Raw genomic sequence first — 57,671 nt, forward strand, 5'->3', positions numbered from 1 at the left:
CACTTATTATTCACGTTCCTGGTCAAGAAGGAAAAGTTATTTCCAAAGTATCTGGACAAATTGATATAAAACCGACATTGCTTCATTTACTCGGGATCAAAACAAACCAATCGATTGAATTTGGTACTGATTTATTTATCAAAAACGAAGACCCACTCATGATTATGCGTGATGGTAGTTTCGTAACAAACGATTATGTTTATACAAAAAATATGTGCTATAAAAAGAGCACAGGTGAACCAATTGATTCAGCTATTTGTCAGCCGTATATTGAAAAAACAAAAACAGAATTAAATTATTCTGATAAACTTATTTATGGAGATTTATTACGATTTGATCCTAACAATAAATACAAAACCGGAACAATGATAACGAAATTTGAATAATTTTAAAAGCAACCTCAAATGATAACAATTTGAGGTTGCTTCTTTTTTCTAAATCTTTCCCCTTTCATGCACATGATGGCTTTATTATATAAATACAAATTTAAAAATCGACATAAACCCTAATCTTTATGTGAGGGAGCAGTAACTTATATGTCGAAAAATCGAAATGGATTTATATAGAATCTCCGTACTTCGTCTCAGTTCTCAGTAGAATTAAAAAAGGTAGTTGAAGGATACACTACTCGTGAAAGCTTACCGTAATGAATCAAACCACTGAATGCGATTTCACTTTATGAAATCTTTCACAAAATGGTAATTTTTTCGTCCGTGGTAAGAAATTTATGTTATGATAAAATAAGTAAACTTTCATACACTAATTAAGAATTTATTACAGAAAGCAAGGGATCAGATTTTGTATAGAGCAGCAATTCCAAACTTATTTACGCTCGGAAATTTATACAGTGGATTTTTATCAATTGGCTATGCATCTTTAGGGTATTATAAACCAGCTGCTATTTTAGTACTAATCGGGATGATGTTAGATAGTCTTGATGGCCGGGTAGCTCGTTTATTACGTGTGGATTCACAAATGGGGAAAGAACTTGATTCACTAGCAGATGTTGTAACATTCGGAGCTGCACCTGCAGTTTTAATGTACTACACTTCCTTTTCCAATTATGGAATTATCGGACTATACATAGCAGGACTATTCCCTCTGTTCGGAGCATATCGTTTAGCACGATTCAATGTAACGCCTTCCTCTACTTCTATGAAGTATTTCACTGGCGTTCCTATTACTGCAGCAGGAGGACTCGTTGCCTTCTTAACACTATTTTCACATACCATTCCAAAAATTGTCCTCATTACAGTATTTGTAACGTTTGCATTTTTAATGGTAAGTCGTATTCGTATCCCAAGTTTAAAAGATGTGCCAATTCCACGATACAGTATTATTGTCACACTCTTTTTAATCGGAATTATTTATACAATGTATAAAACAAGCTTTGGCAACATTTCAGTATTTTTATTCATCGCCGTCCCACTTTATATTTTGTATATGTTATCTCAATTTATTAGGCAAAGACCTTCTCATAAAAAACGAGCAAATAAAGAAAAATAAAGAAAAACCTTCCAAGTCGGAAGGTTTCTCTTTATTTTGTCACTAGCTCCTTTTGATTTACAGGCGTTAATGCTTCTTCTCCTTCTAATACAGCTAAAATGTTACGCACTGCCATTTCAGCCATTGCGTCACGTGTTTCAAACGTTGCGTTTCCAACATGTGGAGTAAGAACAACATTTTTTAATCCCTTTAATCTCTCTGTAATTTTCGGTTCAAACTCAAATACATCAAGAGCTGCGCCTTCAATTTCATTCGTCTCTAACGCATGAGCAAGCGCTAGTTCATTCATAATCGGACCACGTGCTGCATTTATAATATATGCTGTTTTCTTCATCATTTTAAATTGTTCTTCATCAATCATATGATGGAGACTCGGATTATACGCGCAATTAATCGTAATAAAATCTGCTGTATGATACAGTTCTTCTAACGTTACATACGTTGCTTCCAATTCGTTCTCGACCTCTAGCTTACGATTTGGGCCTGTGTAGATAATATTCATTCCAAATGCTTTTGCACGTTTCGCAACTGCTTTTCCAATTTCTCCAAGACCGATAACTCCAATTGTCTTTCCATATACTTCTCGTCCGAGGAAAAAGAGTGGTGCCCAGCCATTAAATCCAACTGTACGACATACTGTATCTCCTTCTGGAATTCGTCTTGCCGCAGCTAAAAGAAGGGCAAATGTTAACTCTGCTGTTGCTTCTGTTGAAACTTTCGGTGTATTTGTAACCGCAATTCCTTTTTCTGCTGCATACGTGTAATCAATGTTATCGTAACCTGCACCGTAGTTAGCAATAATTTTTAAATCAGGCGCTGCATCAATGACTTCTTTTGTTACCTTTGTAGAAAGTAAACTTAACAGTGCATCTTTATCTTTAACCCGCTTTACTAATTCTTCGGCACGAATTAATTCTTCTTTATCATACATTTCTACATCATAATTTTGTAATAGTCTCAGTCCGATTTCTGGAATTTTTCCCGCTACTAATATTTTTGCCATTACTAAGCACCTCTTCTATTAAAAAATAGGAATTTCCCTATATTATATTGTAAGAAATCTAAGTTAAAAAAGCCAAGGAATTTGATTACAGTTCTGAAAACTGACACTTTTGCTCATAAGAAAAGAGGAGATATCTATCTCCCCTTTTACTTATTGTTCTTCACTAGATTGTTTTCCAAGCTTCGCATCGATCGTTCCTTCTGCTACCGTATCACTAATTTGTTCTTGGATTACAGAATTGACTTCCTCATTCGTTTGAGAAGTATAGTTTTGATTTGTTACTTTCAAGTTCTGCTTGTTTTGTTGTTTTGGCATTTCAAACCCTCCTTTATCATTCTTTCTTATTTTGAGCAAAAAGAAAGGTTTTCATCACAAAATCATTTTTTACTTTGAAACAGTTGTTGCTTCTTCTGCAAGCAACTGCATCTTCCTCATCCGTTTTTCAAATGTAGCAACATGAGAAATACCATGATTACGTAATGTTTTCACATTTTCTCGAACATAATTTCCTAAATCATTTGGATAATGAGCATCTGATGAAAGAGTAATGGGTACTTTATGTTTTGCTAATACTTGTAAATACAGCGGACTTGGACACATTTCTCGAACAGGATAACGATAATATAACCCCGCATTTACTTCCGTTGCTGTATTTGTCTCTACTAAGGCCTGAGCAATTCTTTCGTAGTATGGAATCTGTACATTTTCATCTAATCGATAATTAAATACTTTTATATTATCAAGATGAGCTACAATATCAAATAACTTAGAATGAATTGCTTTTTCGACCGTTCCAAAAAATACGTCATATAATTCATTCAAATCATGGTTTTCAAAATATTCTTTTGTATCTGGGTTATCAAATCCCCATCCATTAATAAAATGTACCGAACCAATAACGTAATCCCAATCACCTAATGCCAACAAACCTTCTAACTCCCGCTCGCCACCAATAAAATAATCAGCTTCAATTCCAAGGCGCAGCACGACTCCCCGTTTTCTCCAGCGCTCCTTTGCCTCTTGGATTGCTGTTGTAAAATCATAAATCGACGCTACCCGAACTTGATCTAGCCATTCTTTCTGCAAATGACCAAGCTTTGAATCACTAATCTCTACATATTTCTCGTAATACTCCTTTGCTTCATGAAAGCGATATAAGTGATCAACAATCCCTACTTCTTTTATTCCTTTCCGCATTGCTTCTTCTAAATAGAAATCAATCCATTCTGCTGTAAATGGCCCTTCTTCCACACGTTTTTTTAGACGTTCTTGTGTTTTCATAAGCCACTTCATAGAATGTTTTTTTTCTTTGAGTGGTTGAAAATATTCTATCGATTCATTTATCCTCGCCAGCCAGCCTAGCGAATACGGTCCCTCTTCTAAATGAAGGTGATAATCTACTTTCATACGCTCTCCCCCTTATAACGTATCAATTTCTTTTCGTTCCCCTATTTTTGAGAGCTTTCCTTGTCTCTCTTTCACTTCTTCTAACACATCTTCTAGTGAGATATCTTTTTCAACTAATAAAACAAAACAGTGATAAATGACATCAACCATTTCCTTTACAAGTTCTTCTTTATTATCATTTTTCGCAGCGATTACAACTTCTGTACATTCTTCTCCTATTTTTTTCAAAATTTTATCTTCACCTTTTATAAATAAATAATTTGTATATGATTCCGAAATTGGACTTTCTTTCCGTATTTGAATTGTTTCATATAAAGACTTCAGTACGTCTTCCACCTTCAGTTCCCCCCTTATATAATCTTATAATGAAAGCATGTTTTCTCTCCTGTGTGACAAGCTGGTCCTACTTGCTTAACAATAATTACAATCGAGTCTTGGTCACAATCTAAATAGAGCGCTTGAACATACTGCACATGCCCTGATGTTTCCCCTTTATTCCATAACGCTTGCCGAGAACGTGAATAAAACCATGTTTTCTTTGTTTCCAACGTTTTTTTATACGCCTCTTCATTCATATATGCTAGCATCAAAACTTCTTTTGTATTCTCTTCCACAACAACAGCTGGTAACAACCCTTTTGAAAAATCAGGTATCATAATCTCACCTCAATTTTCGCTTCTTGTAATTTTCGCTTCACCTCTTGTACTGTTACTTCACCATAGTGAAAAATAGAGGCTGCTAATGCAGCATTTACTGACGTTTTTTGAAATACTTTTACAATATGCCCTGCACTTCCACATCCCCCCGAAGCAATAACTGGAATCGAAACCGCTTGTGAAATTGTTTCTGTCAAACGAAGATCATAACCATCCTTCGTCCCATCCGCATCCATGCTCGTAAGTAAAATTTCACCAGCACCTAATTGTTCTACCTGTTTGGCCCACCCTACAGCATCGATTCCCGTATCAATCCGTCCACCGTTTACATATACATTCCACTTATTTTCTTTTACTTCTCTTGCATCAATTGCGACCACAATACATTGCGAACCGAAATGTTCGGCTCCCTCCTGAATTAACTTTGGATTTCGCACTGCCGCTGAGTTAATTGAAATTTTGTCCGCACCTGCTCTTAGTAACGTATACATATCTTGAACCGATGAAATGCCACCTCCAACTGTAAGTGGGATAAACACTTTTGCTGCCGCTCTCTCTACAACATCCACAATCGTTTTTCTTCCTTCATGCGTAGCAGTGATATCTAAAAAAACAATTTCATCTGCACCTGCTTGATTATACAAATCAGCTATTTCAACAGGATCCCCCACATCTTGTAATCCTACAAAATTCACACCCTTTACAACTCGGCCACCTTTCACATCTAAACATGGAATAATTCGCTTCGTTAACATATCTTTGTCACCTGCAATGCCTGTTCTAAATCAATTGTGTTTTCATATAGTGCTTTTCCGATAATAACACCATATACATTCATATCTTTTAATTTCTGCACATCTTGCAATGAGCAAACTCCGCCCGATGCAACAATACGAATATCCACTTCCTTCTGTAGTAATTGTAATTGCTTAAAGTTCGGTCCCTCTAACGTACCGTCTTTTGCAATATCGGTAAAAATGATTGTTTGTACACCGGCACTCTCCATTTTCTTCGCAAGTTCAATATAAGAAATTTCAGACACATCTAGCCAACCTCTCGTTGCAACGTAACCATTTTTCGCATCAATACCAACGATAATACTTTCCTCATATAAACGAACTGCTTCTTCTAAAAAAGGGCGATCATGCAATGCTGCCGTTCCTAAAATAACCTTTTCTACTCCTACTGACAGTAATATTTCAATCGTTTCAATAGAACGTATTCCTCCACCTACTTGAACCGGAATCCGAATCGCTTTACATATATCTTCAATTACGGAAAGATTCATCGATTGACCAGCAACTGCTCCATCAAGGTCAACAATGTGCAATGTTCTTGCTCCTAACTTTTCAAACAGTAATGCTTGAGCAACTGGATTTTCATTCATAACCGTTTCCTTTTGAAATTCTCCTTGATACAGCCTAACACATCGTCCTTTTTTTAAATCGATAGCCGGGAAGATCTCCATGATTCTACCACTCCTTTAAAATTTTTTAACATTTGTATCCCGATATCACCGCTTTTTTCAGGGTGAAACTGCGCTCCAAATATATTCCCTTTCGCAACAAATCCTGGAATATCAACTTTATAGTCACTAATGCCACATACAACCTCATTCGGACAATCTGCATAATAAGAATGAACGTAATACACAAATGAACCATCTTCAACCTCATTCCACAACTCAATTTCCCGCTTCTTCTTTAATTGATTCCAGCCCATATGCGGTATTTTATAAGGAACTTCCAACTTTCTGATCACTCCAGGTAACAAACCTAACCCTTTTGTTCTCTCTATCTCTTCACTCTCTTCAAATAAAAGTTGCATTCCTAAACAAATTCCAAAGAGCGGTTTTTCTTGTACCCCAATTTCTTGAATCACTGAAACAAGGTCTTTTTCCTGCAGGGCAATCATTGCTTTTGGAAAAGCTCCAACTCCTGGTAAAATCACACCATCACTTTTCAATATTCTTTCTTTATCATCTGTCACAATATGCTCGGCCCCAATACGTGTTAACGCTTGTTCAACACTGCGAATATTTCCCATCCCATAATCTACAATGGCAATCAATTACAACAGTCCCTTCGTAGAATTTACGCCAATGATTTTTTCATTTTTGTCCACTGCTTCACGTAGCGCACGCCCAAATGCTTTAAATAAAGCTTCAATTTTGTGATGCGTATTACTTCCATATAAAATGCGAGCATGTAATGTTATATTTGCCGCATGCGCAATCGCTCTGAAAAACTCCTCTGTCAGCTCTGTATCAAAATCTCCTAATTTAGGATTCTTTAATTCACCTTGAAACACAAGATAAGATCTGCCACTTATATCAATCGCAACAAAACCTAACGCTTCATCCATTGGTACATACGCTGCTCCATAGCGGTTAATACCTTCTTTATTTTGCAATGCTTCTTTTAAGCAATTTCCAAGTACAATCCCAACATCTTCAACAGTATGATGTGCATCAACAAACACATCACCTTCTACTTCAATTTGTAAACCAAACCGCCCATGTTTCGCAAACAAAGTTAGCATATGATCAAAGAAACCAACACCCGTTTGAATTAAAACGTTTGTACTTTCATCTAGTTGTAAACTTAGTTTAATTTTTGTTTCGGTCGTTTCCCGTACTTGACTTGCCCTACGCATTATTTCTCCTCCTCAAACCGAATTTGAATTGCTTTTGCATGTGCATGTAACCCTTCTTTATCCGCGAGTGTTATAATATAATGTTGTACACTTTGTAACGCTTCTTTCGTATAGGATACAAAACTTGATTTTTTCACAAAATCATCAACCGATAACGGCGAAAAGAAACGTGCTGTTCCGCTTGTTGGCAATACATGATTCGGGCCTGCGAAATAATCTCCAAGTGGCTCTGGAGCATATGGACCAATAAAAATCGAACCGGCATTCTTAATAAAGCTCAAGGCATTCATCGGTTCATTGATGTGTAACTCTAAATGCTCCGGTGCTATCTCATTCGACAATTGAAACGCATTCTCTAGTGAAGGAACAACAAGAATCGCTCCATTTCTTTCTATTGATTCACGAGCTATTTCCCTTCTTGGTAATGCCTGAAGTTGCACTTGTATTTCTTTTTCTATCTCTTTAGCCAATTCAGCACAAGTTGTAATACAAATCGCTGTTGCTTTCACATCATGCTCTGCTTGAGATAATAAGTCTGCTGCAATAAAAGACGCATTCCCAGTTCTGTCAGCAATTACAACGATTTCAGATGGTCCAGCAATCATGTCAATATGGACAGCTCCAAACACCTCACGCTTTGCAAAAGCCACATATATATTCCCAGGACCGACAATCTTATCTACTTTCGGAATCGATTCCGTTCCATATGCTAATGCTGCTATCGCTTGCGCCCCACCTACTGTATAAATTTCATCTACACCTGCAATCTCAGCAGCTGCTAAAATATGCGGATCTACCCCCTCTTTTCCCGGTGGTGTGACCATGATAACTTTCTGAACCCCTGCAATTTTGGCAGGTAATACATTCATGAGTACAGATGAAGGATAAGATGCCGTTCCTCCTGGTACATATACGCCAACCGTTTGTAACGGTCTAATGAATTGTCCACGAATTACACCTTCATTTTCACAATCTACAAAGGATTGTCTTTTTTGTTTTTCATGGTATGAAATAATATTTTTTTTCGCTTCCTGCAATGCTTCTAGAAACGAAAAATCTACATATTTACTCGCTTTTTCAATTTCTTTTTTTGGAATGCGAAACTTTCTTACCTCGACATGATCGAAAGCCTTTGTATAAGAAATTAATGCTTCATCTTTCCGTTCTCTCACTTGTTTAACAATTTCCCTTACACATAGCTGTACAGTTTCTTCTATTATATTGGCCTGTTCTCTTATCTCTTTTATTCTCTTCAGTGCTTCTGTATAATCCTCATACATTATCTCCATTACAATTCCCCTTTTTTATTTAGATGAAGTAATTGCGCACTCCATCCCATTGATAATATTGAATATTTCGTCTTTTTTTGTTTTTAAAGCAGCTTTATTCACAATCATTCGAGCGGATATGGCATACATTTCTTCAAATACAATCAATCCATTTTCTTGTAATGTTTTTCCAGTCTCTACAATATCAACAATTGCATCTGCTAATCCGAGCAATGGCGCTATTTCCACAGAACCTTCTATTTTTATAATCTCTATATCTTCTCCTTTTTCTCGAAAATAGTTGGAAGTAATATGCGGATACTTGGTAGCAATTCTCTTTTTTCGATAACCTTTCGGATTATATGTTGGGATAGAGGCAACACAGAACTTGCAACACCCTACACCTAAATCAACCATTTCATATATATCTTTCTCATATTCCATTAAAATATCTTTTCCGACAATCCCAATATCTGCAACACCATGTTCTACATAAGTCGCAACATCTACTGCTTTCACTAGAATAAATGAAACGTTCCTACTAGCGCTTTGGAATACGAGCTTCCTTCCTTTATCCATCAATTCCGAACAATCAATTCCCATTTTTTCAAATAGCGGAATGACATGTTTCTCCAGTCTCCCCTTCGTTAACGCAATTTGAATGTTACGCATGAAGTTTCTCCTTCTTTCTGTATGACCCATTTTTCTTTCCACACATATTCCACTAATGCTTTTCCAGCCGCTTCAATTACTTTTATAATTCCATTCTTCTTTGCAAACTGAAATGTATCTTGTAAATTCTCAAACATAGATAGTTCTACTTTCCATCCATCTTTCTGCAGTAATCCACGTAACCTTTCTGCTTCGGCTATCATTTCCAAAGAATAATGAATGAGCATATCTAATTTTTTTCGCTGGAATGGTTTTTGCTGCTCTTGTAATGTCCGTACAATTTGATTTACTTGTACAGCTAACCCAACCGCTGGCATTGGTTCTCCAAAATTACCAAGTAATTCATCATATCTTCCGCCACTCACGATTTCTCCTCCAACATCATATATATAACCTCTAAAAATAACTCCTGTATAATAATGCAAATGTTGAATCATCCCGAGATCAATTGATATATATGAACCATATCCTAATTTTTCAATCGTTTTATAGATTTCTTTTACCCGCATAATTGCTTGCTTCATCTCATAATTTGAAGCGAGCTTTTCCGCTTCTTCAATCACTTCAAGGTTTCCAAATAACCTTGGTAACCTTTCAAGTAACTGTACTGTTTCATCACTTCGATCTAAATTCTTTTCTTGTAAAAAACGGGATAGCTCTGCATAGTTTTTACTTTCAATATACGTACGTAAGAACGACTCCTCTTCTTCTCCAAATGATAGTTTTTTAACAATACACTTATATAACTGAACTTGCCCTAATTCTATTGTAAAAGATTGAACCCCTACAGCTTGAAGAGCATGGATTGCACTGACGATACATTCAATTTCAGCACGTATATTATCAATCCCAATGATTTCAATCCCTGTTTGAATGATTTCATTGTATTTTCCAGATAATGATTCGTTTGCTCGAAATACATTCCCGCTATATGTTAGTTTCAGAGCCAAATCCTCTCTGAGCGTTCCCATTACCCTTGCTAGAGGAATTGTCATATCAGGTCTCAAAACGATAATCCGCCCTTGCTGATCAAAAAATTTATACATTTTCTCTTCATCTATCGGTCTATTACGAAAAGCAAAAACATCATAAAATTCAATCGTGGGTGTCCGAATTTCTTCATAACCCCTTTCTAAAAAAGTACGTCGTAATTTTTGTTCAACTTCTTCTATTAACGTACACTCTTCAAATACATAATCTCTTGTTCCATCTGGATTTGCTCGCTTCCATTTTGTCATACCAATTCACACTCCTTTAAGCTCCCATCAGTAAACTTCCCCTTTTAGTGTATGGCCCATCATAGCAATCACGAACAAAATAAAAAGGGCCTTGTAGAAAAAATACCTACAAGGCCCTTTTTAGGGTGTAGGTACAACGGGAATAACCCTTGTACCTACACGTTGTTCACGCTAGGTTCAAGGGTTTATGTATGATGATGTAGTTGTGTAAGCATATTAACAGATTGTAGTTTAGACATTATCCTTACTCCCTTTCTCCTCTTGTTTTCACATAGTATATAACACAAAATTCAGAATGTAAATACAATTAGGACCTTATATATTTTTTTATGACAGCTCGCTAAAAAAATTAGCGAGCTATTTTTTGTTCATATTCTTGAATTTTTCGTTCATATTGAAGCGTGATTCCAATTTCATCTAAGCCACTTAATAGCTTTTCTTTCCACATCGTTTCAATTGTAAAATGAAAACGATGTCGCGAGGTTATAATCACTTCGTTCTCTAAATCAACTTCTATGACATCTCTTGGATCAACAGCTGCTAGTTTTTCACGCATTTCTTTTTCCATAACGATTGGCAGCATGCCATTTTTTGTACAATTCATATAAAAAATGTCTGCAAATCCCCCCGCAATAATAACACGAAATCCATAGTCAGCAAGTGCCCATGGCGCATGCTCTCTTGATGAACCACAGCCAAAATTTTCACCTGTAATAAGTATACTTGCTCCTTTTCGCTCAGGTGCATTTAATGGAAAATCCGGATTCTCTTGCCTGTCATCCTCATAACGCCACTCATCGAATAAAAATTTCCCAAAACCCGTTCGTTCAATCCTCTTTAAATATTGTTTTGGAATGATTTGATCTGTATCAATGTTATCGTTCATGAGTACAGCAACAGTTCCTTTATGAATACGAAATGGCTCCATCGTAACTCTCCTTTCTCACATCAACGAAATGACCATAAAGCGCTGCGGCCGCTGCCATCGCAGGACTAACTAAATGTGTTCTTGCACCCTTCCCTTGTCGTCCTTCAAAATTCCGATTGGAAGTAGAGGCACAATGTTCCCCCTCCGGCACTTGATCTGGATTCATCCCGAGACACATAGAACACCCAGGCTCTCTCCACTCGAATCCTGCTTCTTCAAATATACGATGCAGTCCTTTTTCCATCGCGGCTTTTCGTACTCTTTTAGATCCTGGCACTACAAGTGCCCGCACCCCTTCTTTTACCTTTTTTCCTTTTACAACGGCTGCGGCAATTTCTAAATCTGATAAACGAGAATTTGTACAAGAGCCAATAAATACATGCTGAACCGGAATTTCAAATGCACTTTTCCCTGGCTGGAGTCCCATATATGCAAAAGCTCGTTCATCATTTTTATCACGTGTTTCTGGCAATTGTTCATCGATACGCATGCCCATACTTGGGTTTGTTCCCCATGTTACATATGGAGCTAGTTTAGTAACATCTACTAAAATACAAGTATCGTATATTGCATTTGGCTCAGTATAGAGCCCCCTCCAATTCGCTACTGCTGAGTCGAACTTTTCCGGTGCATACTCGCGCTCCTTTACATAAGCAAATGTTTTTTCATCTGGTGCAATAATCCCTGCTTTCGCCCCACCTTCAATCGCCATATTACAAAGTGTCATGCGTTCTTCCATTTCCATATCTACAATTGCTTCTCCGTAAAACTCCATCACATATCCAGTTCCAAATGCTACTCCATATGTAGCAAGAAGATGTAAAATAATATCTTTGGCATACACTCCTTTTGGCATTTTCCCTTTTAGTTCGATTCCCATTGCTTTTGGCTTTCGTTGCCATAATGTTTGAGTGGCTAATACATGCTCTACTTCACTTGTACCAATTCCAAATGCTAGCGCTCCAAAGGCTCCATGAGTTGCCGTATGACTATCACCACATACAATGCTCTTTCCCGGCTGCGTTAGTCCAAGTTCTGGACCAATAACATGGACAATCCCTTGATTTTCATCATCAATATCAGCTAACCGAATGTTAAATTGCTTACAATTTTCACGAAGCGTATCTAATTGTTGCTTCGCAATACGATCTGTAATATTCCAAACATCCTTTGTTGGAATATTATGATCCATCGTTGCAAATGTTAAATCTGGCCTCCTAACATTCCGATTGGCAAGCCGCAAGCCTTCAAAGGCTTGCGGCGATGTCACTTCATGTACGAGATGAAGATCGATATATAGTAAATCTAATCCATTTTCATTTGTTGTAACAACGTGTCTTTCCCACAATTTATCTAGTAACCTTTTCGTCATTATCTCCCTCTCCCTACTAACGCTTGTTCTTCCATTTCTTGTAGTACATACTTTGTAAAAGAAGATGTTGTTTCATTTCCACCTATATCAGCTGTACATTTACCAGATCGAAGGACTGCGGAAATTGCTTCTTCGATTGCTTCTCCTTCTCTTTTTAAATCAAAAGATTGTCCGAGCATCATCGCAACTGAACGCATCATTGCAATTGGATTCACTTTATTTTTCCCGGCAATATCTGGTGCTGATCCATGGATTGGTTCATACAGCGAAGGTCCGTTCTCCGCATGACTTGCTGATGGAAGCATCCCGAGCGACCCTGCTAATACAGAAGCTTCATCACTTAAAATATCACCAAATAAATTTTCTGTTACAATGACATCAAACCGGCCCGGATTACGAATTAATTCCATCGCAGCTGCGTCTACTAAAATATGTTCAAGTTCAATATTCGGATAACGAAGTGCTACTTCTTCTGTTACTTCTCTCCAAAGCTTACTCGACTCCAAAACATTTGCTTTATCAATAGAAGTGACTTTTTTACGGCGCTTACTTGCTAATTGGAAAGCGTAAGAAACAATACGCTCGATTTCATGACGATGATAAGTGAGTGTATCTGTCGCTACCTCTTCAGTTTTTTCTTTTGGAAAGGAAAAATATATCCCACCCGTTAATTCACGAACGACAACAAAATCCACCTCATCAGCCGCCTTTAGTGGTGATAAATGGGCAGTCGCTGCATCCACAGTAACAGGACGAACATTAGCAAATACACCAAGTCCTTTTCGAAGCGCAAGCAACCCCTTTTCTGGTCTATCTTTCACTTCGTCCCAGCGTGGTCCACCAACCGAACCTAATAATACCGCATCACTTGCTAAACATGCTGCCAATGTCCTTGACGGTAATGGTTGCCCAAACGAGTCAATCGCAGCCCCTCCAAATTGTTCATCTTGTAGATAAAAATGGTGTCCATACAATCTTTCTATCATGTGCAGCACTTCCTTGGCACTCTCCATAATTTCTGGTCCAACACCGTCACCCGCTAAGCAAACAATACGTTTTTCCAATGATCAGCACCCCTTTTTATTTAACTGATTATTCACAATTTTATTAAGTGAAGTGGGGGATCCCCCCACTTATAAACATTATTTTGTAATCAATAACAAAGCCTTTAATTTTCCAGCTGCATGCACATAAGCTCTAGCTGATGCTTCTAATACATCTTGCGCAACACCAAAACCTGCAACTTGATGAGTTCCTTCTTTCAATTCAACATGAACATGAGCGAGTGCATCCTGACCTTGTGTAATGGATTGAATACGATAATCGGCTAACTCACACTCAAGTCCTAAAATTCTTTGAATTGCATTATAAATCGCTTCAATACTACCTGCCCCAGTTGCTGCATCTTCATATACATTACCTTCCTCATCTCCCAGTGCAATAGTTGCACATTGCGTGCTATTAGACACAAAATGTACTTGTAATTGTTTAATGTTATACTGCTGTGTTGAAAATGCAGCCTCTCCTAGTACTAATGCACGTAAATCTTCTTCTGTAATCTCTTTTTTACGATCTGCTAATCTCTTAAATGCAAGAAATGCTATATCTCGCTCTTCTTCTGTAAAATCATAGCCGAGTTCCTTCATTTTTTCAGTAAACGCATGGCGACCAGAATGCTTTCCAAGTACAAATAAATTTTGCGCTTCACCAACTAGTTCTGGTTCAATAATTTCATATGTCGTTACTTCTTTTAATACACCATCTTGATGAATACCTGATTCATGTGCAAATGCATTTGCTCCAACAATCGCCTTATTTTTTGGAACGATCATACCTGTTAAACGACTTACTAATGTACTTGTTGCTTTAATTTCTTTTAGTGTTATAGAAGATTCGGCTTCATAATAGTCTTTTCTAATGTGCAAAGCAACTGCAACTTCTTCTAAAGCAGCATTACCTGCACGTTCTCCAATCCCATTGATTGTTCCCTCTACTTGCAGTGCCCCGCCTTCAATAGCCGCCAATGAATTCGCTACTGCCATACCAAGGTCATCGTGACAATGACAAGAGAAAATAGCTTTTTCATAAGCAGAAACATATTCTTGTAAATATTTAAAAAGAGAATAATATTCTTCTGGATTTGTATAACCAACTGTATCAGGAATATTAATAACATCCGCTCCAGCGCGAATCGCAACTTCCACAGCTTCTGCTAAAAAAGGACGAGCCGTTCTCGTTGCATCCTCTGCCGAAAATTGCACTGTTGGGAATAAAGATTTCCCCAAAGTTACAGAGCGATGAATACTATCTAGTACATCTTCTTTTGACATACAAAGCTTATATTTCATATGAATGTCACTCGTTGCCAAAAAAACGTGTAACCTCGGAGATACTGCACCTTTTACCGCTTCATACGCTCTACGAATATCACTTTCCTTCGCCCTTGCAAGACTCATAACTGAAGCATTTTGAATCGTTTCCGCAATACGTTTTACTGAACGAAAATCCCCTTCAGAAGCTGCTGCAAATCCCGCTTCCATCACATTAATCCCGAGTTTTTCTAACTGCCTTGCAATCTGCAATTTTTCTTGTTCATTTAAATTGACTCCGGGTGATTGTTCGCCATCACGAAGCGTCGTATCCATGAACAAAATCTGTTTCATATTATTTAACCTCCGCCTTTACTTTCGGTTGTACAAATGGCATCATTTCACGTAATTTACGTCCAACAACTTCAATTTGATGTTCATTCTCCTTAGCATTCGTTACATGGAAATGTGGTCTTCCTGCTTTATGCTCTGCAATCCATCCTCTTGCAAATGTACCATCTTGGATTTCTTTTAACACTTCACCCATCGCTTTCTTCGTATGTTCTGTTACAACGCGTGGTCCTGATACAAAATCGCCCCACTGCGCTGTATCGGAAACAGAATATCTCATATTTTCAAGTCCACCTTCATACATCAGGTCAACAATAAGCTTCAGTTCATGTAAGCATTCAAAGTAAGCAAGCTCTGGCTGGTAACCAGCATCTACTAATGTTTCAAACCCTGCCTTTACAAGCGCAGTAACTCCTCCGCAAAGTACAGCTTGTTCTCCAAATAGATCTGTTTCTGTTTCTTCTTTAAATGTCGTTTCTAACACTCCAGCTCTCGTTGCTCCAATTCCATCTGCATAGGATAATGCTTTTTCAGTTGCTTTTCCTGTTGCGTCTTGATATACAGCAAATAATGCTGGAACAGCCCCGCCCTCGGTAAATGTACGACGCACTAAATGCCCCGGCCCTTTCGGCGCTACTAGAAATACATCTACATCTTCTGGTGGCGTAACCTGATTAAAATGAACGTTAAATCCATGTGCAAACACTAGTGAATTCCCAGCTTGTAAATTCGGTTCAATTTCCGCTTCATATACTTCTGGTTGTAGTTCATCTGGAAGTAGAATCATTACTACATCAGCAGAATTCGCTGCCTCTGCAACTGGATATACGGAGAAACCATCTTCTTTCGCCTTTTCCCATGACTTCCCTGGCCTTAGCCCAACTACTACATCAAAACCATTATCTCGTAAGTTTTGTGCATGAGCATGACCTTGGGAACCATATCCAACAATCGCCACTTTTTTCCCCTTTAATACATTTACCACTACATCTTTCTCATAATAAACTTTTGCCATTTTCTTTCTCCCCCTATATTTAAATAATTAATGAATTAACATAATTTGTTTATCTTGTTTTTTCATACTACGCGTAAATGCAGTAACGCCTGTTCTTGCAATTTCTTTTAAGCCATATGGGCGCAAGAGCTCAATTAATGCTTCTACCTTTTCTTGCGTACCTGTTACTTGCACGACGATGGAATCCTTCCCAACATCTATTACAGCGGCTCGAAATGGTTCAATTAAACTGTACAATTCTGCCCTTGATACACTTGTTGTCGCTACTTTAATGAGAGCAAGCTCCCTTGCAATCATTGCTTCTCCTGTGATATCGGATACTTTTAACACATCGATTTGTTTATGAAGCTGTTTTATTAGCTGCTCCACTTGTTGCTCACTTTCAACATGAACAACAAATGTCATTCGTGAAATATCAGACGACTCTGTATGTCCAACTGAAATACTTTCAATATTAAAATGTCTCCTAGTCATAACACCCGTAATTCGATTTAAAACCCCGCTTTGATTTCGAACGGTTGCCGTAACAATTCTTTTCATCGTTTTTCCACCCCCTCCATTTGGTGAACCCCTTTTCCTGGAGCAACCATCGGCATAACTTTTTCTGACTGCAACACTCTGCAATCAATGACAACAGGTTCTTGCAAATCAATCGCCGCTTGCAACTGCTCCTTCGCAAGTAACGGATTTTCAATTCGCACCCCTTTTATGCCATATGCATGGGCCAGTGCTACAAAATCAGGCTGACAAGAGAGTAACGAATGAGAATATCTTTGGTTATAAAATTCATCTTGCCACTGTCTTACCATTCCTAAAGCTTCATTATTTAAAATCAAAACTTTAACCGGCAAGGAATGTTCTTTCAATACGCTCAGTTCTTGTAATGTCATTTGAAAACCAGCATCACCAACAATCGCTACAACTAATTCTTTCGGTCTTGCAATTTGTGCACCAATAGCAGCAGGAAAGCCAAATCCCATTGTGCCAAGTCCCCCTGACGTCACCCACTTGTCTGGGTCCTTTAGTGGATAATATTGAGCAGCCCACATTTGATGCTGACCAACGTCAGTTGTGACAATTGCTTTTCCTTTTGTAATTTCATATAACATATCAATTGCTGCTTGCGGTTTAATCTCTTCAGAATCTTGATCATAGAAAAATGGATATTGTTCTTTTCTGCTTTTTAAAAGCGATAACCATGCACTATGATTTTCTTTTCTCCCCTTGCACTCGAGCAGTGCCATCAAAGCATGTTTCGCACTAGCCACAATCGGTATTTCTGTGGGAACATTCTTTCCAATCTCTGCTGGATCAATATCAATATGTGCAACCGTAGCGTCTTTTGCAAAATGCTGTAAATTCCCTGTTAGACGATCGTCGAATCTTGCACCGATATTTATGAGTAAATCGCACTCATACAAAGCCATGTTTGCTGTATATGAACCATGCATTCCTCCCATTCCTAGAAATAATTCATCTTCTGGCGGAAATCCCCCTAGTCCAAGAAGTGTATGAACAACAGGTATACAGTACATTCGTGCAAAAGCTGTTAATTCTTGCGAGGCTTTCGCGTGCAATACACCTGCTCCAGCTAAAATCAGCGGCTTTTTCGCAACCTCAATCGCTTGTAATAACTTGTTAATTTGCAATAGGTTTGGCTCATAGTTTGGTTGATAGCCTGGTAAATCCATTTGCACGTCACTACATCGTTCTCCTTTTTCTACTACCATGTTTTTAGGAAGATCAATAACAACTGGTCCTGGCCGACCCGTTTTCGCAATATGAAATGCCTCTTTAATAATTCTTGGTAAATCTGACGCCTTGCGCACTTGATAATTATGTTTTGTTACTGGCATCGTAAGTCCCATAATGTCAGCTTCTTGGAAAGCATCGCTTCCAATCAACGTTGTAGCTACTTGACCTGTGAAAACAACAAGTGGCAGTGAATCAATCATTGCATCTGCAAGACCCGTAATCACGTTTGTTGCACCTGGACCACTTGTGGCAATCACAACACCTGGTTTCCCGGTAACCCGTGCATAGCCTTCTGCTGCATGGATCGCTCCTTGTTCATGCCTTGTTAATACATGAGGAATTTCACAATCATAAATTGCATCATATAACGGCAGAACAGCCCCTCCAGGATAACCAAAAATAACTTCTACATCTTCCTTTCCTAGCGCTTCTAACAACAGCTGTGCACCAGTTGCCATTTTCTCTTCCGTTTTCGAAGACATCTCTCTTTTAACCTCCTTTAAAATTGTTTTATGCAATAAAAAAATCCTACGTCCACACTCCAGCTATGTGCTGAAGGGACGAAAGATTTCGCGGTACCACCCTTCTTCGCAAGAATACATCTTGCCTCAATGACTCGGGATGAGTCTAGCTAGTAACGGAGCTACCGTCTAAGCCTAAACAAATGCTTCAGCTTAGCACTCAAGGGCGATGTTCGTCGACGTGAACCATCGGTTTCCAGCAACCACCGACTCTCTGTGAGGCTTCACAATCAACTACTCCTCCCTATCAACGCTTTACAAATTTATATTTCATTACACTTCTATTATCCAACTTTATTTTCCTCGTAAATTTTCTCTCCATCTTCTACAACTAATTTACGAAACTCTTCCAATAAACGGTTTGTATGTGAACCTGTTTTTCCAGCTCCAATCGTTCTTCCATCAACTGTCGTAACTGCAATCACTTCAGCTGCAGTTCCTGTTAAAAATACTTCATCAGCTACATATACATCGTGCCTTGTAAATAACTCTTCTCTTACGTCATATCCAAGCTTCTCTCCAATTTCCAAAATAGCATTTCGTGTAATACCTTCTAATGCTCCTGCAGAACTTGGTGGTGTAATTAATTTATTTCCTTTTACAATAAACACATTATCACCAGATCCTTCTGCAACATAACCTTGTTCATTTAACATAAGTGCTTCTTGTACACCAGCAAGCTTCGCTTCAATTCTAACTAAAATATTATTCAAATAATTCAAAGACTTCACTTGTGGTGTTAATACATCTGGACGATTCCGACGTGTGGCAACTGTCACAACTGGTATTCCCTTTTCGTAATATTCCGACGGGAATAGTGATAACTGTTCCGCAATTACAACTACATTCGGTTTCGAGCAAGAATCAGGATCTAATCCAAGGTTCCCAGCACCTCGTGATACAACTAAACGAATGTATCCGTTAGATAGCTTATTTTGACGAATCGTCTCAACAACAATATCTATCACTTCATCTAACGTATATGGAATTTCCAACATAATGGATTTTGCTGACTCATATAAACGAATAAGATGTTCTTTCAGTCTGAAGACATTGCCACTATAGACACGAATCCCTTCAAACACCCCATCGCCATATAAATAACCATGGTCATATACTGAAACTTTTGCTTCGTCTTTTGGAACAAATTCTCCATTTAAGAAAATCCATTGCTCATTCACTTAAAAGCGCCCCCTATGTTCTGTGAATTTTTTATTGTTTCCTAGTTTACTCTCCTTTTTAAATAAATCAAGTTAATTTTTAGAAAATTTATAATTTTTAAATTTATGTACATCCTTGTTTATATTGATTTATCAACATTGTTAACGTTTACAACATGTCAAAAAATTTTTTTCGTCATTTTTCATCCTAAAAAATATTTGTTTAGAAGAAGGATTTTTGTCAAATGATGCGAATCTATTGTATTCAATAAACGGACGTCCGATTATATATATTCGGCAATAAAAACGAATTTGGGTTGAAAAGGAGGAATACATTCAAAATAAAATTGTATAAAAATAACAATCATATTTTTCATGCAGCTTTCATAATCCTATTTTTAAAAAACAAATTGTCAAATGAGGGAGGAAAATAATATGGCATGTGTACAAATTAAAGGAACGAGACAAGAGGTAGTAGAAATGTTACAACTATTTGATTTAATGGATACGAAAGGTCTGTGTAAATTTAACAATTACGTAGAGGTGTATCCAAATGAAGAACAGAATAACAACTTTATCGCCTCAATTGATATTCAATCGAATGATAATTCTTCCCAAGATCAATTAAACGATCAATTTGTAAGTCAAATGCTAACTGGTGTGTATAACGACTAATAAAGTGAAACTTTAATCAGTGGGGGTTTTTTCATTCCCACTGATTATTAGCCCTCACCAATCGTGAATTTTACCTTATATTCACATCTTTCTATCATCTTTTTCTCAAATATATAAATATCCACTAAAAATTTGAGCATATTACTAGATGGTAGGAGGTGAAAATTATGGCGAAAATTGGTGTTGAAAATTCTTTAACAGATGTCCAACAAGCACTACAACAAAAAGGGCATGAAGTAGTTTCACTACGCTCTGAAAATGACGCACAAGGATGCGATTGTTGTGTCGTAACTGGACAGGATTCTAATGTAATGGGAATCAGCAATGTATCTACAAAAGGTTCTGTGATTGAGGCGAGTGGTTTAACAACAGATGAAATTTGTCAACAAGTTGAAAGCAGACTATAAAAAATATCTTGTCTATTAAATGTAACTTACCCAAAAAGAGAAGCCTCCTTATGAAAAGGAGACTTCTCTTTTTTATATTCACCTAACGGGAAAGTAACATATACTGGATGAAAGCCCTACCTCTCTCTCATCAACACGGTTCCTCTGACCGCTCCTTGATACACTAGTATGTGTATAAGCTTACAAATACAACTTTTTGGGTTTATTCACAAAAGTTGTTGGTAAAATCACCCGATCTTTCGCAAACTTTTCATGTTGTATTTATAAGAAATATCCAATATATACTAGCTGTAACCGAGACACGAAATAAAATTATAACATCATAAAACAAATTCGTCAATATTTATTTTAACAAAATAAAAACAGACATCGCAATCTGCCTGTTTTAGAATGGAGCTTTTTCTTTTACTACATATACAACAAATCCGCTCACTAACATACATAAGCCGACAGTAAAATTCTTGATGTTAATCATAACTACCTCTCCCTTATTTCATAAATCATATATATTTACACTTCAGTTATATTTATTAGCCATAAGCACACTTTTTCTAATATATCATAATCCCTAAAAAATGCAAGTTTACTTTTTAACGACCATTTACAAACTTATCTACAGTGCTTGGAACTGTATTCAATGCCTTTTCAATCAAGTGTGTACCACTATGTAAATGTAACACTTGCACACCACCAGATCCTACAACTAAAAACGCAACCGGATCGATTGAAACCCCTGCACCACTTCCGCCTCCAAATGGATGTACTTGCTTCACCTCTTTTGGTTGTCCTTGTCCTGCCGAACTTTTTCCTAACGACGTTTCCCCTTTAAAATCACTTCCCCCTGCGCCAAAACCAAAGGCAACTTTTGAGACAGTTAAAACAACATTTCCGTCCGCTGTTGAAACAGGACTTCCGACAATTGTATTCACATCAACCATCTCTTTTAAATTTGTCATTGCAGTTTTCATTAAGTTTTCAATTGGATGTTCCATCATTAAAACCACCTTTTTCCTCTTAATTCTTTTTTATACTTTCCAAAATAGAGGAACTCATACCAAGTTTTACAATTCATAAAAAAACAATGATCCATTATCATCTTTTTCAGCCTGTAATCTAGAACCAATATAAATATCGTTCACTCTAACCTGATATATATCCACTTTGATTTTTCAACACATAAGTCAGCTACGAAGAGAAAAAGGAACTTACACTTGTTTTCTCTCTCTGTTTTTAGCTTGGCATAGGGGAGGAAAGAGAACTGACCGTTTCTATGCATGGCCAGATGCTTTCTCCCTCTAAAAAGAAAAGGTTTATGTTAGTTTTTAATTTGGATTTATACACATTGATGTTATGACGGTCTATTTCTTGTCGGATAAAGTGAAACTTTAATCAGTGGGGGTTTTCTTCATCCCCCACTGATTATTAGTTGAACCAATCGGGCCTTTACGGGCAGTTTATCTCCCACCTAACTTCTTTGCTTCCGCCGAATTTTGAGGTGGGAGTATTACTGCCCGTTAGTGCGGGATAAAAAAGAAAAATATATACATACTACTAATGAACCTTGTTATGAAAGGAGACATTACTTTGACTGATAAATTCGATGAACGAGATAGAACTAAAGAAGGGGATTATAAAGAAGAGTACGCAGCAGAGGTTGCTCCTCAGCGCATCAACTATAACGATAACGATGACATAAAATCAAAAACAGCTGGTTCAACTGCTGGTTTTATCGCACTTGCTCTCGCTGTATTATCACTCTTTACATTTCCTACACTCTTCGGTCTTGTTTCTGTTTTACTTGGGATTTACGCTTATAATCGCGGGGCTACTGTAACAGGTGGTATCGCTGCGATTGTTGGTGGTATCGCTGCACTTGTTGCTCTTTTATTCCGCGCTGCAATCATCGGTTTATTGTTCGCGCTTTTTTAAAGAAAAAAGGTATCTCGCTTCTTGCGAGATACCTTATCCTGTAAAAACATCTTCTGATGGATATCGAATTTTTTGCTTCGCTGGTCGTGCTAGAGAGAATACAAGGGTTAACGGGCCAACTAACCCACAAAACATAACAAACATAATGATACATTTTCCAACAGCCGATAATTTAGCAGTAATCCCCATTGTCAATCCAACTGTACCAAACGCAGAAATTGTTTCAAACAATAATTGAATAAAACTAAAATTTTCTGTAAGCATTAGTAAAAATACTGCGACAAAAATAAGAATTTGGCTAGCAACAGCAATTGCCAACGCTCTCGTTACCGTCGACATTTTAATTGTACGATGGAATAAAACAAAGTCTTCTTTCTTTCTAAAAAAGGCTACAACTGATGTAATTAAAATAACAAATGTTGTTAACTTAATGCCCCCACCTGTTGAAACACTTCCTGCACCTATAAACATTAAAATCATCGTAAACAATATTGACGATTCTTCCATTCCACCATAATCAACCGTATTAAATCCTGCAGTCCTCGGTGTAATCCCTTGGAAAAATGAAGCCCAGAATTTTTCACTTAAAGATAAAGGTCCTAATGTTTTCACATTGTTATACTCCAATATAAAAATCACAATAATTGCAATAACATTAAGGACTACTGTGCCCACAATCATGATTTTCGAATGGAGTGATAGTTTCTGAAAACTACGGCTATACCATATATCAATTAACACTGTAAACCCTAGACCACCTATAACGATTAAAGAACATATTCCCATATTAATAATAGGATCCCCTACATAACGTGTTAAATTATCAGGCCAAAGGGCAAATCCGGCATTATTATAAGCGGCAATAACATGAAAGATACTATAATATAATCCCTTCCCAACACCAAATTCCGGAATAAATCGAATAGATAAAAAAGCAACACCCATTAATTCGATACAAATAGAAAAAATAAAGACACGCTTTACTAATTTTACAAGCCCACCTATATTCGTTTGATTAAACGCTTCTCCAATTAATAATCGGTGGCGCAGTCCAATTTTCTTTCCTAATACCCATACAATTAAAATGGCAATTGTCATTAATCCAAGACCACCTGTTTGAATTAACAACATAATGATAATTTGACCAAACATTGTAAAAGTGCTAGCAGTATCTACAACTCCTAAACCTGTTACCGTTGCTGCCGATGTTGCTGTGAAAAAGGCGTCTACCCAACTAATTGATTCTTTTGTCGCAAATGGTAGTTTTAATAACATTCCTCCGACAACAATTAAACAAAAAAAGCCTATTGCTAAAATTTGAGGCGGGTTTAGTCGGATTAAACGATTGTAAAACCCTTTTTTTGTTGTTGCTTCCATATCACTAACTCCCTTAATAAAGTGAAACTTTAATCAGTGGGGGTTTTCTTCATCCCCCACTGATTATTAGTTGAACCAATCGGGCCTTTACAGGCAGTTTATCTCCCACCTAACTTCTTTGCTTCCGCCGAATTTTGAGGTGAGAGTATTACTGCCCGTTAGTGCGGGATAAAGTAACACCTATATCCGTGTGCCCATGGTTCGTTGTACTTAAACCATATCTTACAGATAATCATTTTACACAGAGATTTTTTTATTTCTTGTACTTTTAAAACAAACTCTCTTGGGCGAATAAATTTTTTATACTCCCATAATATAGTTGAGCATAATCCTTTTTTTCATAGATTTCAACTTTTATTTTCATACAAATTGAACTAACTATTATTAGGTCATTTTCTTCTTATTCCACTGATAGAAACGCCTTACTAAAAAATCTAATGAACCTTTTTCACACTATTTTTATCTTCATAAAAGTGACTGTTCTACTTGAATAAAGTAAAACTTTAAAATCCCCATATCTTTCACTTCAAATTCACATTGAAGTCACATCTATCTTTTATATTATAACTATCGAAGCTGTTCCTCCCTAATAATGAGGCATTCCCCAGTGCCTCGAACAGCTTTCCATCCCTAATTAAAATTGACATAAATTGTCCCCTTCCATGACCATCTTGCATTAGCAAGATGGTCTATTTTTTATCTACCATAGTAGTTACCGATTCACTAACTATTCATTCGACTATAAAGCCTCTAACTATTTTTCACCTTTCATCTATGATCCACAAAGAGAGAAACTTTTAAAATTCCTACACCTTTCACTTCAAGTTCACATTGAATTCACACCTATCTTTTATATTATAACTATCAAAGCTGTTCCTCCCTAATAATGAGGCATTCCCCAGTGTCTCGAACAGCTTTCCATCCCTAATTAAAATTGACATAAATTGTCCCCTTCCATGACCATCTTGCATTGGCAAGATGGTCTATTTTTTATCTTAAAATATAAATCATATTCATATTTTTCTATATACTATCAAACAAGAATAATAGGGTATCCATCACAATACACCTATTCTAAAATTTTAAATGTTAATATAAATAATTTTCAGAAAATATTGTCAAATAACATACTTTTTCGGTACAATAAAAGTAGAAAGCACATTCACAAAAATAAGGAGGGATTTTATTGAAGCAAACAAAAGCAATCTTAATTGCACTTTTACTCGGTCTCATCGTTGGACTTGCTCTTAATTTATACGCCCCATCTATTTTCACACCCTTAAACCAATATGTATTTAACCCAATCGGTCAACTATTTATCCGACTTATTAAAATGCTTGTTGTCCCTGTTGTATTTATCTCTATTGCTCTCGGAACGGCCGGGCTTGGAGATCCAAAACAACTTGGGAGAATCGGTGTAAAATCAATTTCTTTTTTTCTAACAACTACAGCAGTTGCTATTTCCCTGGCTGTTGCCCTCGCACTCCTCATCCAACCAGGACAAGGTGGGGGATTTAAAACAGAGAACCTTACCTATAAAGGAGCAAAAGCTGAAACTTCTATTGTCGATACACTCCTCAATATCGTTCCAGATAATCCAGCTAAGGCTATGACTGATGGAAATATGCTCCAAATCATTGCCTTTGCCGTATTAATAGGACTTGGACTTGCTATTCTTGGAAAACGAGTTCAAGGTATTCACTCATTACTTGAACAGGGCAACGAATTAATGATGTATCTTGTCAATCTCGTTATGAAACTTGCTCCAGTTGGAACATTCGGATTGCTTGCTTCTTCTGTTGGTCAGATGGGTCTTGCAGGCGTCGCTGCAATGTTCAAGTATATGATTGTCGTTATGCTAGCACTTATCATTCATGGTGTATTTGTATATGGGGGCTTATTAAAAGTATTCGCTAAAGAAAGCATCGTTCGCTTCATTAAACATTTTGGACCTGTTATGGCAATTGGATTCAGTACATCCAGTTCCAATGCATCTCTTCCATTTGCAATGAAAACCGCACAAGAAAAACTAGGTGTTTCAAAATCAATTAGTTCCTTTGTACAACCACTTGGAGCTACAATTAATATGGACGGCACCGCCATTATGCAAGGCGTTGCCACCGTCTTTATCGCTCAAGTATATGGAGTAGAGCTTACAATGGCTCAATTAGCTATGGTTGTGTTAACCGCTGTATTAGCGAGCATTGGAACTGCCGGTGTACCTGGTGTTGGACTTGTTATGTTAACGATGGTCTTAAATCAAGTAAATCTTCCAGTAGAGGGCATTGCCTTAATTATTGGGGTTGACCGTATTCTCGATATGTCAAGAACTGCAGTTAATATTTCTGGCGATGCAATCTGTGCGATGATTGTATCAAAATCAGAAAATAAATATAATACGGATAGCTCAGCGGCTTCATAAGAAAGGAGTGAATATATTCACTCCTTTCTTGATTTACTTCCTTTCTTTGAACGGTATTCTTTCCCTTTATTATCATTACCAGTTACAAATTCAGAACCAAACTCTTGTTGAAATTGTCCTGTTTTGGGTGATCCTTGATTTCCACTTCCTTGACTACCATTACGATTTGTCATCTTCCTTCCTCCTTTCATATTGGTAGTATGTCTTTCCAATCTCAATTGTACACATTGCCTTCTTCTTTAAAAATCATGGAATTCTTTCACATTTTATATAAAGTGAAACAGCATGAGCTTTCTTCATCCCCAAAATAGCAAATAAATTAAAAAACTTCCCCAAGACAGGGACGTTTTTTCTACTAAACACAGTTCACCCTATTTTTTCTATATCAGTTTTTTTGAAATAGATATCATTACGTGCATCTCATCTTCAGATAAAGCCGAAAATCTTTCTTGTAAATACTGTTTTTTCGCAAATTCCATTTTAGCAACTAACTCTTTTCCTTGTTCCGTAATTTCCAAATATACCACGCGACGATCAGATGTAGAACGGGAACGTGTCACAAAACCTTTGTTAATTAGCTTTTCTGTAACAGCTGTAATATGACTATTTGATACATGCAGTTCATTCGCTACGCGAGAAACCATCTCTTTTTCATTACGATTTAATATACGAAGTACGAGAAACTCATTCCATGGTATGTAATCTCCAAAAATTTTTCCAATATCATTACGCAAGGAACGAAACATAGCAAAAACATTTGCAGATAAATCCTCCATTAATTGTTCACGATTATGAGACACCGTTTACATCTCCCTTTTATTTCATATAGTTAAATAAAAACTTTATTAATTATATTACCTTATATCTTACATTTTGTCATCTTTTTTCCCACAAAGTTTCTTATACCATATTCACTTACTTGACTGATACACTCTCAAAACGAAATACATTTTGAAAAATCCTCTTCTCTCACTAGAGCACGTATCATTTATTATCTATTTGGAAATAAATGATACAGGTTGCTTTTCTAACATGCTGAAACTCACATCAGCCACAAAAAGGGTGCGATTTGCCGCACCCTTTTTGTTTTGATTTCCAATTGAATATTCATGCTATAATAGATTATGAAATATTTCCCATTTTATAAAACGAATGATTTGGAGGTTTATTATGAATCCAGATGAAGAAAAATTTTCGGATTTAAGCGGAAAAGATAAAACAATTGTTATTAGTAGTATTACCCTTCTTATACTTATTGTTTTTGCATTCATTTTCTTTGTATATATCGGTATTTTTCGTATTATCGGTGTAGAATATACATCGCGAACTGCACTACTTCTCTTTTTTTTACTAATACTTATATTAGATGGGCTTAGTAATTTCTTAACGATATTTTTCAAAGTACTTTTAACGCCATTGCTCACACACAGACCAAAGTGGATGACATTTTCACTTCTTTCTCTCATAGAGATCTCAATAAGTTGGATTGCTATTCATACTGCAGATGATTGGATGGAAAGTGTTACGATTTCCAATAGAGCAGAACTACTTATTGTTCTTTTTTGTTTTATTTTGGATAAACTGTGGCCAAGTGACGATGAAAAGAAAATATAAGATTACAAGCTTTTCTCTATAAAAATTGATACAATAAAAGCAAAATATATAAAAGAGGTGTTACTTATGACATTACAACAATGGGCCGATAAAGGTATGTCTTTTGATACATACGTAAATAACATGACTGTAAACCAATACGAATTACTACATATTTATAATAACTTTTTAATTCCAAATGAATTATTGCCTGTTTTAGAGGAGCGTCAACATGATGGATGGCGCGTTATCGTATTAACAGCTGATTGGTGTGGTGATGCCCTTCTATGCGTACCAATTATGAAGCGAATTTGCGAGGTTGCAAATATTGATATGAAATTATTGATCCGTGATGACAACCTAGAATTAATGGATCAATACTTAACAAACGGAACAGCTCGTGCTATTCCAATCTTTGTTTTTATTGATAAGGATGGAAATGAACAAGCTGTTTGGGGACCACGTGCGCCAAAAGTACAAGAATTAGTCACTTCTATACGTGCTACATTACCTGAAAAAGATGACCCACAATTCGAAGAAAAACAGAAAGAAATGTATGCGAATTTCCGCGCTACATTAGCTGATGACACTTCACTTTGGGGACATGTCATGGAGGATATGATTAAAAGAATCGTAAAATAAAAAAACTGCCAAATGGCAGTTTTTTTATCCCATAATGAAGAAATAGAACACCGCTGCTAAAATAAAGCGATAATAAGCAAATGGTGTTAACTTTACACGAGCTAATAATTTTAAGAATGAAACAATCGCAAGCATTGCTACAAGGAAAGCTGTAATAAAGCCAGTTGCAAATAATGTGATATCTGCAGAACTTAATACGTCCCAACTTTTAATTAAATCTAACCCTGACGCTGCAACCATCATCGGTACCGCTAAAATAAATGTATATTCAGCTGCTGCTGTATGAGATACACGAGCTAATAATCCACCACTGATTGTAGATCCAGAACGCGAAAATCCTGGCCATAGTGCTAAACATTGGAACATACCAATTGTGAACGCTTGTTTATACGTAATCTCGTCCAATGTTTTTGCTGTACTTGGTCTTGAAAATTTCTCAGCGACAATCATTAAAATACCACCAACGATTAAACTAATAACAACAGGGCCTGGTCCAAATAAAACCTCTTTAATTGTGCTATGGAATAAAACACCAAGTACTCCTGCTGGAATCATACCAATAATGATATGTAATAAATTTAAAGATGGTCCTTCTGTTACTTTTCCAATTCCAACTAATGACCATAAACGCTTCCAAAATACAACAACAACTGCTAAAATCGATCCCAATTGGATGACAACTTCAAATACTTTTGCTCTATCATCTTCAAATCCAATTAAATGTCCTGTTAAAATCATGTGTCCTGTTGATGAAACCGGTAAAAACTCCGTTAATCCTTCAACAGCTCCCATGATTAAACCAATTAACCAATCAGCCACGAGTAGTGCCTCCTTAATACCTTATATGTACTTTTTTCACACCTTATCATAATACCTTATCCTTTTCCAAAGTGCATCTTTTTTTTCATTCTTTCAAAATATAACAATACACTCACGTATGTGAATTCCTTTTCTATTTTCTTATTAAATTGTATGATAGAAAGAGTTTGGTCCTACATAGAAAGGAGCTTTTATGAAAGAAACCAATTCATTCTTACAAAAAATAAAACAATTTGTATTACTATTTTTCCCGATTTTTGTAACGCAAATGTCTTTATTTGCAATGAGTTTTTTTGATACAACAATGTCAGGGCATGCAAGTGCTACTGATTTAGCAGGCGTCGCAATTGGAACAAGTGTATGGATTCCTGTTAGTACTGGATTAACAGGAATCTTAATGGCTACCACGCCTATTATTGCTCACCTTGTTGGCTCAAAACAAAAAGAGGATGTTCCTCACATCGTCATACAAGCCGTATATTTAGCAATTGGCGTTAGCTTACTTGTTATCCTCATCGGTTTCTTTGCCGTTTCACCAATTTTAAAGGGTATGCATTTAGAAGAACAGGTTGAACACATTGCTTCTCAATTTTTAAGTATTATTGCAATTGGTATCATTCCTTTATTTGTCTATACTGTATTGCGTGGGTTTATTGACGCATTAGGAAAAACGCGTACAACAATGATTATTACATTGCTTTCCTTACCGATTAACGTCATTTTAAACTATGTATTTATTTTTGGACATTTCGGCTTTCCAAAACTAGGAGGCGTTGGTGCAGCAATTGCTTCTACTGCAACCTATTGGTGCATTTTGCTTATTACAATTATTATTATCCGTACGAAAGAACCATTTGCATCTTTTGGTATCTTCAGGCGCTTATACAAAATTTCTATTTCAAGCTGGAAAGAATTATTGAAACTCGGGGTACCTATCGGGTTTGCCATCTTTTTTGAAACGAGTATTTTCGCGGCTGTAACACTCATGATGAGTAATTTTAGCACGACAACAATCGCTGCTCATCAGGCAGCTATGAACTTCGCCTCACTTTTATATATGACACCTCTAAGTTTAGCGATGGCTATGACCATTGCAGTTGGTTTTGAAGTGGGGGCAAGTCGTTATACGAATGCAAAACAATATAGTTTGATCGGAATTGGTTTGGCGCTTACTTTTGCCTTGTTCTATTCTATCCTACTCTTTTTCTTTGACGATCAAATTGCTTCTATTTATACAACAGATATTGCGGTTCATGATTTGGCAAAAGAATTTCTCATTTTTGCAATTTTATTTCAAATTTCTGATGCAATTGCTACTCCAGTGCAAGGTGCACTCCGCGGTTATAAAGATGTAAATATAGCCTTAATTATGACACTTATTGCCTACTGGATCATCGGCCTACCACTCGGTTATATATTAGCAACCTATACTTCTTGGGCAGCCAAAGGTTATTGGATCGGTCTTATTATCGGACTCGCATTTGGAGCTACCTTTTTACTTGTTCGCCTCTTTCAAGTACAACGTAAATATACACCGCAAGAAAGTCACTAATTATAGTGGCTTTTTTCATCATGCATAGTTCCTCTTGAAACGTGTAACATAATGAAAAAGAAAGGTGTAAATCTATGGATGAAAAGAAAAAAAAGCAGCCCTATGATGAGGAGTTTGCTCCTGAAATCTCACCTGGATATAGGCAAGATGTTCATAAACCACCGCAATATAAAAATACTTCAACCTCATTCTTAATTGGAATTGGTATTTTTGGCGCAATATTACTTGTACTCATTATTTTCGTCTACTTTTAACGAAAGGGGACTTATATATGGCAAAACAATCCTCGCTCTTTTCTAAAAGAGTTGTAAAAACCCAAAAAGGTTATGCTGGTGATTCTATAAATGTGCATAAACAAGTCGAACAAGGAAATCTAGAAATTGCAAAAAAAGAAATTGGACAACAAAACGAGAACCTTTAAAAATGACATGTCCCCAGCTCCTGGGGGCATGTCATTCTACATGTTGTCGCTGCTCCTTAACCTTAAACATATTATTTTCTTTTACAATTCTCATTTCATCTCTCTTACCCTTTCTTTAAGTCATTTATCTTATTTTATCAAAAAGAAAGATAATTCTGTTATTATAAAATTAACCTAACTTACTTAAGGGAGAAATGAGGAAAATCATATGTACTCTTACAAGCAATATATACAACAAGCACTACCGAATATCACCATACACTCTTATATACAAAATAAGAATGGATGGGATAATGTAGCGATTATTATTAATAATGAATGGCTCTTCCGTTTCCCACGTAAATCCGAGTATGCAGAGCGAATACCTCGCGAAAAACAACTATGCGAATTACTTTCTCAATCATTACAAGGGATAGAAGTCCCCAAATACCATGTTTTATATAGAAGCGACTCAGATTTCATTCCACTTTGTAGTTATTATAAACTCATTCATGGAGAGCCCTTAACAGCACAAACAATAGAAAGATTGACTGTAAAAGAACGTGAAACAGTTATCACGCAGCTTGCTACCTTTCTTGCTTCTTTACATACCATCCCGATAGAAGATGCCGTAAAATGGGAGTTTGCTGCTGAGAAGCCTACCTCATATTGGCGACAGATTCAAATGAAATTACACGATTATCTCGCACACACACTTACATCGCTAGAAAGAAAAGTTTTTGATTGTTTATTCGAGGTTTTTTTTGAACATATGCATGCATCTGATTTCAAAAGAACCATGATCCATGCTGACTTGACACACCATCACATTTTATTTGATGAGGAGAAGAGAAGCATTGCTGGTATTATCGATTTTGGTGATGCTCGAATTGGAGATCCTGCCTTTGACTTTGCTGGATTATATAACGATTTTGGTAGTGGGTTTACAAGTGACATATATAAACAATACTGCAACCTCACTCCCCATCGCGATTCATCTTTCTTTAAGCGGATCATTCAATTTTACCAATACAGTCCATTGCTTCATAGCCTTGTTAATAGCTTTGAAACAAATAATGAACAAGAAATAAAAAAGAATCTAAAGAATTTACAAACCATACTTCAGGGAACGAATTAACTTCTTTCCCGATTCTCTTTTTCCTCATACATCATTAACTTCTTATCCATTTCTACAATTAATTTATACATTTGAAAAGCCTGCAAAATTTGCAATTGAATAGAGAAAGGAGCCTGTTGTTCTTTTAACCATTGAAATACTTTCACTTCATTTGTCATTGATTCGCCCTCCCATTATGAGTTTTCCCTACATATATACCGTAAATGATGAAAAGCATTTCATGTCAATAATAAAAAGGATGCAATTTAGCATCCTTTTAATGTAATATAGAATCCCCATAATTAGGTATCTCTTGTTCTTCCTCTACTTTACATTCATTTCGAAAAGCACAACCATTACATTCAGAGCGAACTGTACGTTCTGTGTAATGTTCTGGTTGCTGTAACATTTCTTTCATTCTATATAAATCGTCCATTCCATCTATCATATCTTTCTCTTTTGGAACATAGCTATGCCTAGTTCCTTCTATTAAATTAACAATTTCAATTTTTTCAGGAAGAACTCCAAAAGCTTTATAACTAAAAACAGTCGTTAGTTTCTGACAAAGAGCAAGCATCTCTTCATTTGCATCAACAACATACTTTTTAATTACAAACGATTGTGCGGACCATTCACCAACTTCAAACGTTAATGAAATGTGCACACCTAGCTCTTCCATATATGTTTGTAATTTTTCATATAAAAATAAAGGCGGTGTTTTACTTGCATCATTTTTTACAAACTGTAATAGATGGTCTGTTAACTTTGCAAGAACAGTATAATATTCGGTTTTAGAAGCGAACATTCCAATACGCACTTTACTCCAATGTCTTTCTAATAGTTTTAACAGGCGCACTGTCGTTTGTTTTTCTGCTGGTGATGTGTAATAATCACAAATAATTTGATTTACAATCGCTTGCACCATTTGTTGCCATTCAAATGAAGAAGGTTCTCTTCTTTTTATATGGCGAAAATAAAACTTATGTGGACAACGCATAAAATCATATAAATGATAATCTGTCATCGTTTTAATTGATATTTTCCCCTGCACCCATTTTCATCTCCCTCTCGCCATTAAGAAAGATGTTTTACAAATTCAGCACCAAATTGAAGGCATTTCTCTACATCTTCATCTTCCGGCGTTAATTCTACTTTTAGCCCTTCCATTACAACTTCAGCACCGCGCTCTCTTAATTTTTCTTCTAAAATATCAACAGCTGCTCCATATTTTGGATAAGCAGAATCACAAGAGCCAAACACAGCTGCTTTTTTACCTGTTAAATGAATTTCTTCCATTTCATCATAAAAACCTAAGAAATCATCAGGAAGGTCACCATCTCCCCATGTATATGCTCCTAAAATAATTCCATCATATTCTTCTAGCATAGAAGCTTCTGGTGTATCCATAATATCAATTACTTCAATCTCATTTCCTGTTTCACGGATAGATTCAGCTATATGATCAGCCATCTCCTCTGTATTTCCACTCATACTTGCAAAAATCATTACTAACTTATTCAACTGACTCTCTCCCTTGATTATGTATATCTTTTTCTGTTTTATTTGTTTTCTTCTCGTCTACATATTCAGCACGAATTACATTTCTTTGCCATTCTATATGCTTATCTTCATTTTTAAATTTTTTCTGTCCAAGGCGAAATGCTTTCCTCATCTCTCCCTCACCCATTCTTTTATCTACTCACTCTATTGATAATAATTATCAATTTCAACTATACAATTAGATTAATTGAAAACGATTATCAAAGTCAATAACTTTTTTTAAAAAAATAATGAAAAGGTACAAGCTTGTCCGTTGACAGTTCATATACTATAAATGAGCATAGTTCTTTCTCAGCCCTCTCTAACGGAAAGAAATAAAAGCAACTGCGTTAATCGCAGTTGCCTTTTTTTATTGTTAAACTTTTAATAAATTCATTGTCGTTTGTAAAAATAACTTTGCACCATCAATTAAAGCTGATTCGTCCACATCAAATTTCGGATGATGGTGCGGATAACAAGTCTTCATTTTCTTATTTCCAGTTCCTAACTTAATAAAACACCCTGGTGCTTTTCTTAAATAAGCAGAGAAATCTTCCCCTCCCATTGAAGGAGCAAGCTTTACAATTCTCTCTTTTCCAAACAACTCTACTGCACTTTCTTCTACTATTTTTGTAATAAACGTATCATTGATTACTGGATCATATCCATAACGATATGTATACGTATACGCTGCACCATGTGCCTCTATAATTCCCTTAGCAATTTGTTCAATTTTCTCCTCCGCTTCTTCTCTCAAGGTTTGATCAAAAGAGCGGACTGTTCCCATCAAATATGCTGCACTTGGAATAATATTATCCGCTGTTCCTCCATGAAATTGTGTTACAGAAACAACTCTTTGCATAAAAGCGCTTGTATTTCTAGATACAATATGTTGTAAGTTTGTAATGATTTGTGCACCAACTGCTATCGGATCTATCGTTTCTTCCGGCCTAGCAGCGTGTCCCCCTCTTCCTTTTACTTCTATTGTAAATACATCGGGTGCAGCCATCATCGGCCCATATACAATCCCAATCTTGCCTGTTTCTAATCCAGACATAACATGCAAGCCAATAATATAATCCACACCGTCCATAGCACCAGCTTTCACCATTTCCTGTCCACCGCCAGGATACACTTCTTCAGCATGTTGAAATAAAAGGCGAATTTCCCCATTCCAATCCTCATTCATATTCGCTATGGCTTCTGCTGTACCTAGTAAAATAGCAGTATGTGCATCATGTCCACATGCATGCATAACTCCTGGTGTAACGGAGGCATATGGTTTAGATGTCTCTTCTTGAATTGGCAAGGCATCCATATCTGCACGGATTGCTACTACTTTTCCATTCTTATTCCCTTTTTTCTTTGCCATCACACTGTAAGGCGTTGGTCTTGTCACCTCAAAAACTGCAAATGAACACAATGTATCGTATATAAATTGTGAAGTTTTTTCTTCTTGGAATGATAGTTCAGGAAATTGGTGAAGATGCCTCCGCCACTTTATAATATTTTCCTCTGACACATGTCTCTGCCATCCTTTGCTTACATACTCCATTCCTGCCAACCTCCTTTTCACTCTTCACATTTCTTATTTCACTGTGATAATTCCATTTCCTTGTGGGATTTTCATTTATAAAAATGACTTATACATTCCCTACTTATTAAAAAAAGACAAACCCATTACAAATTCATACAGAATGTAATATAATTGCTAAGTTAGGGATTTTCTTTTTTAGTATTTAGTGCTACTATCAAAAAAGAGCCTTTTTGTCTTATATTTACCTAAAATGTGGAATTTTGTTTTTTTCACAAAGATGTAGGATATGATACCTACATACAGTTATTATTTCATAAGAGAGGGAAAGACATGGAAAGATTAAAAGAGATATGGTCTCGACCACTCACACAATGGTTTGCAAAAACTTTTTATTACCTTGCAATTTTATTTGCTTTGCTTTGGTTGTATGGTTTCCATGATACAAACACAAGCACATTTATTTACAATGAATTTTAGGGTGGGAACGTTATGAAGTTATTAGAACAAATCGAAAAGTGGGCAGTTGAAACTCCAGACCAAACCGCTTTCGTTTGGCGAGATGCGAAAATTACGTACAGACAATTAAAGGAAGACTCTGATGCGTTAGCCCATTGGATTTCTTCCGAGTATGCAGATGATCGCTCACCAATTATGGTTTATGGCCATATGCAGCCAGAGATGATCATTAGCTTTTTAGGGTGTGTCAAAGCTGGACATGCTTACATTCCAGTAGATTTATCTATTCCAGCTGATCGTGTACAACGTATTGCTGAGAGTTCTGGTGCGAAACTACTTCTATCACCAGTTGAAGTAGCAGTGACTGACTTACCAGTTCGCATCATATCTGAAAACAACTTAAAAGATATTCTCTTTACTCATAAAGGGGAAACGCCAAACCCTGAACATGCTGTAAAAGATGATGAAAACTTTTACATTATTTATACGTCAGGGAGCACAGGTAATCCGAAAGGTGTACAAATCACGTACAATTGTCTTGTAAGTTTTACAAAATGGGCTGCCCAAGATTTCAACTTACAAACGGGACAAGTATTCTTGAACCAAGCACCTTTCTCCTTTGATTTATCTGTAATGGATGTTTACCCATCATTAGTAACAGGTGGTACACTTTGGGCAATTGATAAAGATATGATTGCACGTCCAAAAGACTTATTTGCTTCTTTAGAACAATCTGATGTACAAGTATGGACATCCACACCATCTTTTGCAGAAATGTGTTTAATGGAGCCATCTTTCTCTGAAAGTATGCTGCCAAACATGAAAACATTCTTATTCTGTGGTGAAGTATTATCAAATGACGTAGCAAGAAAATTAATTGAACGCTTCCCGAAAGCAACAATTATGAATACGTATGGTCCAACAGAAGCAACTGTAGCTGTAACCGGAATTCATGTTACACAAGAAGTCGTTGATACGTATCAATCACTTCCAGTTGGTTACTGTAAATCTGATTGCCGTATTCTTATTATGAAAGAAGATGGTACGATTGCACCAGATGGTGAGAAAGGTGAAATCGTAATCGTTGGTCCAAGCGTAAGTGTTGGCTATTTAGGAAGCCCTGAATTAACAGAAAAAGCATTCACAGTTATTGATGGCGAACGTGCCTATAAAACAGGTGATGCTGGCTATGTAGAAAATGGTCTTATTTTCTATAATGGTCGTCTTGATTTCCAAATTAAATTACATGGTTATCGAATGGAATTAGAAGAAATCGAACATCACCTTCGCGGTTGCTCTTATGTAGAAGGAGCGGTCGTAATTCCGATTAAAAAAGGTGAGAAATACGATTACTTATTAGCGGTTGTTGTTCCAGGAGAGCATTCATTTGAAAAAGAATTCAAATTAACATCTGCAATCAAAAAAGAACTCAATGAGCGATTACCAAATTACATGATTCCAAGAAAATTCATGTATCAATCTTCTATTCCAATGACACCAAATGGAAAGGTAGATCGCAAAAAATTATTGAGTGAGGTTACAGCATGACCGCATATGGATCATTTTATTTTTTCGCCATAGTGGGCATTTTATTAATACCTACTATTATAGCTGGATTAAAAGGTAAAATGTTGCGCAAATATAATGCTATTGTAACGCTAATCATGCTTGCAATTATCTTCTCTGATAAACCGAAGCAAGCTTTAGTGCTAGGCGCATTCGTTATTTGGCAATACATCCTTATTAAAGGCTATTTACTATTAAGAAAACGCGATAACAATACACTTACTTTTTGTATCGCTGTTATTTTATCAATTTTACCATTAGTTCTAATCAAAATAATACCATTCGTACCAGACTTGAAATTCCTTAGTTTTCTTGGTGCTTCTTATGTAACGTTTAGAGCAGTCCAAATGGTATTTGAAGTTCGTGATGGTCTTATTAAAGAAGTTTCATTCTTTAATTTCTGGGAATTCGTTCTGTTCTTCCCTGCTATCTCAACTGGACCTATCGATCGTTATCGTAGATTCCAAAAAGATATACAGAAGCCACCAAGCGCTGAAGAATATCAAGGTCTACTTTATACAGGGATAAACCGTATTTTCCAAGGTTTTCTGTACAAATTTATAATCGCTTATTTATTAGATGCTCATATCGTTAAAGCAGTCTTTGCTAACCAAGATACCATCTTATCTAATATGATTCACATGTACGGTTATAGTTTGTATTTATTCTTTGACTTCGCTGGTTATAGTGCATTCGTAATCGGTGTAAGTTATATGATGGGAATTAAAACGCCTGAAAACTTTAATAAACCGTTCATTAGTCGTAACATTAAAGACTTCTGGAACCGTTGGCACATGAGTTTATCATTCTGGTTCCGTGACTTTATTTATATGCGCTTTGTCTTTTTCGCAACAAAGAAAAAACTAATTAAAAATCGCTATACGATTTCATACATTGGCGCATTTTTAAACTTTTTCATTATGGGAATTTGGCACATTGCAGGATCACATGTTTATCAATATGTAATTTACGGTCTATATCACGCTGCTTTGTTTATTTTGTTTGATATTTTCGAACGAAAAAACAAAAAGCATAAGTTTTGGCCTAACAATAAATTCACGCATGTTCTTGCAATTGTAATTACATTCCACTTCGTATGTTTCGGTTTCCTTATTTTCTCTGGTCACCTAAACAGATATTTTTAATGAATAACTTCTTCTTACTATTAAGAAGTTACACATAATACATTTCGGATATAAAGGAGATTTTAAAAATGGCAGAATTTAAAGATCAAGTATTAGACATCTTAGAGGAAGTTTGTGAAAATGATATTGTAAAAGAAAATCCAGATATACAATTATTCGAAGAAGGTATCCTTGATTCTTTCGCTACAGTATCTTTATTAGTAGAATTCCAAGAACGTCTAGGCATTGAAGTATCTATTTCTGATTTTGATCGTGATGAATGGGCAACACCAAACATGATCGTTAAGAAGTTGGAAGATATCCGATGAAAAAAGCAACTTTTGGACCGATGCTCTTAGCATTGGCCCTTTTTGCTGTATTCCTACTTATTCCAACGCGCTTCCTACTTCCACTTGTAAGTGATAAGAAAGTAGAACAAGCAGCAACTTCTTTAAAACAAGAAAAAATACAAAGTATGGTTTTACAGCAAAAAATGTTAGAAGATCCGAAATATCTTCCGATGTATGGTTCATCGGAATTTGCAAGAATGGATGCTTTTCATCCATCCAATTACTTTAAAGTAAAACCTGAAGGATTCACACCATTCCTTCTTGGACGTGGTGGAACACAAGACCTGATCCATGTGCTAAACTTCGCATCTACAATGGATCAATTAAAAGATAAGAAAATGGTCTTTATCCTTTCACCACAATGGTTTGTGCCACAAGGAATTGATGAGACACACTTTGCACCTAACTTTTCTAAACAACAAGGCTATCATTTCCTTTTCAATAATGATTTAAAGCCCGAAATGAAAAAGCAAATTGCAAAGCGCTTATTAAACTTTGAGATTGTAAAAAAAGAGACATTATTAAAAGTATCTTTAGAAGGTATCGTCTATGATGATACGGAGCACAAAATAAAAGCACTTGCTGCGAAGCCTTTTGCTTATCTTTATCGTAATATTTTAGATCGCAAAGACATATTTACAGCGATGTTTAATATTAAACCGCATAAAGAAAAACTTGATCCGTCATTGAAACAAATGAACTGGGCAGAAGCGCGTAAACACGCAGATCAAACTGGTGAATTAGAATCTAAATCAAATGAATACGGTATCGAGGATGGTTACTTCAATAGCAAAATTAAACAAAAATTGAAGCAACGTAAAGGCTACTTAAAAAATGATGCTTATGATCAGTCTCCAGAATACGAAGATTTACAAATTGTACTTGATTTATTAAAACAAACAGGTGCAAAACCGCTCTTCATTTCTGTTCCTGTAAAAGGTCCTTGGTATGATTATGCTGGATTCCCAAAAGAACGACGCGAATTATACTACAAGAAAGTTCATGAGCAAATTAAGCAAGCTGGCTATCCAATTGCTGACTTCTCAAACCATGAGTATGATAAATACTTCTTAAAAGATCATATGCACTTAGGTTGGAAAGGCTGGGTATACATCGACGAAGCCATCCAACAATTTCATAAAGCAAACTAACAAAAAGACCGCTTGAATTATTCAAGCGGTCTTTTTGTATATACACTTTGTAATTTTTCTACGGTTTCTTTTACTTCTACCATCACTCGCTCAATAATTTGCTCTGCTGACTCTTTTCTTGCTAATGAAGAAGCTTGTCCAGCCCAAAGTGACATATAGTCCCCTTTATTTTGTTTTGCCGCTTCTTGACGTATTTTAGAGGTTAATACATTTTGAACTGGATACATTGGGAGTCGTTCTTCTTTTTCTTTATGTTGCTCTATAAATGAATTTCGAATTCCCCTTGCATACTTTCCAGAAAATGATCTCGTTACAATTGTACTTGTATCCGTACTCTGCAGCACCGCTTTTTTATGTACATCATGTGTAATACTTTCCTCACTTGTTAAAAATGCCGTACCCATTTGAACGCCTTCTGCACCTAATGCAGAAGCTGCAACAACACCTTGTCCGTTCATAATGCCTCCTGCCGCTACAATTGGGATATGTGGTACAGCCGCTACCATTTGTGGAATTAGTGCAAATGTGCCAATCATAGAGTCTTGTTCTTTCCCAATAAAAGTTCCGCGGTGCCCTCCAGCTTCGCTACCTTGTCCAACAATTACATCTACTTCTAATTCAGCCAGTACCTTTGCTTCTGCCACATTTGTTGCTGTTCCAACTACCTTTATACCCTCTTTCTTTAATAGTGCAATCTCAGCTTGTTCTAACGTGTGAAATGCAAAGCTGACAACTGGTACTTTTTCTTCTATTAATATTTGCAGTTGTTCTTTATAACTTTTCGGAAGTTGCAAAGATTCATTCTGCTCATCTATACCTAATTCTTTTCGTATCGGCTCTAATAAACTTCTAGCTGCTTCTACTTTGTCTTCCTCAATCTGTATTTTCTTCGTCAGTAACAAATTGACTGCAAATGGCTTATCTGTTAATTCTCGTATCTTACCAATAGCTTGACGAATTTGTTCTGGGCTCATATAACCAGCCCCAAGTGTCCCAAGTCCACCACAATTACATACAGCCGCAACAAGTTCTGGTGTTGTAATCGCACCTGCCATGCCTGCTTGAATAATTGGATATTTTATTTGTAATACATCAGTTACTCTACTTGTAAACATCGTTCTTCTCCCTTCTTATGTCCTCTTATATCTTCTTGATTCAACAAGCTTTTCCTTCTTTTAAAAGGATTGAACTGCTTATAAACGAATATATTGAAAGGGAAGGAGGAGATAACATGATTCAGCCAAATGCCTTACAACAAGGCGATACGGTAATGATTATTGCTCCAGCAGGACCACCAATACTAGAGTACGTTCTTACTGGAAAAAAAGTATTAGAAACAATGGGACTATCCGTAATAATTGGTCAAAGTGTTTACGAGAAATACGGCTATTTAGCTGGAAATGATGCAATCCGCCTTCATGATTTACATGAAGCATTTGCAAACCCTGAAGTAAAAGGTATTTTTTGCGCAAGAGGTGGATATGGAAGCGGACGTCTTCTTCCTCATATTCAATATGAACTCATTCGAAACAACCCCAAAATTTTTTGGGGGTATAGCGATATCACTTCTTTACATATTGCTTTTTCACAGCATACAGGACTTGTTACTTTTCATGGACCGATGATTGAAGAATTAGGAAAAGGAGTCGATCCTCTCTCCTTGTCTTCTTTCAATCAGCTATTCCACCCGTATTCAACTATTTTATCCGGAGCAGAGTGCATCACTGCTCCATCTACCTGCATTGTTTCCGCACCATTAGTTGGGGGGAATTTAACCGTTTTAGTAAGTTCACTTGGTACACCTTATGAAATCTGTACAATAAATAAAATTATATTACTTGAAGATGTTGGAGAAGAACCCTATCGTGTGGATCGCATGCTGAATCAATTACATTTAGTTGGAAAATGGAATGATTGTGCAGGAGTTATATTCGCAAGCTGTCATGATTGTATAGCTTCCAAACTCTCTTTGTCACTAGAGCGCATTTTGCATCACTATCTTGCACCATACAATATTCCCGTGTTATTCGGTCTTCCGATTGGGCATATACAACCCAATATTGGAATTCCACTTAATATGACTGTTACAATCAATACCCAAAAAAATACACTTGCTATCCCTTCTGGTGTGAGCTTCACATCGAACTAATAAACACTTTTTCATTTATACAAAAAAGGAAAAGCATATGGCGCTTTTCCTTTTCATTCTTCTTGGCAAATTCCAAAAACTAATACTTATTACTTCTTTATTGATAATAATTAAAAATTCTTCCAGATGCTATATCTGCAATTTCTTCCGGAATAAATGTTTTACTAATATCCGTTCCAACATTCAATACTGCTGTTGCTTCTTTATCAATGCTTTCAAACAATTCTTTTCCACGTATCGTAATAAGGGGCGTACCTTCTGGCAACACTTCTTTTACAAATTCCAATTGTGTAAAGAACGGTACAATCCATCTACCCTCTCCTTGAAAGTGGCGTAAACGTAGAGTTCCTTCTTCTGCTGAATCCTCCGCCTCGATTGAACCAGCAACATAAAATTGCGTAGTTAATAGCAATTCATAAAATTCCTTTTGCTTTTGTTTATCATCTTCTGCTAAAACGAGTACTGTTTCTATTTTCTTTACTGGAATCTGCTCCATATGTTGCCACCCCTATTTCTCAAAATAATTATACTTCGATTATACGAAATATTCTTATTTTTTTCTACATAATTCTGCAATTATTTTATCAAAATAGTTTCAGTGGTACATTTTATTCACAAATAAAACATACTTTTTCTAACATCTCTTCTGTTGTAACGATTGTAGCAAATTCCTCATGTAAATTTACAAGCGTCATGTTATGAATATCCGCTGCACAATATTCTATACCATCTAAACCTTTCCTATTAAAAGTAGCTGTTGCATCGCTAACTAAATATGTTTTAAATCCTAAATTTCCAGCCATTCGAGTCGTTGTCTCTACACAGTGATTCGTCGTTAATCCAACAATAACCACCGAGTCACAGTTCATCTCTTTTAATTGCACTTCTAAATTCGTTCCGATAAATGCACTATTCACATACTTTTGAATAACAATCTCACCTTGCAATGGCTGTACCTCTTCCTTAAAGTGAGTGGTTTCTGCATTTTGATAAAACATTGATTCTACATTTTCTTTGTTCACATGCTGAATATGAAATATTGGTAGCCCTCTTTTTCTCCAATTTTCCAATAAACTTTTTATATTCTCTTCTGCAAAATGATTATTTCGTTCTCCCCAATACGGAAGATCAAATGCTTTTTGCACATCAATAATAATAAGTGCTGTTTGATTCGACATCATTGACCTCCTACTCTACTGGCTGTAATTGAAACAAAAATCCAAGTTGTTGTGAAGCAGTAATAAAACAAATATATGCACAAAGCTCTACAATCTCCGCCTCACTCCAATACTGTTTCAACACATCAAACATCTTATCATCTATCGCTGAACGATTATGTACAAATAAATGTGCAAAGGTTACAGCAGTGCTAATCTCTTCTACCTTTTGTACATCATCCGGTTTTCCCTTTGCCATACAATACGGACATTCATTTCCAAATGCAAGTGTTCTCCGCACTTGCTCCTTTAACTCTTCAGAAAGAGTTCCCTTTTCATATAACGTACTTTCTAACGAACTCCAAGATTGTAATATATCTGGACGATGTCCTAATAATTTTTGAAATTTTGTTTCTCCTACATCTGATAATGAAATCCTCTCCATCATTTCTCCCCCTATTCCTTTCTATTTTATTGTAAAATAAAATAGATTCTTTTCACATTTCATATGAATCTTTATTTATATATTTTCTTTACAAAAAATATCAGTTTATTGGAGGTATATTTACAAATGCAATTAGATCGTATTGATCGTAAAATTTTAAATGAATTATATAATGATAGCCGCCTTTCAATGCGTGAATTATCAAAGCGCGTAAACTTATCAGCTCCTTCTACCGCAGAACGTGTTCGGAAATTAGAAAGTGAAGGAGTTATTCAAAAATATACAATTGATATTGATTATAAAAAAGCTGGGCTCGTTTTAGACTGCATTTTAGAAATCACCTTGAAAAATGGCGATACAAGGCGCATGCAACAATTCATTCAATCGTATCCATCCGCAAGTTTTTGTTATCGCGTAACAGGAAGCCTTTGTTATATCGTTAAAATTTCTGTTCCTTCATTAGTGGAACTTGAAGAATTTATTAATGATGTTTCTTCCTATGCAACAACCGTTTCTCATATCGTATTATCAGAAGTATCTCTTACTCCTGATATTGAACACATTTTTCCAGAATAATAAAATTAATTTTTATTCATTTTTTCATAAAAAACCCCTTACAAAAAGAATAAAAATGTTTTATTATGTATTAAAATACATAAAGTTCGAGAAAGGGGCATTACATTGAAAATTTGGTTTTACGAAAAGACGACTCAAGAAGATGATTTACTTGGCATTTGGGATAATGTTCCCACCATCCCTCGAATCGGGGAAAAGGTGGAAATTTTAAAAGCTGTTCGTACAGTGACAGATATTAAATATGTAAAAAACGGAAACAACTTCCACGTTGAAATTGTGATCCATTAAAATAGCAGCTCTCCTCATTTATATTGGAGAGCTGCTATTTTTTCATTTCTTATACTTTTATTGATGTTCTGCCTTTTTTATAACAATTTGATCATTCTCTACCGTAACCACCACATAATCATTCTCTTCTAATCCAAGCTGATTCACAGCTTCATCTGGCAATTCTACAGCCATAAATCGTTCTGTTAACACAACTTGGCTATATGTTTCATTTTGCGGCACCGACAGACTTTTCTTATCTTCTTGAATAAAACGAAGGGTCGGTACTCCCACTTCTTTTACAGTTTTCCAATTTTTTTTAATAAAAGGTCCTAACCATAGTAAACTAATAAAAATCATAACGAGTCCAATCCACAAATTACTTTGTCCTTGTAATTCAGCAATCGAAATGGCCTCATTCGCTCCTTCACCACTCGTTAATTGGATTACAGTTGCAATACAATTATTCAATGCATGAACAGCAATATTCGTCCATATGTTTTTCGTTTTTATATAAAGAAGGCACATTACAACGCCGAATATAAAAGCGCCAACAATATCAAAATGCCCTAAACCAAAAATAAGAGAAGATACAATTACAGCTCGTTTTATTCCCCACTTAAACGCCATACGCTGCAAGAAGAAACCTCGAAAAATGACTTCTTCCATAATTGGTGCAAAAATACATGCTGAAATAAAACTAAATATTTGTGTGTAAATATTGCTCATATCAATTGCACTATTATCATTCAGCATATCAACGAGAAAATCAGGAAAAATATGTGCTAGTATGTAAAATTGGATAAAAGATGCACCGAATGAAAAAATCATTCCCGTTATAGTTGCAACTACAATTAACTTCCAATTTAATCGTGACGATTTATCAAAGAAACTAGTAAATATAATATTATTTTTGCGTGTTTTTACATATAACCAGAGTAGTGGAAATACAAAAAACACCAAAATTTGCATCGCAACATCCATGGTACTGTCTGAAGCTCCCGCAAAGGCAAGTGGTAGCAGCGTTACTAACACTCCTAAAATCATCCATGCAAAAAAACTGCGAAGTCGTATACGTGAAAATGCGTACTGAATAAAAAACACCCCCAAGATGATATATTTACATTGTAATATGAATATCATTAAAATTCTTCCTATTTTTCTCAGTTCACTCTTAAATACTATACCTATTAAAATATAAAATACGAAATCTATTTTTGAAATTTTCGCCTCATCAGATTTTCTGTTATAATGGTAAATGTCGTGTTTTATACCTATTTTTTAAAAACACATTATCATGATAAGAATAAGGAGGATTACATACGTGGATTTTTTTGAAAATGTCATTACTCCGATTCATAAGTTTATTACAACAACAAACGAATATTTATGGGGTTATATTTTAATTACATTATTAATTACTGTAGGTTGCTATTTTACAATAAGAGCTGGATTTGTTCAGTTCCGTCACATTCGTGAAATGATCCGTTTACTAGGTGATGGGGCTAGTCCTTCTACACGTAAAGCACAAAAAGAAAAACACGGTGTTTCTTCATTCCAAGCGTTTTGTATGAGTACGGCATCACGTGTTGGAACAGGTAACTTAGCAGGTGTGGCAATTGCTATTTCCATGGGTGGACCAGGTGCCGTCTTCTGGATGTGGCTCATCGCTATGATTGGTGGAGCTTCTGCTTTTGTTGAAAGTACACTTGCACAAATTTATAAAATTAAAGACGGTAAAACATTCCGTGGTGGTCCAGCGTACTATATGGAAAAAGGATTAAACAAGCGCTGGATGGGAATGATTTTCTCCGTTTTAATTACAGTTAGTTTTGGTCTTGTTTTTAACGCTGTACAAGCAAATACTGTAACATCTGCATTCGATGGTGCTTTTCATGTTGATTCAAAAGTGGTAGGACTTTCATTGGCTGCCTTATTATCTGTCGTTATTTTCGGTGGCGTAAAGCGAATCGCGCGTGTTGTAGAAATGATTGTACCGGTTATGGCAATCATTTATGTTGCAGTTGCACTATTTGTAGTGGTGACAAATATTACACTGGTTCCAGAAATGGTAAAAGAAATTTTAGCACACGCATTTGGCATAAAAGAAGTTGCTGGCGGTAGCTTTGGTGCAGCTGTGTTACTCGGCGTGAAACGTGGATTATTCTCCAATGAAGCAGGTATGGGTAGTGCACCAAACGCAGCAGCGACTGCTAACGTAACACATCCTGTTAAACAAGGTTTCATTCAAACACTTGGTGTATTTACAGATACATTATTAATATGCAGTTGTACTGCTTTTATTATCCTTTTATCAGATGTTCATACTGGAACAGATTTAAATGGTATCCAGTTAACACAAGAAGCGTTAAAAATGCATATTGGCCCTTGGGCACCAATCTTTGTCGCTGTGGCAATCTTCTTATTTGCTTTCAGTTCACTAATCGGAAATTACTACTATGGTGAAACAAACATCGAGTTCCTAAAAGGAAGTAAAACAACTCTTATGATTTACCGCATCGCTGTAATTGGCATGGTATTCCTAGGTTCCGTTGCAACAATTCAAGTTGTTTGGGATTTAGCCGACCTATTTATGGGCGTTATGGCAATCTTCAACTTAGTTACAATCATATTCTTAAGCAAATACGCATTTGCAGCATTAAAAGATTATATGAAGCAAAAAGAAGCCGGAAAAGATCCTGTCTTCTACGCCGACAGCATTCCTGGTTTAGAAAACACAGAGTGCTGGGAACGTGAAAAAACTGAAGAAAAAGTTGGTTAAAGAAAATCGCCGTTAAAGCGGGGATTTTTTCTATTATAATACATCACGTTTTTGGAATAATACACTTGAAGTAACGAGTAATACTACAAAATAAGCAAGTACTAGCAATAATGATGTTGTAAAATTAAATTCTGGAAATGGTGGTGTAGCACCGCCACTAATTAGTTTATTACCATCATATATACTTAAATCCAAATGTAAGAATACAACAAACTTAGCTACTCCTTTAACAAACATCATGAGCATCATGTTAATCGCTCCTTGCAAAAAGAATAGGAACAGTGCAATGATTAATGGTAATACTGATTTTCGAAAAACATTTGCCAAGAAGAAGGCAAGTGTCGCAAAGAAGAACGGAGACACAAGTTTATATAGGATTCCTTTAAGCAATACCCCTAGCGTTAATTCTGTTTTTCCACCATCCATAACGATTGCACCAATAACCATCGCGATTAAGGTACCTGTAACGATAACAAACAGCATTGCTAGTAAAACTGAAATATATTTAGAAAATAAAATCATAATTCTTTTTCTTGGGCGAATTAACAGCTGCTTAATTGTTCCTTTTTGGAACTCATCAGTAATCGTACGTGAAGCAATGGTAATACCAAAGATTGCTGCAAATAAAATAACTATACCTGTATCTCTCATCGCATAATCTAGATAGGTTCCTTTCAGGTCTTTCGCTTCTCCCCATTTCACCATTACAAAAGCACCCAGAATTTCTAACGCCGCGATCACACCTATCAATATATACATACCTTTTTTTGCATGTAACTTTAGCAATTCATTTTGAATTAATTTAAACATTACGCTTTCACTCCCCTAGTAATCGCTAAGAACTCATCTTCTAACGTTTTATTTTGCACTGTAACACCATATACAAGTACATCAGCATGCACAAGTTGTTTTACAATTTGCGGAATCTTTTCTTTTGCTACAGAGCCCACAACTACGCTTCCTTGTACCTTACCTCTAATGATTTCATTTGCTTTCTGAATTTGATCTACCTCAAATGCTACTACAACCGTTTCATCATGCTTCGTTTGCTCATGTAAGTTATACTCTTGTACAAACTGACCTTGCTTAATAATAACAACGCGATCACACATCAATTCAATTTCACTCAATAAATGACTCGATACAATGACAGCGATATTTTCCTCTTTCGCTAATCGTTGTAAATAATCACGAATTTGACGAATACCGGCTGGGTCTAATCCGTTCGTCGGCTCATCTAAAATTAAAATTTTCGGATTATGTAAAAGTGCTTGTGCAATTCCGAGACGTTGCTTCATCCCAAGTGAATATGTTTTCACTTTTTTATGAATGGCATGTTCTAATTCAACAAGCTTTACAATTTCAGCAATACGCTCTTTACTAATTGGTGTAACTGCCATATTCGCAAAATGCTTTAAATTTTGCATCCCTGTCATATAATCATATAGTTCAGGATTCTCGACAATCGCTCCAATTTGTTCTAGTGCCCTCTCACGTTCTGTACGAATACTATGACCACAAATTGTAATATCGCCTTCTGTCATTGCAATAAGACCGGTCATCATCCGAATTGTCGTCGTTTTCCCGCTCCCATTCGGTCCAAGAAAACCATATACTTCCCCTTCACGAACTTCAAATGAAAGACCACGAATAATTTCGTTTTTCCCTATTTTTTTATGGACATTTTCTAATTTCACTACTACGTTTCCCAATGATTGTTCCTCCTTTAGACTTCTAGTTTTTTATCGATGATATAACTTGTTATTACCACCAATAAAAAAATTGACAATACACTAAAAATTAAATAAGAAATATTCGAAGCATCACTAAAATAAAAAGATGTTTTAAAAAAACCATTTTTATCTATAACTCCAACATTTTTTATAGAAAATATATAACCATTTATTTTATCTAGCATATTAGTGATAACAAATTGAACTCCACCGAAAACAATAAATAAGATGATAAATAGCATTTTATTTAATGCGGATTTCAAATTAAATAGTTTTACGACTATGATTAGGAAATACAGAGAAACTAATGTACTCACTAAATCTATATTCCATAAGAAAATAGAAAACAGATGATGTAAGAACCCATAATTATATAAACTATTAATGGCTTGTTTCAACTCTCCATTCGCTTTATTCTCATATATATTTATAGAAAGAAGATGTAAAAAAATAATTCCTATTACTGATAACAGGGTAAACATGATTACAAATAATAACAAATGTGCATATATATATTTTCTAGATGGAATTGCTACATACCGAATCATAGCCCCTCTTACTACTCGTCGAAAAGAAGAAATTGCTAGTAAAAAGATAGAAAATGTAACTATACAAAATAATAATGTAAATACGATTAATGCTATATCTTGTCTAATTGACAGCCTTTCTCCTGTGCATCCCTTTATATTAAATAATAGAATTAATGAAATCGTTATAAACCCAAAGTAAATCAACCATATCTTCTTTTTATTACAATTGTATAAATACCGAAGTGTTTGACTCATTTTCCAAACACCTCCTTAAACATCTCAGTCACGGCTTTCCCTTTTTGAAAACGCAGTTCTTCCACGTTTTCATGCATTACAATTTCTCCATCCTTTAAAAAGATGACTTCATCAAAAATATTTTCAATTTCACTAATTAGATGCGTAGAAATTATAACTGTACAATCTTCACGATAAAATTGAAGAATAAGATCTAGCATATGCTCTCGGGAAACAGGATCGATTCCTCCGAGGGGTTCATCTAATATATAAAGCTTTGCTTTTCTTGAAAATGTTAAAATAAGTTGCAACTTTTCAATTATCCCTTTTGATAAAGCTGTAATTTTTTCTTCTAACGGTATTTTAAATGCAGCAATTGTATCCGCTGCTTTTTGCATATCGAAATCTTGATAAAAATCGCGATAGAAAAATATTGCATCTTTTACAGTCATCCATTCATCGAATATAGGACGATCTGGCATAAACGATACAATCTTTTTCGTTTCTACCCCAATGTTTCGATCTGCAACTGTAATATTTCCTTCTGAAGGATGTTGTAAACCTGCGATCATTTTTAATAATGTCGTCTTCCCACTGCCATTATCTCCAACAAGACCAATAATTTTCCCTTCTGTAATCGCTAGGTTTACATCTCGAATAACTACCTTCAAACCATATCTCTTCCATAATTGTTCAATACGAAGTAAATCTGTCATCATTTCTCCTCCCTTTTCTCTTCTAATGAAGAACGAAGAATAGAGAGGATCTCTTCTTCTGAAAACCCTAAATTATCCATTCCATTTATAAACGAATGAAGCAACTCTTTCGCCATATCTTTCCGTAGCTCCATAATTTTCTCTCCCTCGTTTGTTACATATCTTCCCATTCCTCTACGTGTCACAACAATCCCATCTCTCTCTAATTCTTGAAATGTACGCTGAATTGTATTTGGATTGACTTGTAACTCACTCGCTAATTCACGTACAGAGGGAATTTTGTCACCAAGTGATAAGTGGCCTGTTACAATTTCTTTTTTTATGTATTCCATCATCTGAATATAGATCGGTATGTTAGGAGAAAACTCAAATTTCATTTCTTCCCTCCTTTTGTCTTAGTGTACTAGTTAAATAGTACACTAAGACAAAAGGAGTGTAAATACTTGTAAGTTAAAATATAATAAAAATGCAATGTAACTCTCGTTACACTGCATTCCTCCCTATTTATTTCGTATTACCTCTGCCTCACTCTCTTCAAAAGGCCACTTCGGTAACATATTACGGAGTTCCTTATCGGAGCGATAACCAAGTGCATATTCCGCTTGCATAATCGTATGAATCTCACGTGTTCCTTCATAAATAACAGGTGCTTTTGCATTTCGTAAATATCTCTCCACAGGAAATTCATTTGAATATCCATAGGCGCCGTGCACCTGCACTGCGTCATTTGCCGCTTCAAATGCAGCGTCACAAGCGATCCATTTTGCCAAAGATGTTTCTTTTGTATTACGTTTTCCTTCATTTTTTAACCAACCTGCTTTATAAACTAGTAATCTTGATATTTCTAAATTCGCAGACATTTTCGCAATCATTTGCTGAACAAGCTGATGTTTTCCGATTTCTTTTCCAAATGTTTTACGCTCTTCACAATATTTTACACTCGCTTCTAAGCTTGCTTGAATAAGTCCACAAGCCCCTGCCGCGACTGTAAAACGTCCGTTATCTAATGAAGCCATTGCAATTTTAAAACCTTCTCCTTCTTCACCCAGAAGGTTTTCTACCGGTACTTTCACATCATCTAAAAATACTTCTCCTGTATTTCCAGCCCTAATACCAAGCTTTCCTTTTATCGCTTTTGTCGATACTCCTGAGAATGTTCGTTCTACGATAAAACAAGAAATACCGCGGTGCTTTAATTCCGAATTTGTTTTTGCAAATATTAAAAAATGATCTGCAACATCACATAACGAAATCCACGTTTTTGATCCATTTAATACGTAATGATCGCCTTCTTTTACCGCTGTTGTTTGCATAGCCACGACATCTGACCCTGCATTTGGTTCCGTTAAGCCAAACGCCCCAATCTTTTCACCTTTTGCTTGTGGAACAAGGTATTTTTGTTTCTGCTTTTCTGTGCCCCATTGTAGAAGTGTCATACTATTTAACCCTGTATGTACAGATACTGCTGTACGGAAAGCCGTGTCACCACGCTCTAACTCTTCACAAATAATAGCGAGCGTATTATAGTCCATACCTACTCCGCCATATTGTTCTGGGATACAAACGCCCATAAATTGCAGTTCTGCTAAGCGCTTCAAGATTTTTTGTTCAAAATGCCCTTTTTCATCCCATTCTTTAATGTATGGAATAATTTCATTATCCACAAACGCTCTCACTACTTTTCTAACACTTTGTTGTTCTTCTGTTAATGAAAAATTCATTTGTACTACCTCCTTATATCTATTGTTTTTTTGTCATTTCCATAATGATTTCCTGAGAGTACCCTAGCTTTTGCAAAATCTTTTCTGTATGTTCCCCGTGAAGTGGCGGATGTTTCTGCATCTGAACCGGTGTCTTTGAAAGCTTTAATGGTGACCCCACAAGTTTAAGGTTTTCGATTGTCGGGTGTTCCATATGAATTGTCATATCTCTCGCCACTGCCTGCTCTGCTTCTAGCGCTTCTTTCACATTAAGAATTGGTCCATTTGGAATCCCTGCTTCATCCAAAAGTTGTTTCCATTCCTCTTTCTTTTTTTTCTTCATTTCAATAGCAATCATATTTATGAGCTCGTCTTTATGCTGGAGGCGATCTGCATTTGTTTTATAACGTTCTGAACTGGATAAATCTTGTCTGTTAAGTAATAGACAAAACTTATAAAACTGTTCATCATTTCCAACCGCAACAACGAGATTTCCATCTTTCGCGTTAAACACTTGATACGGAACGATATTCGGATGCTGATTCCCAAGTCTCTTTGGTAATTCACCTGTACACAAATAATTACTTGCTACATTTACTAATGCCGCTAATTGTGAATCAAATAAAGAAATATCAATTTCTTGTCCTTCTCCTGTACTATTTCGGTGCTGCAAAGCGGCTAAAATTCCGATACATGTAAAAAGACCCGTGAGTACATCTGAAATGGCAACCCCTACTTTTGCAGGCTCTTCATCCCTTCCTCCCGTTATACTCATAAGTCCACTCATTGCTTGAATCATATAATCGTAACCTGGAAGATGGGAAGTAGGACCATTTTGACCAAAGCCACTAATAGAGGCGAGAATAATATCTTCCTTCATCTCTTTTAATACTTCATACCCAAGTCCCATTCGCTCAAGTGTTCCAGGCTTAAAATTTTGCACAACGATATCCGCATGAGAAATAAGCTTTTTCAAAACTTCCTTTCCCATTTCTGATTTTAAATTTAATGCCATAGACTCTTTATTACGATTTGCACAAAGAAAATACGCACTTTCTCCGCCTACAAAAGGGGGCCCCCACCCTCTCGTATCATCGCCATTTCCTACATTTTCAACTTTTATCACTTCGGCCCCTAAATCACCGAGAATCATCGTACAAAAAGGACCAGCAAGAACCCGAGATAAATCAATAATTGTAATCCCTTGTAGTGCTCCTTTCACTCCTTATCCTCCTATAGTAAAAACCAGTAAAACCAATAAGAAAGGAAAAAGACAACATAGTGGTTTTACTGGCTTGTATTTAAAAGTTATTGTGTAAAATACTTATTGCGCTTTCACTTGTGATAACACTGATTTAAATGCATTGATTACTGTATCTACTTCTTCGTAACTAATTGTAAGCGATGGCTCGATACGAATTGTCTTCGAATTAATTAATGTTCCAGCAACAAGAATGCCTTGATCAAACATTGCTTTCGATACTTCATATCCAATCTCATCTTTATGGAACTCAATCCCGATCATTAAACCTTGGCCACGAATTTCAAAAACTTTGTCTTCATGTCCTTCGGCTGCCCTTTTCAATCCATTTAAGAAATATTCCCCAACTTCTGCAGCTCGTTCTGGTAATTTTTCTTCCAGTAATACATGGATTGTTGCAATTGCAGCAGCACATGCAAGTGGGTTTCCACCAAACGTTGTTGTATGCATGAATGGATTGTCGAACCAGCTTTTGAATACTTTTTCCTTCGCAACAATTGCACCTGCTGGCATTACGCCTCCGCCAAATGCTTTCGCAAGACAAATAATATCCGGCACAACATCATATAATTCTGCAGCAAACATTTTCCCTGTGCGTCCCATTCCAGTCTGCACTTCATCAAAAATAAGTAGTGAGCCGAATTCATCACAGAGTTCTCTTACTTGTTTCAAGTAGTTTTCTGGAGGTAAAATAATACCGCCTTCGCCTTGAATTGGCTCTAAAATAACAGCTGCAACATCCTCTCCTACTAATGCACACGTTTCAAAAGTTTTTCTCATCATCTCAATATCACCAAATGGAACGTGGCGGAAACCTGGAATTAATGGTAAAAATGGCTTACGGAACATTCCTTTTGCTGTTCCAGATAAAGAACCAAGACTCTTTCCGTGGAAAGCGCGTGTTGTTGAAATAAAAGTTGTTCGTTCACTATACATTTTTGCTAGTTTTAATGCCGCCTCTACACTTTCCGTCCCACTATTTGTAAAGAAAGCATATTTCAAGTCACCAGGTGTAATATCAGCTAAAATTTTTGCAAGAATCGCACGAAGCGGGTCTAATAAGTCTTGGCTATGCAAAGCTTGACGCTTTAATTGATCTGTAACAGCTTTTACTACTTTCGGGTTGCGGTGACCAACGTTATAAATACCGAAACCACCTAAACAATCAATATATTTTTTACCATTGATGTCCATGAAACAAGATCCTTCATCGGACCATTCTACAGCTGCAAATTGTCCATCTTTTGTTACTGTTTTTCTATACGCGAGAAAACCAGGATTTACATGTTCTCTAAATCCATCTACTGTTTCTTTTTGAATCCAATTCGCCTCTTCTTCAGAGACTTTCTCTTTTTCAATTAATTGTAGTACTTTCGTAATATACTCATTTACATTTGCATCTTTTACATCCTGCTCATTAAGTTTACTTTTCACATTCGTTCCCATCTATTTCACCCCTACATTCTTTTTATTTGCAAACCAACCAATTGGCTCCACTTCTAGATTTATATTAATCTGCTTAATTTCTTGGAATTCTTCTAAGCCAAATGTTCCTAAACTACGGCCAATACCACTTTGTTTATATCCGCCCCAAGGCGCCTCGTTGTATGTTGGATGATAACTATTAATCCACGTAATTCCTGCACGAAGCTTACGAATCACGCGCATTGCTTTTGCTCCATCAACTGTAAATACCCCTCCAGCTAAACCGTAATCTGTACCGTTTGCTAGCTCAATTGCTTCCTGTTCATTTTTAAACTTTTGGATCACTACAACCGGTCCAAAAATTTCTTCCTGCACTATACGCATATCCGGTTTTACATTGACAAAGACCGTTGGTTCAATAAAGAAACCATCAGCTTTCCCATCCGTCAGTATCCGCTTTCCTCCGCAAGCAATTTCTGCTCCTTCATCTTTTCCAATCTCAATATAGCGTAATACTTTTTCCATATGCTCTTGACTTACAAGTGGTCCCATCTCTGATTCTGGGTTATCACCAGGTCCAACATTAATTTGTTTCGCTCGTTCTACAAAACAACTAACAAATTTATCGTAAACGCTTTCTTCTACAAGAATTCTTGATCCCGCTGAACATACTTGTCCAGAGCCTGCATAAATACCAAACAGAGCATAATCAACAGCCGTTTCAAAATCTGCATCCGCAAAAATAATATTTGGAGATTTCCCGCCAAGTTCAAGCGAAATCTTTTTCATATTATCTGCTGCTGTTCTCATAATGTGTTTTCCTGTTTTTGTTCCGCCCGTAAAGGAAATCATATCAACTTTATTACTTGCTGCAATCTCATTTCCTACTGTTGGTCCAGCGCCCATTACCATATTGGCAACGCCTTTTGGCAACTCTACTTTTTCAATTATTTCAAATAATTTCGTTGCAGTGATTGGTGTCACTTCAGAAGGTTTAAACACAATCGTGTTTCCAGCTGCTAAAGCAGGTGCAATTTTCCAGACACTCATTAGTAACGGATAATTCCAAGGAACGATTAAACCACAAACACCAACTGGCTCTCTCACTACCATAGCTTGCATCGGATCAGCTACATGATACGTTTGCCCATCTGGCTTTGTAATTAGCCCTGCATAATAGCGGAAACAAGCTGCTGCATCTCCAATATCCCCTTCAGCTTCTCGATATGTTTTCCCATTATCCATCATCTCAAGACGCGTAAGTTCTTCCATATTTTTATCAATCTCATCTGCAATTTTAAATAAATAAGACGCTCTTTCAGCTGCGGATGTTTCTGACCAAATTCCGCTATCAAAAGTTGCCCTCGCTACTTCAATCGCGTATTTTGCATCCTCGATCGTTCCCTCAGGTGCATATGCGATAACCTTTCCATTCGCAGGGTTAATAATCGGTCTTTTCTCTTGATTACTAGAATCTTTCCATTCACCGTTTAGATACATTTTTAAATCTAGCACTGTATAGAATCCCCCTTTGTCGATCGTTCATATATTATATAAGCAATAATTGTGCCAACATTTGAAATACGAAACAACCATACAAAAACTGACTATTTCTTTAAATAAAATCACATAAAGTTATGCATTTTCGCATAGGTTATGACATTCCGCATAATTACAACAAAAAAGGGGGAGTCCATATAGACTCCTCCCTTTCTCCTTTAAAAATACGAAATTGTATCAACCGCTATTTCCTTTTCATTCATGATTTTTTGATATTTACGACTAACAGAAGACTGGCTTATCCCAAGAGCCTTCGCTGCCTTCGTTGTTGTTTTATACTGCTTCATCGCAAGTAAAATTAATTGTTCTTCTACAGAATGCAATGCTTCATTTAATGGTAAAACCCTTGTAATTACCGGCTTTGATTTTTTAAAGTCATATCCAGGAGTTAAAAATTTACTAACAAATTCAGCATCAATAACAGCATCATCTGCTGATACAACTAAACGTTCAATCATATTCTGTAATTCTCTTACATTTCCAGGCCATGAATAAAACTCTAATAAATTAAGTGCATCCGGAGTTAAATGGTAGTTTCTATTATATTTTTCATTTAACTGCTGTAAGAAATGAAACGCGAGTACCGGAACATCTTCCATTCGTTCTCTCAGCGGAGGAACTTGCAAGGGGATTACATTTAAGCGATAAAATAAATCTTCCCTGA

General features: G+C 36.2%; 67 protein-coding genes and 1 other annotated feature (2 of these 68 only partly in view). Of the genes, 21 read left to right on the forward strand and 46 right to left on the reverse strand.

The genetic code is table 11. The annotated features are described in order from the left end of the window. Both AC1M36_RS14690 and pssA read left to right on the forward strand, forming a co-directional pair. Positions 1-386 carry the final stretch of an LTA synthase family protein gene (locus tag AC1M36_RS14690; RefSeq protein ID WP_336452669.1) on the forward strand. It extends 1,501 nt beyond the left edge of the window, so only the last 386 of its 1,887 coding nucleotides appear in the window; its start codon lies off the left edge, out of view; its stop codon occupies positions 384-386. Between the two features lie 412 nt (positions 387-798). Further along, on the forward strand, positions 799-1,506 hold the full coding sequence (gene pssA / locus AC1M36_RS14695; protein ID WP_336452670.1) for a CDP-diacylglycerol--serine O-phosphatidyltransferase: 708 nt from the start codon (positions 799-801) through the stop codon (positions 1,504-1,506). Positions 1,507-1,537: 31 nt separating this feature from the next. Here pssA and AC1M36_RS14700 read toward each other — a convergent pair whose 3' ends face one another. From AC1M36_RS14700 to ilvE, 20 genes are all read right to left on the reverse strand, one after another. Then, positions 1,538-2,509 carry a 2-hydroxyacid dehydrogenase family protein gene (locus AC1M36_RS14700; RefSeq protein WP_479845990.1) on the reverse strand — a complete coding sequence of 324 codons (972 nt, stop codon included), beginning with the start codon at positions 2,507-2,509 and terminating at the stop codon, positions 1,538-1,540. A 150-nt stretch (positions 2,510-2,659) separates the two neighbouring features. Next, positions 2,660-2,824 (reverse strand): DUF4025 domain-containing protein, encoded by a 165-nt coding sequence (locus tag AC1M36_RS14705; protein WP_336452672.1) that lies wholly within the window; start codon positions 2,822-2,824, stop codon positions 2,660-2,662. 69 nt (positions 2,825-2,893) lie between these two features. Then, complete coding sequence (locus AC1M36_RS14710) at positions 2,894-3,916, reverse strand: histidinol phosphate phosphatase domain-containing protein (protein WP_336452673.1); 1,023 nt, start codon at positions 3,914-3,916, stop codon at positions 2,894-2,896. Between the two features lie 12 nt (positions 3,917-3,928). Next, positions 3,929-4,252 carry a phosphoribosyl-ATP diphosphatase gene (hisE, locus tag AC1M36_RS14715; protein ID WP_336452674.1) on the reverse strand — a complete coding sequence of 108 codons (324 nt, stop codon included), beginning with the start codon at positions 4,250-4,252 and terminating at the stop codon, positions 3,929-3,931. Between the two features lie 14 nt (positions 4,253-4,266). Beyond that, positions 4,267-4,572 carry a phosphoribosyl-AMP cyclohydrolase gene (gene hisI, locus AC1M36_RS14720; RefSeq protein WP_336452675.1) on the reverse strand — a complete coding sequence of 102 codons (306 nt, stop codon included), beginning with the start codon at positions 4,570-4,572 and terminating at the stop codon, positions 4,267-4,269. Next, positions 4,569-5,327 (reverse strand): imidazole glycerol phosphate synthase subunit HisF, encoded by a 759-nt coding sequence (hisF, locus tag AC1M36_RS14725; RefSeq protein ID WP_336452676.1) that lies wholly within the window; start codon positions 5,325-5,327, stop codon positions 4,569-4,571. Before hisF ends, hisI begins: the two co-directional genes overlap by 4 nt. Then, the gene (gene hisA / locus AC1M36_RS14730; protein ID WP_336452677.1) at positions 5,321-6,040 is read right to left on the reverse strand and encodes a 1-(5-phosphoribosyl)-5-[(5-phosphoribosylamino)methylideneamino]imidazole-4-carboxamide isomerase; all 720 of its coding nucleotides are present in this window, start codon (positions 6,038-6,040) and stop codon (positions 5,321-5,323) included. The genes hisF and hisA overlap by 7 nt, the downstream gene beginning before the upstream one ends. Next, entirely contained in the window at positions 6,013-6,642 is a 630-nt protein-coding gene (hisH, locus tag AC1M36_RS14735) for an imidazole glycerol phosphate synthase subunit HisH (protein ID WP_336452678.1), read from the reverse strand. Before hisH ends, hisA begins: the two co-directional genes overlap by 28 nt. Next, positions 6,643-7,227 (reverse strand): imidazoleglycerol-phosphate dehydratase HisB, encoded by a 585-nt coding sequence (gene hisB / locus AC1M36_RS14740; protein WP_336452679.1) that lies wholly within the window; start codon positions 7,225-7,227, stop codon positions 6,643-6,645. Then, on the reverse strand, positions 7,227-8,516 hold the full coding sequence (hisD, locus tag AC1M36_RS14745; protein WP_336452680.1) for a histidinol dehydrogenase: 1,290 nt from the start codon (positions 8,514-8,516) through the stop codon (positions 7,227-7,229). Before hisD ends, hisB begins: the two co-directional genes overlap by 1 nt. Before the next feature lie 15 nt (positions 8,517-8,531). Beyond that, positions 8,532-9,167, reverse strand: coding sequence for an ATP phosphoribosyltransferase (gene hisG, locus AC1M36_RS14750; protein WP_336452681.1), 636 nt, complete (start codon positions 9,165-9,167; stop codon positions 8,532-8,534). Then, positions 9,143-10,405, reverse strand: a complete 1,263-nt coding sequence (gene hisZ, locus AC1M36_RS14755; RefSeq protein ID WP_479845991.1) for an ATP phosphoribosyltransferase regulatory subunit — start codon at positions 10,403-10,405, stop codon at positions 9,143-9,145. Before hisZ ends, hisG begins: the two co-directional genes overlap by 25 nt. Positions 10,406-10,754: 349 nt before the next feature. After that, positions 10,755-11,333: a 3-isopropylmalate dehydratase small subunit gene (leuD, locus tag AC1M36_RS14760; protein ID WP_336452683.1), complete on the reverse strand. Its 579-nt coding sequence runs from the start codon at positions 11,331-11,333 to the stop codon at positions 10,755-10,757. Next, positions 11,311-12,705 (reverse strand): 3-isopropylmalate dehydratase large subunit, encoded by a 1,395-nt coding sequence (gene leuC, locus AC1M36_RS14765; RefSeq protein ID WP_336452684.1) that lies wholly within the window; start codon positions 12,703-12,705, stop codon positions 11,311-11,313. The genes leuD and leuC overlap by 23 nt, the downstream gene beginning before the upstream one ends. Further along, a complete protein-coding gene (gene leuB, locus AC1M36_RS14770) occupies positions 12,705-13,769 on the reverse strand; it encodes a 3-isopropylmalate dehydrogenase (protein WP_479845992.1) in 1,065 nt (354 codons plus the stop codon). The genes leuC and leuB overlap by 1 nt, the downstream gene beginning before the upstream one ends. Before the next feature lie 78 nt (positions 13,770-13,847). Continuing rightward, on the reverse strand, positions 13,848-15,368 hold the full coding sequence (locus AC1M36_RS14775; protein WP_336452686.1) for a 2-isopropylmalate synthase: 1,521 nt from the start codon (positions 15,366-15,368) through the stop codon (positions 13,848-13,850). 1 nt (position 15,369) lies between these two features. Further along, positions 15,370-16,380: a ketol-acid reductoisomerase gene (gene ilvC / locus AC1M36_RS14780; protein ID WP_336452687.1), complete on the reverse strand. Its 1,011-nt coding sequence runs from the start codon at positions 16,378-16,380 to the stop codon at positions 15,370-15,372. Positions 16,381-16,407: 27 nt separating this feature from the next. Further along, positions 16,408-16,920 carry an acetolactate synthase small subunit gene (ilvN, locus tag AC1M36_RS14785; RefSeq protein WP_000822945.1) on the reverse strand — a complete coding sequence of 171 codons (513 nt, stop codon included), beginning with the start codon at positions 16,918-16,920 and terminating at the stop codon, positions 16,408-16,410. After that, positions 16,917-18,617: an acetolactate synthase large subunit gene (gene ilvB / locus AC1M36_RS14790; RefSeq protein WP_479845993.1), complete on the reverse strand. Its 1,701-nt coding sequence runs from the start codon at positions 18,615-18,617 to the stop codon at positions 16,917-16,919. The genes ilvN and ilvB overlap by 4 nt, the downstream gene beginning before the upstream one ends. 71 nt (positions 18,618-18,688) lie before the next feature. Further along, positions 18,689-18,916, reverse strand: a binding site (T-box leader). Between the two features lie 24 nt (positions 18,917-18,940). Beyond that, positions 18,941-19,837 carry a branched-chain-amino-acid transaminase gene (ilvE, locus tag AC1M36_RS14795; protein WP_336452689.1) on the reverse strand — a complete coding sequence of 299 codons (897 nt, stop codon included), beginning with the start codon at positions 19,835-19,837 and terminating at the stop codon, positions 18,941-18,943. Positions 19,838-20,251: 414 nt separating this feature from the next. Between ilvE and AC1M36_RS14800 the strand changes: the two genes are divergently transcribed. After that, positions 20,252-20,491 (forward strand): DUF3911 family protein, encoded by a 240-nt coding sequence (locus AC1M36_RS14800; RefSeq protein ID WP_174099526.1) that lies wholly within the window; start codon positions 20,252-20,254, stop codon positions 20,489-20,491. 167 nt (positions 20,492-20,658) lie between these two features. Further along, positions 20,659-20,898, forward strand: a complete 240-nt coding sequence (locus AC1M36_RS14805; RefSeq protein ID WP_479845994.1) for a YkuS family protein — start codon at positions 20,659-20,661, stop codon at positions 20,896-20,898. Positions 20,899-21,283: 385 nt separating this feature from the next. Here AC1M36_RS14805 and AC1M36_RS14810 read toward each other — a convergent pair whose 3' ends face one another. Both AC1M36_RS14810 and ytfJ read right to left on the reverse strand, forming a co-directional pair. Then, entirely contained in the window at positions 21,284-21,373 is a 90-nt protein-coding gene (locus tag AC1M36_RS14810; protein WP_000608217.1) for a hypothetical protein, read from the reverse strand. 115 nt (positions 21,374-21,488) lie between these two features. Beyond that, positions 21,489-21,890, reverse strand: a complete 402-nt coding sequence (ytfJ, locus tag AC1M36_RS14815) for a GerW family sporulation protein (protein ID WP_174099524.1) — start codon at positions 21,888-21,890, stop codon at positions 21,489-21,491. 574 nt (positions 21,891-22,464) lie between these two features. On the opposite strand from ytfJ, the gene AC1M36_RS14820 reads away from it, so the two are divergent. Further along, the gene (locus tag AC1M36_RS14820; RefSeq protein WP_336452691.1) at positions 22,465-22,827 is read left to right on the forward strand and encodes an imidazole glycerol phosphate synthase; all 363 of its coding nucleotides are present in this window, start codon (positions 22,465-22,467) and stop codon (positions 22,825-22,827) included. 33 nt (positions 22,828-22,860) lie between these two features. On the opposite strand, the gene AC1M36_RS14825 is transcribed toward AC1M36_RS14820, so the two are convergent. Continuing rightward, complete coding sequence (locus tag AC1M36_RS14825; protein ID WP_336452692.1) at positions 22,861-24,204, reverse strand: TrkH family potassium uptake protein; 1,344 nt, start codon at positions 24,202-24,204, stop codon at positions 22,861-22,863. Positions 24,205-25,390: 1,186 nt separating this feature from the next. On the opposite strand from AC1M36_RS14825, the gene AC1M36_RS14830 reads away from it, so the two are divergent. Continuing rightward, a complete protein-coding gene (locus AC1M36_RS14830) occupies positions 25,391-26,626 on the forward strand; it encodes a dicarboxylate/amino acid:cation symporter (protein ID WP_336452693.1) in 1,236 nt (411 codons plus the stop codon). Positions 26,627-26,643: 17 nt separating this feature from the next. On the opposite strand, the gene AC1M36_RS14835 is transcribed toward AC1M36_RS14830, so the two are convergent. Continuing rightward, positions 26,644-26,799, reverse strand: a complete 156-nt coding sequence (locus tag AC1M36_RS14835; RefSeq protein ID WP_336452694.1) for an imidazoleglycerol-phosphate dehydratase — start codon at positions 26,797-26,799, stop codon at positions 26,644-26,646. A 207-nt stretch (positions 26,800-27,006) separates the two neighbouring features. Beyond that, positions 27,007-27,426, reverse strand: coding sequence for a MarR family winged helix-turn-helix transcriptional regulator (locus tag AC1M36_RS14840; protein ID WP_336452695.1), 420 nt, complete (start codon positions 27,424-27,426; stop codon positions 27,007-27,009). A gap of 370 nt (positions 27,427-27,796) precedes the next feature. Here AC1M36_RS14840 and AC1M36_RS14845 point away from each other — a divergent pair, with 370 nt between their 5' ends. After that, entirely contained in the window at positions 27,797-28,240 is a 444-nt protein-coding gene (locus AC1M36_RS14845; RefSeq protein WP_479845995.1) for a YrvL family regulatory protein, read from the forward strand. A gap of 66 nt (positions 28,241-28,306) precedes the next feature. Next, on the forward strand, positions 28,307-28,861 hold the full coding sequence (locus AC1M36_RS14850) for a thioredoxin family protein (protein ID WP_336452697.1): 555 nt from the start codon (positions 28,307-28,309) through the stop codon (positions 28,859-28,861). Positions 28,862-28,885: 24 nt separating this feature from the next. On the opposite strand, the gene uppP is transcribed toward AC1M36_RS14850, so the two are convergent. Further along, complete coding sequence (uppP, locus tag AC1M36_RS14855) at positions 28,886-29,680, reverse strand: bacitracin resistance undecaprenyl-diphosphatase (protein WP_336452698.1); 795 nt, start codon at positions 29,678-29,680, stop codon at positions 28,886-28,888. A 193-nt stretch (positions 29,681-29,873) separates the two neighbouring features. On the opposite strand from uppP, the gene AC1M36_RS14860 reads away from it, so the two are divergent. The 4 genes from AC1M36_RS14860 (at position 29,874) to AC1M36_RS14875 (ending at position 32,770) form a co-directional block, all read left to right on the forward strand. Continuing rightward, the gene (locus AC1M36_RS14860; RefSeq protein ID WP_336452699.1) at positions 29,874-31,232 is read left to right on the forward strand and encodes an MATE family efflux transporter; all 1,359 of its coding nucleotides are present in this window, start codon (positions 29,874-29,876) and stop codon (positions 31,230-31,232) included. Between the two features lie 74 nt (positions 31,233-31,306). Then, positions 31,307-31,486, forward strand: a complete 180-nt coding sequence (locus tag AC1M36_RS14865; protein WP_336452700.1) for a 2-isopropylmalate synthase — start codon at positions 31,307-31,309, stop codon at positions 31,484-31,486. Positions 31,487-31,503: 17 nt separating this feature from the next. Beyond that, positions 31,504-31,653 carry a hypothetical protein gene (locus AC1M36_RS14870; RefSeq protein ID WP_336452701.1) on the forward strand — a complete coding sequence of 50 codons (150 nt, stop codon included), beginning with the start codon at positions 31,504-31,506 and terminating at the stop codon, positions 31,651-31,653. A gap of 208 nt (positions 31,654-31,861) precedes the next feature. Continuing rightward, a complete protein-coding gene (locus AC1M36_RS14875; protein WP_336452702.1) occupies positions 31,862-32,770 on the forward strand; it encodes an aminoglycoside phosphotransferase family protein in 909 nt (302 codons plus the stop codon). Here the strand turns inward: AC1M36_RS14875 and AC1M36_RS14880 are convergent. The 5 genes from AC1M36_RS14880 to AC1M36_RS14900 all read right to left on the reverse strand — a co-directional run bounded on the left by AC1M36_RS14880 (position 32,767) and on the right by AC1M36_RS14900 (position 35,843). Beyond that, complete coding sequence (locus AC1M36_RS14880; protein ID WP_336452703.1) at positions 32,767-32,928, reverse strand: hypothetical protein; 162 nt, start codon at positions 32,926-32,928, stop codon at positions 32,767-32,769. The genes AC1M36_RS14875 and AC1M36_RS14880 overlap by 4 nt on opposite strands. A 98-nt stretch (positions 32,929-33,026) precedes the next feature. Next, positions 33,027-33,800, reverse strand: a complete 774-nt coding sequence (locus AC1M36_RS14885; protein WP_336452704.1) for a hypothetical protein — start codon at positions 33,798-33,800, stop codon at positions 33,027-33,029. A gap of 23 nt (positions 33,801-33,823) precedes the next feature. Next, positions 33,824-34,270 carry a flavodoxin gene (locus tag AC1M36_RS14890; RefSeq protein ID WP_336452705.1) on the reverse strand — a complete coding sequence of 149 codons (447 nt, stop codon included), beginning with the start codon at positions 34,268-34,270 and terminating at the stop codon, positions 33,824-33,826. After that, complete coding sequence (locus AC1M36_RS14895) at positions 34,263-34,421, reverse strand: hypothetical protein (RefSeq protein WP_336452706.1); 159 nt, start codon at positions 34,419-34,421, stop codon at positions 34,263-34,265. The genes AC1M36_RS14890 and AC1M36_RS14895 overlap by 8 nt, the downstream gene beginning before the upstream one ends. Positions 34,422-34,664: 243 nt before the next feature. Next, on the reverse strand, positions 34,665-35,843 hold the full coding sequence (locus tag AC1M36_RS14900; protein ID WP_479845996.1) for an amidohydrolase: 1,179 nt from the start codon (positions 35,841-35,843) through the stop codon (positions 34,665-34,667). Between the two features lie 312 nt (positions 35,844-36,155). On the opposite strand from AC1M36_RS14900, the gene AC1M36_RS14905 reads away from it, so the two are divergent. The 5 genes from AC1M36_RS14905 to dltD all read left to right on the forward strand — a co-directional run bounded on the left by AC1M36_RS14905 (position 36,156) and on the right by dltD (position 40,472). Next, a complete protein-coding gene (locus AC1M36_RS14905) occupies positions 36,156-36,302 on the forward strand; it encodes a teichoic acid D-Ala incorporation-associated protein DltX (protein ID WP_003206349.1) in 147 nt (48 codons plus the stop codon). A gap of 12 nt (positions 36,303-36,314) precedes the next feature. After that, positions 36,315-37,829, forward strand: coding sequence for a D-alanine--poly(phosphoribitol) ligase subunit DltA (dltA, locus tag AC1M36_RS14910; RefSeq protein ID WP_336452708.1), 1,515 nt, complete (start codon positions 36,315-36,317; stop codon positions 37,827-37,829). Further along, on the forward strand, positions 37,826-38,992 hold the full coding sequence (gene dltB, locus AC1M36_RS14915; protein ID WP_336452709.1) for a D-alanyl-lipoteichoic acid biosynthesis protein DltB: 1,167 nt from the start codon (positions 37,826-37,828) through the stop codon (positions 38,990-38,992). The genes dltA and dltB overlap by 4 nt, the downstream gene beginning before the upstream one ends. A 68-nt stretch (positions 38,993-39,060) precedes the next feature. After that, positions 39,061-39,300 (forward strand): D-alanine--poly(phosphoribitol) ligase subunit DltC, encoded by a 240-nt coding sequence (dltC, locus tag AC1M36_RS14920; protein WP_336452710.1) that lies wholly within the window; start codon positions 39,061-39,063, stop codon positions 39,298-39,300. Next, entirely contained in the window at positions 39,297-40,472 is a 1,176-nt protein-coding gene (gene dltD / locus AC1M36_RS14925; protein ID WP_479845997.1) for a D-alanyl-lipoteichoic acid biosynthesis protein DltD, read from the forward strand. The genes dltC and dltD overlap by 4 nt, the downstream gene beginning before the upstream one ends. A 17-nt stretch (positions 40,473-40,489) precedes the next feature. Here dltD and AC1M36_RS14930 read toward each other — a convergent pair whose 3' ends face one another. Then, on the reverse strand, positions 40,490-41,587 hold the full coding sequence (locus tag AC1M36_RS14930; RefSeq protein WP_336452712.1) for an NAD(P)H-dependent flavin oxidoreductase: 1,098 nt from the start codon (positions 41,585-41,587) through the stop codon (positions 40,490-40,492). Positions 41,588-41,703: 116 nt separating this feature from the next. Between AC1M36_RS14930 and AC1M36_RS14935 the strand changes: the two genes are divergently transcribed. Further along, positions 41,704-42,621, forward strand: coding sequence for a S66 peptidase family protein (locus AC1M36_RS14935; protein WP_336452713.1), 918 nt, complete (start codon positions 41,704-41,706; stop codon positions 42,619-42,621). A gap of 97 nt (positions 42,622-42,718) precedes the next feature. Here AC1M36_RS14935 and AC1M36_RS14940 read toward each other — a convergent pair whose 3' ends face one another. The 3 genes from AC1M36_RS14940 to AC1M36_RS14950 form a co-directional block, all read right to left on the reverse strand. Next, positions 42,719-43,117 carry an SseB family protein gene (locus tag AC1M36_RS14940; protein ID WP_336452714.1) on the reverse strand — a complete coding sequence of 133 codons (399 nt, stop codon included), beginning with the start codon at positions 43,115-43,117 and terminating at the stop codon, positions 42,719-42,721. Between the two features lie 112 nt (positions 43,118-43,229). Then, on the reverse strand, positions 43,230-43,799 hold the full coding sequence (locus tag AC1M36_RS14945) for a cysteine hydrolase family protein (RefSeq protein ID WP_479845998.1): 570 nt from the start codon (positions 43,797-43,799) through the stop codon (positions 43,230-43,232). 10 nt (positions 43,800-43,809) lie between these two features. Next, complete coding sequence (locus AC1M36_RS14950) at positions 43,810-44,226, reverse strand: carboxymuconolactone decarboxylase family protein (RefSeq protein WP_336452716.1); 417 nt, start codon at positions 44,224-44,226, stop codon at positions 43,810-43,812. Between the two features lie 123 nt (positions 44,227-44,349). Here AC1M36_RS14950 and AC1M36_RS14955 point away from each other — a divergent pair, with 123 nt between their 5' ends. Both AC1M36_RS14955 and AC1M36_RS14960 read left to right on the forward strand, forming a co-directional pair. After that, positions 44,350-44,799: an Lrp/AsnC family transcriptional regulator gene (locus AC1M36_RS14955; RefSeq protein WP_479845999.1), complete on the forward strand. Its 450-nt coding sequence runs from the start codon at positions 44,350-44,352 to the stop codon at positions 44,797-44,799. A 105-nt stretch (positions 44,800-44,904) separates the two neighbouring features. Further along, the gene (locus tag AC1M36_RS14960; protein ID WP_174099499.1) at positions 44,905-45,087 is read left to right on the forward strand and encodes a DUF3913 family protein; all 183 of its coding nucleotides are present in this window, start codon (positions 44,905-44,907) and stop codon (positions 45,085-45,087) included. A 57-nt stretch (positions 45,088-45,144) separates the two neighbouring features. On the opposite strand, the gene AC1M36_RS14965 is transcribed toward AC1M36_RS14960, so the two are convergent. Next, positions 45,145-46,161, reverse strand: a complete 1,017-nt coding sequence (locus AC1M36_RS14965; protein ID WP_336452858.1) for a CPBP family intramembrane glutamic endopeptidase — start codon at positions 46,159-46,161, stop codon at positions 45,145-45,147. 229 nt (positions 46,162-46,390) lie between these two features. Between AC1M36_RS14965 and AC1M36_RS14970 the strand changes: the two genes are divergently transcribed. After that, on the forward strand, positions 46,391-47,848 hold the full coding sequence (locus tag AC1M36_RS14970) for an alanine/glycine:cation symporter family protein (protein WP_479846000.1): 1,458 nt from the start codon (positions 46,391-46,393) through the stop codon (positions 47,846-47,848). A 33-nt stretch (positions 47,849-47,881) separates the two neighbouring features. On the opposite strand, the gene AC1M36_RS14975 is transcribed toward AC1M36_RS14970, so the two are convergent. The 10 genes from AC1M36_RS14975 to AC1M36_RS15020 all read right to left on the reverse strand — a co-directional run. Further along, positions 47,882-48,658 carry an ABC transporter permease gene (locus tag AC1M36_RS14975; RefSeq protein WP_336452719.1) on the reverse strand — a complete coding sequence of 259 codons (777 nt, stop codon included), beginning with the start codon at positions 48,656-48,658 and terminating at the stop codon, positions 47,882-47,884. Beyond that, positions 48,658-49,560: an ABC transporter ATP-binding protein gene (locus AC1M36_RS14980; RefSeq protein ID WP_336452720.1), complete on the reverse strand. Its 903-nt coding sequence runs from the start codon at positions 49,558-49,560 to the stop codon at positions 48,658-48,660. Before AC1M36_RS14980 ends, AC1M36_RS14975 begins: the two co-directional genes overlap by 1 nt. Positions 49,561-49,574: 14 nt before the next feature. Next, complete coding sequence (locus AC1M36_RS14985; RefSeq protein ID WP_479846001.1) at positions 49,575-50,366, reverse strand: ABC transporter permease; 792 nt, start codon at positions 50,364-50,366, stop codon at positions 49,575-49,577. Next, positions 50,363-51,061 carry an ABC transporter ATP-binding protein gene (locus AC1M36_RS14990; RefSeq protein WP_479846028.1) on the reverse strand — a complete coding sequence of 233 codons (699 nt, stop codon included), beginning with the start codon at positions 51,059-51,061 and terminating at the stop codon, positions 50,363-50,365. Before AC1M36_RS14990 ends, AC1M36_RS14985 begins: the two co-directional genes overlap by 4 nt. Then, positions 51,061-51,438, reverse strand: a complete 378-nt coding sequence (locus AC1M36_RS14995) for a GntR family transcriptional regulator (RefSeq protein ID WP_336452723.1) — start codon at positions 51,436-51,438, stop codon at positions 51,061-51,063. The genes AC1M36_RS14990 and AC1M36_RS14995 overlap by 1 nt, the downstream gene beginning before the upstream one ends. 123 nt (positions 51,439-51,561) lie before the next feature. Beyond that, positions 51,562-52,782: an acyl-CoA dehydrogenase family protein gene (locus AC1M36_RS15000; protein WP_336452724.1), complete on the reverse strand. Its 1,221-nt coding sequence runs from the start codon at positions 52,780-52,782 to the stop codon at positions 51,562-51,564. A gap of 19 nt (positions 52,783-52,801) precedes the next feature. Continuing rightward, a complete protein-coding gene (locus AC1M36_RS15005; protein WP_336452725.1) occupies positions 52,802-53,983 on the reverse strand; it encodes a CaiB/BaiF CoA transferase family protein in 1,182 nt (393 codons plus the stop codon). Between the two features lie 102 nt (positions 53,984-54,085). Beyond that, complete coding sequence (locus AC1M36_RS15010) at positions 54,086-55,468, reverse strand: putrescine aminotransferase (protein WP_336452726.1); 1,383 nt, start codon at positions 55,466-55,468, stop codon at positions 54,086-54,088. Continuing rightward, entirely contained in the window at positions 55,469-56,962 is a 1,494-nt protein-coding gene (locus AC1M36_RS15015; protein ID WP_336452727.1) for an aldehyde dehydrogenase family protein, read from the reverse strand. Between the two features lie 203 nt (positions 56,963-57,165). Continuing rightward, positions 57,166-57,671, reverse strand: partial view of a sigma 54-interacting transcriptional regulator gene (locus tag AC1M36_RS15020; RefSeq protein WP_336452728.1) — the 3' portion only. 1,624 nt of this gene lie beyond the right edge of the window; the window shows 506 of its 2,130 coding nt (coding positions 1,625-2,130); its start codon lies off the right edge, out of view; it ends in the stop codon at positions 57,166-57,168.

Source organism: Bacillus sp. Medicinal_06 (assembly GCF_056711665.1).

What these genes read in the sequence shown, in the direction of transcription:
- AC1M36_RS14700 (WP_479845990.1), bottom strand. Translation starts at nt 2,509, where the DNA reads ATGGCAAAAATATTAGTAGCGGGAAAAATTCCAGAAATCGGACTGAGA.
- AC1M36_RS14705 (WP_336452672.1), bottom strand. Translation starts at nt 2,824, where the DNA reads ATGCCAAAACAACAAAACAAGCAGAACTTGAAAGTAACAAATCAAAAC.
- AC1M36_RS14710 (WP_336452673.1), bottom strand. Translation starts at nt 3,916, where the DNA reads ATGAAAGTAGATTATCACCTTCATTTAGAAGAGGGACCGTATTCGCTA.
- hisI (WP_336452675.1), bottom strand. Translation starts at nt 4,572, where the DNA reads ATGATACCTGATTTTTCAAAAGGGTTGTTACCAGCTGTTGTTGTGGAA.
- hisF (WP_336452676.1), bottom strand. Translation starts at nt 5,327, where the DNA reads ATGTTAACGAAGCGAATTATTCCATGTTTAGATGTGAAAGGTGGCCGA.
- hisA (WP_336452677.1), bottom strand. Translation starts at nt 6,040, where the DNA reads ATGGAGATCTTCCCGGCTATCGATTTAAAAAAAGGACGATGTGTTAGG.
- hisB (WP_336452679.1), bottom strand. Translation starts at nt 7,227, where the DNA reads ATGCGTAGGGCAAGTCAAGTACGGGAAACGACCGAAACAAAAATTAAA.
- hisD (WP_336452680.1), bottom strand. Translation starts at nt 8,516, where the DNA reads ATGGAGATAATGTATGAGGATTATACAGAAGCACTGAAGAGAATAAAA.
- hisG (WP_336452681.1), bottom strand. Translation starts at nt 9,167, where the DNA reads ATGCGTAACATTCAAATTGCGTTAACGAAGGGGAGACTGGAGAAACAT.
- hisZ (WP_479845991.1), bottom strand. Translation starts at nt 10,405, where the DNA reads ATGACAAAATGGAAGCGAGCAAATCCAGATGGAACAAGAGATTATGTA.
- leuD (WP_336452683.1), bottom strand. Translation starts at nt 11,333, where the DNA reads ATGGAGCCATTTCGTATTCATAAAGGAACTGTTGCTGTACTCATGAAC.
- leuC (WP_336452684.1), bottom strand. Translation starts at nt 12,705, where the DNA reads ATGACGAAAAGGTTACTAGATAAATTGTGGGAAAGACACGTTGTTACA.
- AC1M36_RS14775 (WP_336452686.1), bottom strand. Translation starts at nt 15,368, where the DNA reads ATGAAACAGATTTTGTTCATGGATACGACGCTTCGTGATGGCGAACAA.
- ilvC (WP_336452687.1), bottom strand. Translation starts at nt 16,380, where the DNA reads ATGGCAAAAGTTTATTATGAGAAAGATGTAGTGGTAAATGTATTAAAG.
- ilvN (WP_000822945.1), bottom strand. Translation starts at nt 16,920, where the DNA reads ATGAAAAGAATTGTTACGGCAACCGTTCGAAATCAAAGCGGGGTTTTA.
- ilvB (WP_479845993.1), bottom strand. Translation starts at nt 18,617, where the DNA reads ATGTCTTCGAAAACGGAAGAGAAAATGGCAACTGGTGCACAGCTGTTG.
- AC1M36_RS14800 (WP_174099526.1), top strand. Translation starts at nt 20,252, where the DNA reads ATGGCATGTGTACAAATTAAAGGAACGAGACAAGAGGTAGTAGAAATG.
- AC1M36_RS14805 (WP_479845994.1), top strand. Translation starts at nt 20,659, where the DNA reads ATGGCGAAAATTGGTGTTGAAAATTCTTTAACAGATGTCCAACAAGCA.
- AC1M36_RS14810 (WP_000608217.1), bottom strand. Translation starts at nt 21,373, where the DNA reads ATGATTAACATCAAGAATTTTACTGTCGGCTTATGTATGTTAGTGAGC.
- ytfJ (WP_174099524.1), bottom strand. Translation starts at nt 21,890, where the DNA reads ATGGAACATCCAATTGAAAACTTAATGAAAACTGCAATGACAAATTTA.
- AC1M36_RS14820 (WP_336452691.1), top strand. Translation starts at nt 22,465, where the DNA reads ATGAAAGGAGACATTACTTTGACTGATAAATTCGATGAACGAGATAGA.
- AC1M36_RS14825 (WP_336452692.1), bottom strand. Translation starts at nt 24,204, where the DNA reads ATGGAAGCAACAACAAAAAAAGGGTTTTACAATCGTTTAATCCGACTA.
- AC1M36_RS14835 (WP_336452694.1), bottom strand. Translation starts at nt 26,799, where the DNA reads ATGACAAATCGTAATGGTAGTCAAGGAAGTGGAAATCAAGGATCACCC.
- AC1M36_RS14845 (WP_479845995.1), top strand. Translation starts at nt 27,797, where the DNA reads ATGAATCCAGATGAAGAAAAATTTTCGGATTTAAGCGGAAAAGATAAA.
- AC1M36_RS14850 (WP_336452697.1), top strand. Translation starts at nt 28,307, where the DNA reads ATGACATTACAACAATGGGCCGATAAAGGTATGTCTTTTGATACATAC.
- AC1M36_RS14860 (WP_336452699.1), top strand. Translation starts at nt 29,874, where the DNA reads ATGAAAGAAACCAATTCATTCTTACAAAAAATAAAACAATTTGTATTA.
- AC1M36_RS14865 (WP_336452700.1), top strand. Translation starts at nt 31,307, where the DNA reads ATGGATGAAAAGAAAAAAAAGCAGCCCTATGATGAGGAGTTTGCTCCT.
- AC1M36_RS14870 (WP_336452701.1), top strand. Translation starts at nt 31,504, where the DNA reads ATGGCAAAACAATCCTCGCTCTTTTCTAAAAGAGTTGTAAAAACCCAA.
- AC1M36_RS14875 (WP_336452702.1), top strand. Translation starts at nt 31,862, where the DNA reads ATGTACTCTTACAAGCAATATATACAACAAGCACTACCGAATATCACC.
- AC1M36_RS14880 (WP_336452703.1), bottom strand. Translation starts at nt 32,928, where the DNA reads ATGACAAATGAAGTGAAAGTATTTCAATGGTTAAAAGAACAACAGGCT.
- AC1M36_RS14895 (WP_336452706.1), bottom strand. Translation starts at nt 34,421, where the DNA reads ATGAGGAAAGCATTTCGCCTTGGACAGAAAAAATTTAAAAATGAAGAT.
- AC1M36_RS14900 (WP_479845996.1), bottom strand. Translation starts at nt 35,843, where the DNA reads ATGGAGTATGTAAGCAAAGGATGGCAGAGACATGTGTCAGAGGAAAAT.
- AC1M36_RS14905 (WP_003206349.1), top strand. Translation starts at nt 36,156, where the DNA reads ATGGAAAGATTAAAAGAGATATGGTCTCGACCACTCACACAATGGTTT.
- dltA (WP_336452708.1), top strand. Translation starts at nt 36,315, where the DNA reads ATGAAGTTATTAGAACAAATCGAAAAGTGGGCAGTTGAAACTCCAGAC.
- dltB (WP_336452709.1), top strand. Translation starts at nt 37,826, where the DNA reads ATGACCGCATATGGATCATTTTATTTTTTCGCCATAGTGGGCATTTTA.
- dltC (WP_336452710.1), top strand. Translation starts at nt 39,061, where the DNA reads ATGGCAGAATTTAAAGATCAAGTATTAGACATCTTAGAGGAAGTTTGT.
- dltD (WP_479845997.1), top strand. Translation starts at nt 39,297, where the DNA reads ATGAAAAAAGCAACTTTTGGACCGATGCTCTTAGCATTGGCCCTTTTT.
- AC1M36_RS14930 (WP_336452712.1), bottom strand. Translation starts at nt 41,587, where the DNA reads ATGTTTACAAGTAGAGTAACTGATGTATTACAAATAAAATATCCAATT.
- AC1M36_RS14935 (WP_336452713.1), top strand. Translation starts at nt 41,704, where the DNA reads ATGATTCAGCCAAATGCCTTACAACAAGGCGATACGGTAATGATTATT.
- AC1M36_RS14940 (WP_336452714.1), bottom strand. Translation starts at nt 43,117, where the DNA reads ATGGAGCAGATTCCAGTAAAGAAAATAGAAACAGTACTCGTTTTAGCA.
- AC1M36_RS14945 (WP_479845998.1), bottom strand. Translation starts at nt 43,799, where the DNA reads ATGTCGAATCAAACAGCACTTATTATTATTGATGTGCAAAAAGCATTT.
- AC1M36_RS14950 (WP_336452716.1), bottom strand. Translation starts at nt 44,226, where the DNA reads ATGATGGAGAGGATTTCATTATCAGATGTAGGAGAAACAAAATTTCAA.
- AC1M36_RS14955 (WP_479845999.1), top strand. Translation starts at nt 44,350, where the DNA reads ATGCAATTAGATCGTATTGATCGTAAAATTTTAAATGAATTATATAAT.
- AC1M36_RS14975 (WP_336452719.1), bottom strand. Translation starts at nt 48,658, where the DNA reads ATGTTTAAATTAATTCAAAATGAATTGCTAAAGTTACATGCAAAAAAA.
- AC1M36_RS14985 (WP_479846001.1), bottom strand. Translation starts at nt 50,366, where the DNA reads ATGAGTCAAACACTTCGGTATTTATACAATTGTAATAAAAAGAAGATA.
- AC1M36_RS14990 (WP_479846028.1), bottom strand. Translation starts at nt 51,061, where the DNA reads ATGACAGATTTACTTCGTATTGAACAATTATGGAAGAGATATGGTTTG.
- AC1M36_RS14995 (WP_336452723.1), bottom strand. Translation starts at nt 51,438, where the DNA reads ATGAAATTTGAGTTTTCTCCTAACATACCGATCTATATTCAGATGATG.
- AC1M36_RS15000 (WP_336452724.1), bottom strand. Translation starts at nt 52,782, where the DNA reads ATGAATTTTTCATTAACAGAAGAACAACAAAGTGTTAGAAAAGTAGTG.
- AC1M36_RS15010 (WP_336452726.1), bottom strand. Translation starts at nt 55,468, where the DNA reads ATGGGAACGAATGTGAAAAGTAAACTTAATGAGCAGGATGTAAAAGAT.